Annotated in this window: 66 protein-coding genes (2 of these 66 cut by a window edge); 31 read left to right on the top strand and 35 right to left on the bottom strand. The window is 73.3% G+C overall.

Annotated features, from left to right (window positions below; genetic code table 11):
• Positions 1–158, top strand: the 3' end of a protein-coding gene (locus ACIQOW_RS31500) for a DUF4037 domain-containing protein (protein ID WP_401090687.1). 979 nt of this gene lie to the left of the window's left edge; only the last 158 of its 1,137 coding nucleotides appear in the window; the start codon falls outside the window, past its left edge; the stop codon is at positions 156–158.
• Positions 159–424: 266 nt separating this feature from the next.
• Entirely contained in the window at positions 425–1,189 is a 765-nt protein-coding gene (locus ACIQOW_RS31495) for a hypothetical protein (protein WP_401090685.1), read from the top strand.
• Positions 1,190–1,493: 304 nt separating this feature from the next.
• Here the strand turns inward: ACIQOW_RS31495 and ACIQOW_RS31490 are convergent, their stop codons facing one another.
• Positions 1,494–2,012 (bottom strand): cupin domain-containing protein, encoded by a 519-nt coding sequence (locus tag ACIQOW_RS31490; protein ID WP_401090683.1) that lies wholly within the window; start codon positions 2,010–2,012, stop codon positions 1,494–1,496.
• Between the two features lie 99 nt (positions 2,013–2,111).
• Positions 2,112–2,576: a MarR family transcriptional regulator gene (locus ACIQOW_RS31485; RefSeq protein WP_401090681.1), complete on the bottom strand. Its 465-nt coding sequence runs from the start codon at positions 2,574–2,576 to the stop codon at positions 2,112–2,114.
• Positions 2,577–2,724: 148 nt separating this feature from the next.
• On the opposite strand from ACIQOW_RS31485, the gene ACIQOW_RS31480 reads away from it, so the two are divergent.
• On the top strand, positions 2,725–4,260 hold the full coding sequence (locus ACIQOW_RS31480) for an alpha/beta hydrolase (RefSeq protein WP_401090679.1): 1,536 nt from the start codon (positions 2,725–2,727) through the stop codon (positions 4,258–4,260).
• Between the two features lie 9 nt (positions 4,261–4,269).
• Here ACIQOW_RS31480 and ACIQOW_RS31475 read toward each other — a convergent pair whose 3' ends face one another.
• Together ACIQOW_RS31475 and ACIQOW_RS31470 are read right to left on the bottom strand one after the other, a co-directional pair.
• A complete protein-coding gene (locus ACIQOW_RS31475) occupies positions 4,270–4,662 on the bottom strand; it encodes a hypothetical protein (protein WP_401090677.1) in 393 nt (130 codons plus the stop codon).
• Positions 4,663–4,692: 30 nt separating this feature from the next.
• Positions 4,693–5,616 (bottom strand): LysR family transcriptional regulator, encoded by a 924-nt coding sequence (locus ACIQOW_RS31470; protein ID WP_401090675.1) that lies wholly within the window; start codon positions 5,614–5,616, stop codon positions 4,693–4,695.
• A 65-nt stretch (positions 5,617–5,681) separates the two neighbouring features.
• Here ACIQOW_RS31470 and ACIQOW_RS31465 point away from each other — a divergent pair, with 65 nt between their 5' ends.
• Positions 5,682–6,467, top strand: a complete 786-nt coding sequence (locus tag ACIQOW_RS31465) for an NAD(P)-dependent oxidoreductase (RefSeq protein WP_401090673.1) — start codon at positions 5,682–5,684, stop codon at positions 6,465–6,467.
• Positions 6,468–6,629: 162 nt separating this feature from the next.
• Here the strand turns inward: ACIQOW_RS31465 and ACIQOW_RS31460 are convergent, their stop codons facing one another.
• A complete protein-coding gene (locus ACIQOW_RS31460) occupies positions 6,630–7,022 on the bottom strand; it encodes a RidA family protein (protein ID WP_401090671.1) in 393 nt (130 codons plus the stop codon).
• 244 nt (positions 7,023–7,266) lie between these two features.
• Between ACIQOW_RS31460 and ACIQOW_RS31455 the strand changes: the two genes are divergently transcribed.
• The 3 genes from ACIQOW_RS31455 to ACIQOW_RS31445 all read left to right on the top strand — a co-directional run bounded on the left by ACIQOW_RS31455 (position 7,267) and on the right by ACIQOW_RS31445 (position 10,642).
• The gene (locus ACIQOW_RS31455; protein WP_401090670.1) at positions 7,267–8,649 is read left to right on the top strand and encodes an aminotransferase class I/II-fold pyridoxal phosphate-dependent enzyme; all 1,383 of its coding nucleotides are present in this window, start codon (positions 7,267–7,269) and stop codon (positions 8,647–8,649) included.
• A 282-nt stretch (positions 8,650–8,931) separates the two neighbouring features.
• A complete protein-coding gene (locus ACIQOW_RS31450; RefSeq protein WP_401090668.1) occupies positions 8,932–10,194 on the top strand; it encodes an FAD-dependent monooxygenase in 1,263 nt (420 codons plus the stop codon).
• Positions 10,195–10,258: 64 nt separating this feature from the next.
• Positions 10,259–10,642, top strand: a complete 384-nt coding sequence (locus ACIQOW_RS31445) for a VOC family protein (protein ID WP_401090666.1) — start codon at positions 10,259–10,261, stop codon at positions 10,640–10,642.
• Between the two features lie 43 nt (positions 10,643–10,685).
• Here the strand turns inward: ACIQOW_RS31445 and ACIQOW_RS31440 are convergent, their stop codons facing one another.
• Positions 10,686–11,102: a VOC family protein gene (locus ACIQOW_RS31440; protein ID WP_401090664.1), complete on the bottom strand. Its 417-nt coding sequence runs from the start codon at positions 11,100–11,102 to the stop codon at positions 10,686–10,688.
• Between the two features lie 5 nt (positions 11,103–11,107).
• Positions 11,108–11,578: a helix-turn-helix transcriptional regulator gene (locus ACIQOW_RS31435; RefSeq protein ID WP_401090721.1), complete on the bottom strand. Its 471-nt coding sequence runs from the start codon at positions 11,576–11,578 to the stop codon at positions 11,108–11,110.
• A 204-nt stretch (positions 11,579–11,782) separates the two neighbouring features.
• Between ACIQOW_RS31435 and ACIQOW_RS31430 the strand changes: the two genes are divergently transcribed.
• Together ACIQOW_RS31430 and ACIQOW_RS31425 are read left to right on the top strand one after the other, a co-directional pair.
• The gene (locus ACIQOW_RS31430) at positions 11,783–12,904 is read left to right on the top strand and encodes a PP2C family protein-serine/threonine phosphatase (protein ID WP_401090661.1); all 1,122 of its coding nucleotides are present in this window, start codon (positions 11,783–11,785) and stop codon (positions 12,902–12,904) included.
• A 246-nt stretch (positions 12,905–13,150) separates the two neighbouring features.
• Positions 13,151–13,729 carry a carbonic anhydrase gene (locus ACIQOW_RS31425; protein WP_401090719.1) on the top strand — a complete coding sequence of 193 codons (579 nt, stop codon included), beginning with the start codon at positions 13,151–13,153 and terminating at the stop codon, positions 13,727–13,729.
• Between the two features lie 79 nt (positions 13,730–13,808).
• On the opposite strand, the gene ACIQOW_RS31420 is transcribed toward ACIQOW_RS31425, so the two are convergent.
• The 5 genes from ACIQOW_RS31420 to ACIQOW_RS31400 all read right to left on the bottom strand — a co-directional run bounded on the left by ACIQOW_RS31420 (position 13,809) and on the right by ACIQOW_RS31400 (position 17,481).
• Entirely contained in the window at positions 13,809–14,402 is a 594-nt protein-coding gene (locus ACIQOW_RS31420) for a hypothetical protein (protein WP_401090659.1), read from the bottom strand.
• 445 nt (positions 14,403–14,847) lie between these two features.
• On the bottom strand, positions 14,848–15,267 hold the full coding sequence (locus ACIQOW_RS31415) for a lasso peptide biosynthesis B2 protein (RefSeq protein WP_401090657.1): 420 nt from the start codon (positions 15,265–15,267) through the stop codon (positions 14,848–14,850).
• The gene (locus tag ACIQOW_RS31410) at positions 15,264–15,521 is read right to left on the bottom strand and encodes a lasso peptide biosynthesis PqqD family chaperone (RefSeq protein WP_188295460.1); all 258 of its coding nucleotides are present in this window, start codon (positions 15,519–15,521) and stop codon (positions 15,264–15,266) included. Before ACIQOW_RS31410 ends, ACIQOW_RS31415 begins: the two co-directional genes overlap by 4 nt.
• A complete protein-coding gene (locus ACIQOW_RS31405) occupies positions 15,522–17,354 on the bottom strand; it encodes an asparagine synthase-related protein (protein WP_401090654.1) in 1,833 nt (610 codons plus the stop codon).
• 10 nt (positions 17,355–17,364) lie between these two features.
• A complete protein-coding gene (locus tag ACIQOW_RS31400; RefSeq protein WP_188295462.1) occupies positions 17,365–17,481 on the bottom strand; it encodes a lasso RiPP family leader peptide-containing protein in 117 nt (38 codons plus the stop codon).
• Positions 17,482–17,755: 274 nt separating this feature from the next.
• On the opposite strand from ACIQOW_RS31400, the gene ACIQOW_RS31395 reads away from it, so the two are divergent.
• Positions 17,756–18,481, top strand: a complete 726-nt coding sequence (locus ACIQOW_RS31395) for a class I SAM-dependent methyltransferase (RefSeq protein WP_401090652.1) — start codon at positions 17,756–17,758, stop codon at positions 18,479–18,481.
• 27 nt (positions 18,482–18,508) lie between these two features.
• On the opposite strand, the gene ACIQOW_RS31390 is transcribed toward ACIQOW_RS31395, so the two are convergent.
• The 3 genes from ACIQOW_RS31390 to ACIQOW_RS31380 are packed head-to-tail and all read right to left on the bottom strand — an operon-like array spanning position 18,509 to position 20,158.
• Positions 18,509–19,093, bottom strand: coding sequence for a short chain dehydrogenase (locus tag ACIQOW_RS31390; protein ID WP_401090650.1), 585 nt, complete (start codon positions 19,091–19,093; stop codon positions 18,509–18,511).
• A 37-nt stretch (positions 19,094–19,130) separates the two neighbouring features.
• On the bottom strand, positions 19,131–19,709 hold the full coding sequence (locus ACIQOW_RS31385; protein WP_401090648.1) for a hypothetical protein: 579 nt from the start codon (positions 19,707–19,709) through the stop codon (positions 19,131–19,133).
• 14 nt (positions 19,710–19,723) lie between these two features.
• The gene (locus ACIQOW_RS31380) at positions 19,724–20,158 is read right to left on the bottom strand and encodes an ATP-binding protein (protein ID WP_401090647.1); all 435 of its coding nucleotides are present in this window, start codon (positions 20,156–20,158) and stop codon (positions 19,724–19,726) included.
• Positions 20,159–20,558: 400 nt separating this feature from the next.
• On the opposite strand from ACIQOW_RS31380, the gene ACIQOW_RS31375 reads away from it, so the two are divergent.
• From ACIQOW_RS31375 to ACIQOW_RS31360, 4 genes are all read left to right on the top strand, one after another.
• Positions 20,559–21,392 (top strand): helix-turn-helix domain-containing protein, encoded by an 834-nt coding sequence (locus tag ACIQOW_RS31375; RefSeq protein WP_401090645.1) that lies wholly within the window; start codon positions 20,559–20,561, stop codon positions 21,390–21,392.
• Positions 21,385–21,582, top strand: a complete 198-nt coding sequence (locus tag ACIQOW_RS31370) for a DUF397 domain-containing protein (RefSeq protein WP_401090643.1) — start codon at positions 21,385–21,387, stop codon at positions 21,580–21,582. Before ACIQOW_RS31375 ends, ACIQOW_RS31370 begins: the two co-directional genes overlap by 8 nt.
• Before the next feature lie 176 nt (positions 21,583–21,758).
• On the top strand, positions 21,759–22,064 hold the full coding sequence (locus ACIQOW_RS31365; protein ID WP_401090642.1) for a hypothetical protein: 306 nt from the start codon (positions 21,759–21,761) through the stop codon (positions 22,062–22,064).
• Positions 22,051–22,518 carry an NUDIX hydrolase gene (locus ACIQOW_RS31360; protein ID WP_401090640.1) on the top strand — a complete coding sequence of 156 codons (468 nt, stop codon included), beginning with the start codon at positions 22,051–22,053 and terminating at the stop codon, positions 22,516–22,518. The genes ACIQOW_RS31365 and ACIQOW_RS31360 overlap by 14 nt, the downstream gene beginning before the upstream one ends.
• A gap of 211 nt (positions 22,519–22,729) precedes the next feature.
• Here the strand turns inward: ACIQOW_RS31360 and ACIQOW_RS31355 are convergent, their stop codons facing one another.
• Complete coding sequence (locus ACIQOW_RS31355; RefSeq protein WP_401090638.1) at positions 22,730–23,392, bottom strand: HAD family hydrolase; 663 nt, start codon at positions 23,390–23,392, stop codon at positions 22,730–22,732.
• A gap of 180 nt (positions 23,393–23,572) precedes the next feature.
• On the opposite strand from ACIQOW_RS31355, the gene ACIQOW_RS31350 reads away from it, so the two are divergent.
• Entirely contained in the window at positions 23,573–23,800 is a 228-nt protein-coding gene (locus ACIQOW_RS31350) for a DUF397 domain-containing protein (RefSeq protein ID WP_401090636.1), read from the top strand.
• 244 nt (positions 23,801–24,044) lie between these two features.
• Positions 24,045–24,608, top strand: a complete 564-nt coding sequence (gene cyaB, locus ACIQOW_RS31345; protein ID WP_401090634.1) for a class IV adenylate cyclase — start codon at positions 24,045–24,047, stop codon at positions 24,606–24,608.
• A gap of 124 nt (positions 24,609–24,732) precedes the next feature.
• Here cyaB and ACIQOW_RS31340 read toward each other — a convergent pair whose 3' ends face one another.
• Together ACIQOW_RS31340 and ACIQOW_RS31335 are read right to left on the bottom strand one after the other, a co-directional pair.
• Positions 24,733–24,945, bottom strand: coding sequence for a DUF4287 domain-containing protein (locus ACIQOW_RS31340; protein ID WP_401090632.1), 213 nt, complete (start codon positions 24,943–24,945; stop codon positions 24,733–24,735).
• Positions 24,946–25,035: 90 nt separating this feature from the next.
• On the bottom strand, positions 25,036–29,028 hold the full coding sequence (locus ACIQOW_RS31335; RefSeq protein WP_401090630.1) for a Pls/PosA family non-ribosomal peptide synthetase: 3,993 nt from the start codon (positions 29,026–29,028) through the stop codon (positions 25,036–25,038).
• A 309-nt stretch (positions 29,029–29,337) separates the two neighbouring features.
• Between ACIQOW_RS31335 and ACIQOW_RS31330 the strand changes: the two genes are divergently transcribed.
• Entirely contained in the window at positions 29,338–29,946 is a 609-nt protein-coding gene (locus ACIQOW_RS31330; RefSeq protein ID WP_401090628.1) for a histone deacetylase, read from the top strand.
• Between the two features lie 177 nt (positions 29,947–30,123).
• Here ACIQOW_RS31330 and ACIQOW_RS31325 read toward each other — a convergent pair whose 3' ends face one another.
• The gene (locus ACIQOW_RS31325) at positions 30,124–30,618 is read right to left on the bottom strand and encodes an EF-hand domain-containing protein (protein WP_401090626.1); all 495 of its coding nucleotides are present in this window, start codon (positions 30,616–30,618) and stop codon (positions 30,124–30,126) included.
• A gap of 246 nt (positions 30,619–30,864) precedes the next feature.
• Positions 30,865–31,341, bottom strand: coding sequence for a carboxymuconolactone decarboxylase family protein (locus ACIQOW_RS31320; protein WP_401090624.1), 477 nt, complete (start codon positions 31,339–31,341; stop codon positions 30,865–30,867).
• 37 nt (positions 31,342–31,378) lie between these two features.
• Between ACIQOW_RS31320 and ACIQOW_RS31315 the strand changes: the two genes are divergently transcribed.
• The gene (locus ACIQOW_RS31315) at positions 31,379–32,101 is read left to right on the top strand and encodes a sigma factor-like helix-turn-helix DNA-binding protein (protein WP_401090622.1); all 723 of its coding nucleotides are present in this window, start codon (positions 31,379–31,381) and stop codon (positions 32,099–32,101) included.
• 76 nt (positions 32,102–32,177) lie between these two features.
• On the opposite strand, the gene ACIQOW_RS31310 is transcribed toward ACIQOW_RS31315, so the two are convergent.
• From ACIQOW_RS31310 to ACIQOW_RS31300, 3 genes are all read right to left on the bottom strand, one after another.
• On the bottom strand, positions 32,178–32,579 hold the full coding sequence (locus ACIQOW_RS31310) for a hypothetical protein (RefSeq protein ID WP_401090620.1): 402 nt from the start codon (positions 32,577–32,579) through the stop codon (positions 32,178–32,180).
• Positions 32,580–32,828: 249 nt separating this feature from the next.
• Positions 32,829–33,455 (bottom strand): DUF2306 domain-containing protein, encoded by a 627-nt coding sequence (locus tag ACIQOW_RS31305; protein ID WP_401090618.1) that lies wholly within the window; start codon positions 33,453–33,455, stop codon positions 32,829–32,831.
• Between the two features lie 157 nt (positions 33,456–33,612).
• Entirely contained in the window at positions 33,613–33,966 is a 354-nt protein-coding gene (locus ACIQOW_RS31300) for a VOC family protein (protein WP_401090616.1), read from the bottom strand.
• 142 nt (positions 33,967–34,108) lie between these two features.
• Between ACIQOW_RS31300 and ACIQOW_RS31295 the strand changes: the two genes are divergently transcribed.
• Entirely contained in the window at positions 34,109–35,074 is a 966-nt protein-coding gene (locus ACIQOW_RS31295; protein WP_401090614.1) for a hypothetical protein, read from the top strand.
• A 64-nt stretch (positions 35,075–35,138) separates the two neighbouring features.
• Here the strand turns inward: ACIQOW_RS31295 and ACIQOW_RS31290 are convergent, their stop codons facing one another.
• From ACIQOW_RS31290 to ACIQOW_RS31275, 4 genes are all read right to left on the bottom strand, one after another.
• A complete protein-coding gene (locus tag ACIQOW_RS31290; protein ID WP_401090612.1) occupies positions 35,139–35,648 on the bottom strand; it encodes a translationally-controlled tumor protein in 510 nt (169 codons plus the stop codon).
• A 177-nt stretch (positions 35,649–35,825) separates the two neighbouring features.
• The gene (locus tag ACIQOW_RS31285) at positions 35,826–36,293 is read right to left on the bottom strand and encodes an NUDIX domain-containing protein (protein ID WP_401090610.1); all 468 of its coding nucleotides are present in this window, start codon (positions 36,291–36,293) and stop codon (positions 35,826–35,828) included.
• A 14-nt stretch (positions 36,294–36,307) separates the two neighbouring features.
• Positions 36,308–36,553, bottom strand: a complete 246-nt coding sequence (locus ACIQOW_RS31280; RefSeq protein WP_401090608.1) for a hypothetical protein — start codon at positions 36,551–36,553, stop codon at positions 36,308–36,310.
• Between the two features lie 2 nt (positions 36,554–36,555).
• Positions 36,556–36,756 carry a hypothetical protein gene (locus tag ACIQOW_RS31275; protein WP_188295478.1) on the bottom strand — a complete coding sequence of 67 codons (201 nt, stop codon included), beginning with the start codon at positions 36,754–36,756 and terminating at the stop codon, positions 36,556–36,558.
• Positions 36,757–36,874: 118 nt separating this feature from the next.
• On the opposite strand from ACIQOW_RS31275, the gene ACIQOW_RS31270 reads away from it, so the two are divergent.
• Both ACIQOW_RS31270 and ACIQOW_RS31265 read left to right on the top strand, forming a co-directional pair.
• Positions 36,875–37,714 (top strand): helix-turn-helix transcriptional regulator, encoded by an 840-nt coding sequence (locus ACIQOW_RS31270; protein WP_401090606.1) that lies wholly within the window; start codon positions 36,875–36,877, stop codon positions 37,712–37,714.
• Complete coding sequence (locus tag ACIQOW_RS31265; RefSeq protein ID WP_401090604.1) at positions 37,699–37,932, top strand: DUF397 domain-containing protein; 234 nt, start codon at positions 37,699–37,701, stop codon at positions 37,930–37,932. The genes ACIQOW_RS31270 and ACIQOW_RS31265 overlap by 16 nt, the downstream gene beginning before the upstream one ends.
• 58 nt (positions 37,933–37,990) lie before the next feature.
• Here ACIQOW_RS31265 and ACIQOW_RS31260 read toward each other — a convergent pair whose 3' ends face one another.
• Positions 37,991–38,344, bottom strand: a complete 354-nt coding sequence (locus ACIQOW_RS31260) for a hypothetical protein (RefSeq protein WP_401090602.1) — start codon at positions 38,342–38,344, stop codon at positions 37,991–37,993.
• A 367-nt stretch (positions 38,345–38,711) separates the two neighbouring features.
• Here ACIQOW_RS31260 and ACIQOW_RS31255 point away from each other — a divergent pair, with 367 nt between their 5' ends.
• The 7 genes from ACIQOW_RS31255 (at position 38,712) to ACIQOW_RS31225 (ending at position 42,908) form a co-directional block, all read left to right on the top strand.
• Positions 38,712–38,960: a hypothetical protein gene (locus ACIQOW_RS31255; RefSeq protein WP_401090600.1), complete on the top strand. Its 249-nt coding sequence runs from the start codon at positions 38,712–38,714 to the stop codon at positions 38,958–38,960.
• On the top strand, positions 38,890–39,237 hold the full coding sequence (locus ACIQOW_RS31250) for a ketosteroid isomerase family protein (RefSeq protein ID WP_401090598.1): 348 nt from the start codon (positions 38,890–38,892) through the stop codon (positions 39,235–39,237). The genes ACIQOW_RS31255 and ACIQOW_RS31250 overlap by 71 nt, the downstream gene beginning before the upstream one ends.
• A gap of 455 nt (positions 39,238–39,692) precedes the next feature.
• Positions 39,693–40,088 (top strand): copper chaperone PCu(A)C, encoded by a 396-nt coding sequence (locus tag ACIQOW_RS31245; protein WP_401090596.1) that lies wholly within the window; start codon positions 39,693–39,695, stop codon positions 40,086–40,088.
• Positions 40,089–40,123: 35 nt separating this feature from the next.
• A complete protein-coding gene (locus ACIQOW_RS31240; protein ID WP_401090594.1) occupies positions 40,124–40,501 on the top strand; it encodes a hypothetical protein in 378 nt (125 codons plus the stop codon).
• A gap of 135 nt (positions 40,502–40,636) precedes the next feature.
• Positions 40,637–41,152 carry a DinB family protein gene (locus ACIQOW_RS31235; RefSeq protein ID WP_401090593.1) on the top strand — a complete coding sequence of 172 codons (516 nt, stop codon included), beginning with the start codon at positions 40,637–40,639 and terminating at the stop codon, positions 41,150–41,152.
• A gap of 277 nt (positions 41,153–41,429) precedes the next feature.
• Positions 41,430–41,813, top strand: coding sequence for a glycine cleavage system protein GcvH (gene gcvH, locus ACIQOW_RS31230; protein ID WP_401090591.1), 384 nt, complete (start codon positions 41,430–41,432; stop codon positions 41,811–41,813).
• A gap of 507 nt (positions 41,814–42,320) precedes the next feature.
• Entirely contained in the window at positions 42,321–42,908 is a 588-nt protein-coding gene (locus ACIQOW_RS31225) for a hypothetical protein (RefSeq protein ID WP_401090589.1), read from the top strand.
• Positions 42,909–42,976: 68 nt separating this feature from the next.
• On the opposite strand, the gene ACIQOW_RS31220 is transcribed toward ACIQOW_RS31225, so the two are convergent.
• The 3 genes from ACIQOW_RS31220 to ACIQOW_RS31210 form a co-directional block, all read right to left on the bottom strand.
• Positions 42,977–43,477 carry a peptidylprolyl isomerase gene (locus ACIQOW_RS31220; protein ID WP_401090587.1) on the bottom strand — a complete coding sequence of 167 codons (501 nt, stop codon included), beginning with the start codon at positions 43,475–43,477 and terminating at the stop codon, positions 42,977–42,979.
• A gap of 85 nt (positions 43,478–43,562) precedes the next feature.
• Positions 43,563–44,669 (bottom strand): RCC1 domain-containing protein, encoded by a 1,107-nt coding sequence (locus ACIQOW_RS31215; protein WP_401090585.1) that lies wholly within the window; start codon positions 44,667–44,669, stop codon positions 43,563–43,565.
• Between the two features lie 230 nt (positions 44,670–44,899).
• Entirely contained in the window at positions 44,900–45,838 is a 939-nt protein-coding gene (locus ACIQOW_RS31210; RefSeq protein ID WP_401090583.1) for a GlxA family transcriptional regulator, read from the bottom strand.
• Between the two features lie 71 nt (positions 45,839–45,909).
• Between ACIQOW_RS31210 and ACIQOW_RS31205 the strand changes: the two genes are divergently transcribed.
• Positions 45,910–46,245 carry a cupin domain-containing protein gene (locus tag ACIQOW_RS31205; protein WP_188296020.1) on the top strand — a complete coding sequence of 112 codons (336 nt, stop codon included), beginning with the start codon at positions 45,910–45,912 and terminating at the stop codon, positions 46,243–46,245.
• Between the two features lie 61 nt (positions 46,246–46,306).
• Here the strand turns inward: ACIQOW_RS31205 and ACIQOW_RS31200 are convergent, their stop codons facing one another.
• Both ACIQOW_RS31200 and ACIQOW_RS31195 read right to left on the bottom strand, forming a co-directional pair.
• Positions 46,307–46,666, bottom strand: a complete 360-nt coding sequence (locus tag ACIQOW_RS31200) for a DoxX family protein (RefSeq protein ID WP_401090580.1) — start codon at positions 46,664–46,666, stop codon at positions 46,307–46,309.
• Positions 46,663–47,277, bottom strand: coding sequence for a cupin domain-containing protein (locus ACIQOW_RS31195; RefSeq protein WP_401090578.1), 615 nt, complete (start codon positions 47,275–47,277; stop codon positions 46,663–46,665). The genes ACIQOW_RS31200 and ACIQOW_RS31195 overlap by 4 nt, the downstream gene beginning before the upstream one ends.
• Positions 47,278–47,357: 80 nt before the next feature.
• Here ACIQOW_RS31195 and ACIQOW_RS31190 point away from each other — a divergent pair, with 80 nt between their 5' ends.
• Complete coding sequence (locus tag ACIQOW_RS31190) at positions 47,358–48,209, top strand: LysR family transcriptional regulator (RefSeq protein ID WP_401090576.1); 852 nt, start codon at positions 47,358–47,360, stop codon at positions 48,207–48,209.
• A 96-nt stretch (positions 48,210–48,305) separates the two neighbouring features.
• On the opposite strand, the gene ACIQOW_RS31185 is transcribed toward ACIQOW_RS31190, so the two are convergent.
• Both ACIQOW_RS31185 and ACIQOW_RS31180 read right to left on the bottom strand, forming a co-directional pair.
• Entirely contained in the window at positions 48,306–48,794 is a 489-nt protein-coding gene (locus tag ACIQOW_RS31185; RefSeq protein WP_401090574.1) for an SRPBCC family protein, read from the bottom strand.
• Between the two features lie 71 nt (positions 48,795–48,865).
• Positions 48,866–49,465: a putative glycolipid-binding domain-containing protein gene (locus ACIQOW_RS31180; RefSeq protein ID WP_401090572.1), complete on the bottom strand. Its 600-nt coding sequence runs from the start codon at positions 49,463–49,465 to the stop codon at positions 48,866–48,868.
• Positions 49,466–49,647: 182 nt separating this feature from the next.
• Between ACIQOW_RS31180 and ACIQOW_RS31175 the strand changes: the two genes are divergently transcribed.
• Positions 49,648–50,921, top strand: the 5' portion of a protein-coding gene (locus ACIQOW_RS31175) for an ATP-grasp domain-containing protein (protein WP_401090570.1). 118 nt of this gene lie beyond the right edge of the window; the window shows 1,274 of its 1,392 coding nt (coding positions 1–1,274); it begins with the start codon at positions 49,648–49,650; its stop codon lies off the right edge, out of view.

The raw sequence follows: 50,921 nt of genomic DNA, 5'->3' as shown, positions 1-50,921 counted from the left end.
CGCTGCTGGCCGGCCTCACGGACGAGCACCTGCGCGCACTGCCGCCGGTGGGCGCGGTGGACCAGTGGGCGGACGGCACCGACTTCCTCGGCCGCCCGCACACCGCCCGGGCGGCGGTGGATACGCTCGCCAACCGCTCGGAGGTGGAGGGAAGTTGAGCACGGAAGAGGATCCCACCGTACCGACGGCCGGCGGCATAAGGATGCCCGGCAGCTGGAGACTGTCCGGCAGGCCGGACGACCACGGTCCCGGCAGCGGCGCGCCCCGGCTACTGCGCCCGGCCGGGCGATGCGTGAGCCCGGGTGGACGCACTGCGCAACCGTGCGGGCACGGAGGGGAGTTGAGTACAGGAGTGGATTGCGGACCGGGGCGCGGGCGGGCCAGGGTGTGGGCGAAAACGCGGGTGACCCGAGAGGACCGGTTGGTGAAGGCTTTCCTGCACAACGTGCTGAAGAGCGTCCTGTACCTCGTCGGCATGCCGGTGTTCCGGGCCGTCGAGGGTGTGCGGTCGCTGTCGGCGCAGCGCTGGCCCACCGAGCGGCGCCGGCTCGCGCTGGTCCGCTCGCCGAGGGCGCGGGCGGCCCGGGCGACGGAGCGGGAGCGGATCCGGACTCTGGTCGGGGTGCTGGGGACGGTGGAGGGGGTCGAGCACGTGGTGACCCAGGTCCTGGACCAGTCCGTGCGCCCGACCTTCCACGGCGCGGACCACCCCAGGGACACGCTGCTGGTCTGCGAGATCCACGCCCGCGCCTACTTCGTCGTCCGGGAGGACGTCGTCGACGTGCTGCCCAGGATCGCGGCGGCGGGCGTGGCCGAGTGGCGGGCCGACGGCCAGGGGCCGGACCCGCACGGGAGCCTGGAGCACGCGCTGCGCTGGCACCGCGACGGCGGTATCGACGCGAACGGCCGGCGGATGGACTCCCCCTGTCTGGCCGGCCCGGGCGTGAGGCTGACCTGGGAGCGGCCCGGCGTCCCGTGCCGGGAGCCGATCCCGGCCGGCCCGTACATCAGCCGGCTCTACGTGTTCGAGCAGGACCCGCCGGTCGCGGACGCGGCGCAGCTGCTGCGCGAGGGGCGGGCGGACGGGCGGGGCACGCTCCTGGAGCTGGCCTTCGGCGCGGGCTGGGGCGGCCGCTGCCGGTACCACCGGGTGGCGCGGGGCGGTTTCGCGGGGCGCGGGCGGATGTAGGGCAACGGGTGGGTGCGGGGCGCGCCCGGACGGCCTTCCCGGCCGGTCCGGGCACCCTCACCCGCTCAGCCGCGGCTCAGCACTGGGGCCGACGGCCGTGGTTGGCCCGGTGTCTGGCCCTGGCCTTCTTCTTGCGGCGGCGCTTGGACGACATGGCCACTCCTCTCGCAGCCGGGATCGGTCCTTCCGGTCTTCCACCGTTCCACACCCGGGCGGCCCCGGCCCGTCGAGCGGCCCGCGCCCCCGGGGCTCCGCCACCCCGGGGCAGCCGTCCTCAGGCGTCCTCAGGCGTTCTCAGGCGTCCTCAGGCGTTCTCGCCCGCCAGGGCGGCGCGCCAGGCCGGGCTGTCCACGTAGTGGTTGTCGAAGCGCTCCGAGGAGGCGGCGATCGCCCCGGGGTCGCTCTCGCCGCGCATGACCTGCCCCAGCAGGCGCAGGTAGTCGAAGCGCTCCATGCCGGGGGTGAACACGCACAGGACGTCGGCCTCGGAGCCGGGGGCGGCGGCGAAGGCGTGCGGGGTGTGCGGGGGCACGGCGAGGAAGTCGCCCGCGCCGAGCACGGTGACCTCCTCGCCGACCAGCACCCGCAGCGAGCCGCCGATCACGAAGAACAGCTCCCAGGCCTTGGTGTGGAAGTGCGCGGGCGCTCCGGCGGCACCGGCGGCGAAGGTGGAGCGGTAGACGGTGAAGCCGCCCTGCTCCGGGGCCGAGTCGGCCAGCAGGGTCATGGTGGAGCTCGGGTCTGCGCAGATCTCGGCCTCGGCGCAGCGGGTCAGCACGGGGGCGGCGGCGGGGGCGATGGTGTTCTTCGTCGTCGTCGTCATGTGACCAGGCTATGGCCGGAAAGACCCATGATCATGTGGCAATCAGCGGCTGCTTTCATGGGTCAATTCCGTCCGTGCCTCGGACGGGCCCCGGCTTCGTCAGTCCGGGAGGTTCCCGTTGCCGCCCAGGTTGGCCACCATGCGGCGCAGCACGTTGACCGTGGTGACGAACTCGTCGGTGCCGATGCCTTCGTGGGCGCGTTCGTGGATCGCCAGGTTGCGTTCGCGGGCGCGCAGGCGGCCGGCTTCGCCGTCCTCGGTGAGGGTGAGGGCGCCGTCGGTGTCCTCGGTCAGCCAGCCGCGGGCGATCAGGTCGTCGTAGACGGTGTCGAAGGCGGTGTGCTGGTCGTCGTAGGGGGTGAGGCGCTCGGTGAGGGTGGTGCGGGTCCAGCCGCCGGGCCTGCCGGCGGCGTGGTTGAGCGTCCACCAGTGCGGCTGGGTGAGGCCTTCGACCGCCAGTTGCCCGCGCAGGCCTTCCACCACCAGGCGGCGGAAGAGTTCACCGGTCCAGGCTCCGATGGGCTGGGCGGCGATGATCTGCGGCTCGTACGTCTTGATCGTCATGCTTCCGTGCTCCTCGCGGCTGTTCGTCTGTCTCCTGTTCGCCAGGACGCGACCGACCGTAGGACCTGAAGTCGACTTGAGGTCAAGGCGGTTCGGGAACCCGGGCCCGGCCCGCCGGGGTGGTCAACTGCCTTCTAGGATGGCGCACATGAAGACCGCTTCGGCGCTCGCCGCCGCCCTCGCCCTGTCCGCGGCCACCGTCCTCACGGCCGGCGCCCCGGCCTCCGCTGCCGCCGACTCCCCTGCCGCCGACTCCCCTGCTTCCGCCTCCCCCGCGTCGCCGGACCCGCTGGAGCGCTTCCGCCACCAGCCGCTGGCCTGGTCCGCCTGCCAGGACCCACAGTTGACCGGCACCGAGTGCGCGACGCTGACCGTCCCGCTGGACTACCGCGAGCCGCAGGGCCGCACCCTGTCCCTGGCCGTCTCCCGGATCAGGGCGGCCGACCCGGCCAGGCGCCGGGGCGTCCTGCAGACCAACCCCGGCGGCCCGGGCAACCGCGGGCTGGACATGCCGGCCGCGCTGCGCGAGCGGCTGGCGCCGGAGACGGCGGCGGCGTACGACCTGGTCGGCATGGACACCCGCGGGGTGGGTGCCAGCGGCGGTCTGGACTGCGGTCTGACGCGCGGCAGTTGGCTGCGCTCGGCGGGCAGCGGCCCGGCGGGCCTCGCGGAGGGGCTGCGGCTGGCCAAGGCCGACGCGGACGCCTGCTGGAACAAGTACCCGGACCTGCTGCCCCACCTCACCACCCGCAACATCGCCCGGGACGTGGACGTGCTGCGCGCGGCGCTGGGCGAGCAGCGGACCTCCTTCTTCGGGCAGTCCTACGGTGCGCTGCTGGGCGCGGTGTACGCGCAGCTGTTCCCGCAGCGGGTGGACCGGCTGGTACTGGACAGCGCCCTCGATCCGGCCCGGTACGGCATGCGGACCTTCCAGGACATGGGCGGCGCCAACGAGCGTGCCCTGGACGGCTTCGCGGCCTGGGCCGCGCCGCGCGACGCCGACCACCACCTGGGCGCGACCCCGGCGGCGGTGCGGGCCACCGTGGAGGGCTTGGTGCGCCGGGCCGAGGCGGCGCCGATCGCCGTCGACGGGTTCCGGCTGGACGGTGCCATGCTGCCGGTGCTGCTCGCGGTCTGCCAGAACGACGACCGTGACGGCGCCGACTACGCGGACGTGCTGCGCCAGTTGCTGGACGCCGCCGACGGCAGGCCGGTGCGGGTGAGTGCGACCCTGCACGAGCTGCTGACCGTCGTCCTGGATCCCGGCCCGGCGGGCGGCGCGGACCTGGCGGCCGCGATCGGCATCCTGTGCGACGACGTGGCGATGCCGCGTTCGGCGCAGTGGTACCGCGAGGCCGTCGAGCGTTCCCGCGCCGCCCAGCCGGTGTTCGGCCCGGTCTACAACGGCCCGACGCCGTGCGCGTTCTGGCGCGGTGTCCCGCTGGAGCCGCCGGTCGAGGTGCGCAACGCCGTCCCCGCGCTCCAGCTCCACGCCACCGGGGACACCCACGCCGTCTACCAGGGCGCGCTCGCCCTGCACTCCCGGCTGTCCGGCTCGCGCCTGGTCACCGTCCCCGGCCGGGTCCACACCGTCTACCTGGGCGGCTACAGCGCGTGTGCCGACCGGGCCGTGGACGCCTACCTGTCGACGGGCGCGCTACCGGCCGCCGACACCACCTGCTGAGGGGCGGGTTCAGAGCGCGCGGGCTCCCGGGTAGTGGCGCCGCAGGACGGTGAGCACGCGCTCGTCGTCGGCCCTGACGTTCCAGAAGGAGCTGTCCGCCTCGGTCAGGACCACCACCAGGGTGTCCCCGCGGAACCCGCCGGCCTCGGCGTCGATCAGCTGGACTCCGGGGGTGACGAGGGACAGCAGGGTCAGGGTGTCCATGCCGTCGCCCTCGGAGCGGCGTTCCAGCTCCGCGGTGAGGTCCCACTCCTCGTCGCACTCGACCCGCCAGCGCAGCCCGAGGCCGAAGCTGCCGAGGCGGATGAGCAGTTCGGCCAGCGTCACGTAGTGGCGGCCCTGCCAGGCGGGGAAGGTGATCCCCTTCATCCGCGCTTCCGCCTCGACCGTGTGCCTCGACATTCGCTCCCCCCTCGTTCTCGGCATCACACCCTAGGCCACCGCTCCGGTGCGCGGCCGGTCGGGCGGGCTCGTGGCCTGCGCGCGCAGGAAGGCGCCGAAGGCCTCCACGGCCGGGGGCACCCGCCGGCCGCGCCTGGTGACGGTGTGCACCTGCCGCACCGGGGTGTCGTCGGGGTGCAGCGGGACGAGGGTGGCGCCGGGGTGGCCGACGCGGGCGGCCAGGGAGGGGATGAGGGTGACGCCCAGTCCTGCGGCCACCAGTCCGAGTTTGGCGGTCCAGGCGGCGACGGCGTACTCGATGCGGGGCTGGAAGCCGCTGCGGACGCAGGCGGCGAGGAGGGTGGACTCGGCGTGGCGGCGGGCGGCGATCCACGGTTCGTCTGCGAGTTCGGCCAGCCGCAGGCGGCGCCGCCCGGCGAGGCGGTGTCCGCGCGGGAGGGCGACCAGCACCGGGTCGGCCATCAGCGGGTGGAAGTCGAACTGCTCGCCGTCGTCGGCGGGTTCGGTGTAGGAGGCGATGAGGGCGAGGTCGATCGCGCCGTCGGCCAGCAGGTCCAGCAGGTGTGCCGTCAGCCCTTCGGTGAGGCTGATCGCGACCTCGGGGTGCGCGGCGCGGAAGGCGGCCAGGGCGCCGGGGACGAGGGCGGCGTTGGCGCTGTCGAAGGCGCCCACCCGTAGCCGGCCGGCGGTGAGTTCGGTGAGCGCGGCCAGGTCGCGCCGGGTGGTGCCAAGCCTCTCCAGCATCGCCTCGGCGTGCGGCAGCAGTGCGCGGCCGTGTTCGGTGAGCCGCACGCCGCGCGGCAGCCGGTCGAACAGCGGTGTGCCCAACTCCCCTTCCAGGGTGGCGATCTGCCGGGAGATCGCGGACTGGGTGAAGCCCAGCCGCTCACCCGCGGCGGTGAAGGAGCCCAGGTGCGCGACGGTGCGGAAGACCTCCAGCCAAGCCATGTCCATTCCGCATGGATACCATGCGGGACATTCGCTTGTCGCCTGGCTCGTGGCTGCCTAGCGTGGCGGTCATGCAGAAGATCGCTTTTCTCGGGCTGGGCCGGATGGGCCTGCCGATGGCCCGCCGACTCGCCGCCGCCGGGCACCCGTTGACCGTCTGGAACCGCTCCCCCGGACGCGCCGGCGGCCTCACCGAGGCCGCCACCCCGGCCGAGGCCGTCCGCGGCGCGGACGTCGTCGTCACCATGCTCTCCGACCCGGTGGCCGTCGCCGAGGTGGCCGGACGGTTCACCGAGCGGCTGGCGCCGGGCACCCTGTGGATCGAGATGTCCTCGATCGGCCCGCGGGCCACCGCCGGGCTGCGCGCCCGGCTGCCGGACGGCGTCGCCCTGGTGGACGCCCCGGTGATCGGCAGCGTGGGCCCGGCGGCCGCCGGCGAGCTGGTGGTCTTCGCGGGCGGCGAGGACGCCGACCTGGACCGCGCCCGGCCCGTCCTGGAGCACCTGGGCCGGGTGCGGCGCTGCGGCGGGCCCGGGTCGGGCGCGGCGCTGAAGGTGGTGGTGATCGGCGCGATCGTCGCGTGCGTCACCGCCCTCGGCGAAGTCCTCGCGGTGGCCGGGGAGTTGGGCGTCCCGCAGGAGCAGGCGCGGGAGGTGCTGGCGGCCGGGCCGCTCGCGGGGGTGGTGGCCCGGGCGTTCAGCGCAGAGTCGGACTTCCCCGTCCGCCTGGCCGCCAAGGACCTCGCCCTGGCGGGCGACGGCCCCGTCCTGTCGGCGGCCCGCGAGGTGCTGCTGGCACACCCGTCGATCGCCGAGCAGGACCTGTCGGCGGTGCTGGGCGCCCTGCGGCGCGCGTAGGCCCGGCCGTCCGGGCCGCTCACGGGGGTGGCGGCCCGGCCGGCCCGTGGCGTCGTCGCGGGCGGCGCGGGCGGCTCGGACGACGCGGACGGCGCGCGCCTGGTCACCCTGATGGCCGCACCCGCCTCCCCGGTGGCCGCACCCCCGGGCTCCGCCGGCCCGTCAGCCGATGACCGCGTCCACCTCGACCTCCACCAGCCACCGCTCGTCGATGAAGCGCGTCACCTCCACGAAGGTGGTGACCGGCCGGATCTGCGCGAAACGCTCGCCGTGGGCGCGCGCGGCCTCCCGCCACTGGCTCATGTCGGTGAGCATGATGCGGGTCCGTACGACGTCCGTGAGCGTGGCGCCCGCCTCCCGCAGGGCGGTCTCGGCGATGTCCAGGCACCGGATGGTCTGGGCGTGGACGTCGCCCTGCCCGACCGTCGTGCCGTCCTCCCCGATCGGCGCGGTGCCCGCGACCGCCACGTAGTTCCCCTTGCGCACGGCCCGGGAGAAGCCGATCCGCGGTTCGAGGGGTGAGCCGGAACTGACTGTCTGTCGATTGCTCTCCATCGCACCATGGTGCCGCACCGGGGGCGCCTGGGGCGGTGACCAAGTAGCGGGTCGGGTGAGGCCTTTGATCCGGACCGCCGAGGCCTTCCTCGCTCCCGGGAGGCCCTCGAACAGGCGCCCGATGGAGGGAAGCTCCTGATCCGCGCGGGTTACCACCACGTACCCGACCTGCGCGGAAGGGGGAGAAGGAGAGCCGGACCGGCAGGGAGCCGGCCCGGCTCTCACCCACGGAGGTTCGGAAGAGATGACCCAGAGCATCACGAGGAGCGACACCGGGCAGGACACGGATGCCGCGCTCGTCGCGAGCGTCGAGCAGGCCCTGGCCATGGAGCGCCTGCACCGGATCGCCGACCCCGAGGAGCGCCTCGCCTACTACGACAAGGTCGTCCCGGAGGACATCTACAACCTCGGCATCGCGAACAACGTCCTCCTGTTCGACCAGCTGGACACCGACGTCTTCAGCAAGGTGAAGCTGACCGAGGAGGACGCCAAGTACGCGGCGCCGCCCTACGGCACGCAGGACCTGCTCGATCCGATCACCGCCTTCCTGCACCCCAGGTTCTCCGCCGGGATCGACCCGAAGTTCGACGTGTACGCGACCGCCGGGGGCTCGGGGGCCCTGGAGTGCCTGGTGTTCGGACTGATCCACGGCGGCGTGCTGGCGCCGGGCGACCGCGTCATGCTGCCGGCGCCGTTCTGGCCCGGCTTCCTGTGGTGCTTCGAGCAGCGGCCCGGACTGAAGTGCGTGCCCGTGCGCCTCGACGGGCCGGACCACTTCACGCTGTCGGTCGCCGCCCTCCAGCGCGCGTACGAGGCCGCCTCCGAGCCCAAGCCCAAGCTCCTGGTCCTGACCAACCCGCACAACCCGCTCGGCGTCAACTACGGCAAGCAGCTGCTGGACGACATCTGCCAGTGGGCACTGGACAGGCAGATGCACATCGTCTCCGACGAGATCTACTCCCACTCGCAGAGCACCGGCACCGACGGCTTCCACAGCGTCCTGTCGACGGACGCCTACGCCACCGACCCCGACCGCATCCACCTCGTGTACGGGCTGACCAAGGACTTCGGGCTGTCCGGCTTCCGGATCGGCTTCCTCGTCTCCAAGTCGAACGACGTCCGCACCGTCATGCAGGGCAACGAGACGCTGAAGTCACTGACGTGGTTCGGCCCGCTCGACTCGCTCAAGAGCGCCTACGTGCGCAAACTGTTCCTCACCGACGACGGCAAGCCGAGCCCCTTCCCCACCGCGCTCATGGAGGACTACGCCGAGCGCCTGAAGACGGCGTTCGACCAGACCGCGGCCGAACTCAAGGACAAGAAGATCCCGTACGTGGGCCAGGACGACACCTCCCGCAACGCCGCCCAGTTCTTCCTGCTCGACCTGAGCGCCTACCTGGACAAGACGTTCCCCCCGGACCTGATGCCGATCAACCACGAGATCGACCAGCGCGAAGCCCTCCTGGGGGCGTACCTGCTGAAGGACGCGAAGGTCACCCTCCTGCCCGGAGGGGAGATGCACTGTCCCAAGCCCGGGTACTTCCGGCTGTGCTACACCGCCGACACCACCGACAGAGTCCTGACGGCGGTCGGCAACATCGCCGCCTCGCTCGCGAAGCTCGGCTGAGGCAGACTCCCCGGGGCGATGCGGCCGCGGGGCGGACGCCGCCGGCTGCGGCATCCACCCCGTCGGCCCGGGACCGAGCCGGCCGTGAAACCCCGGTGAGAGCGCCCCCGGCACCACCGCCCGTAGTGCACTAGTGCACCCGCCGGGCCGCCAACCTGCGCGAACGCCCGCCGCCCGCCGCCCGACTCGCCCTGCAGCACCCCGCCGCACTAGTGCACCACTTTCAAGCACCCCCAGAACAAGGCTTGTTGGGGCCGATGCGTACGCCGTACATTTCTCGGCATGGACCACCACCACACCACCACCGACGTCCTCATCTCCGGCGCCGGCATCGCCGGGCCCGCCCTCGCCCACTGGCTGCGCCGCCACGGCTTCACCCCCACCGTCGTCGAACGCGCCCCCGGCCCGCGCCCCGGCGGGCAGGCCGTCGACCTGCGCGGCGCCGGACGCACCGTCATCGAACGGATGGGCCTGATGGAACGGGCCCGCGCGCTGTGCGTCGAACAGCACGGCCTGGCCCTGGTCGACCGGCGCGGACGAACCACCGCCCGGATACCCGTCGACCTGTTCGGCGGCGAGGGCATCGTCTCCGAGATCGAGATCCTCCGCGGCGACCTCGCCGACCTGCTGCGCGAGGCCACCGACGGCGTCGAGTACCTCTGGGACGACACCGTCACCGCGCTCGACGAGGACGCCGCCGGCGTCACCGTCACCTTCGAGAACGCCCCCGCCCGGCGCTTCGCCCTGGTCGTCGGCGCCGACGGGCTGCACTCCGCCGTACGCCGCCTCGCCTTCCCCGGCGACGGCTCCCACTACCGCCCCCTCGGCGGCTACCACGCCTGGTTCACCGTCCACGACCCCGCGCTCGCCCGGGCCCTGGACGGCTGGTTCCAGATGTACAACGCCCCCGGCGGCCTGGTCGCCGCCGCCCGCCCCGGCCGGCTGCCCGGTGAGGTCAAGGCCTCCCTGGGCGTGCGCTGCGCACCCCTGCCCTACGACCGCCGCGACACCGCCGCCCAGCAGCGCCTGCTCGCCGACCGCTTCGCCGGCGCCGGCTGGGAGAGCGACCGGCTGCTCGCCGGGATGCGCACCGCCGAGGACTTCGCCTTCGACTCCTTCGGCCAGATCCACCTCGACCGCTACAGCCGCGGCCGCATCGCCCTGCTCGGCGACGCCGGCTACAGCCCCAGCCCGCTCACCGGCCTCGGCACCAGCCTCGCCCTGGTCGGCGCCTACCTGCTGGCCGGTGAACTCGCCGCCGCCGCGGGCGACTTCCGCACCGCCTTCACCCGCTACGAGGAACTGATGCGCCCCTACGTGGCCCGTGCCCAGGAACTGCCGCCCGGCGGCCTGAACGGCTACGCCCCCGGCAGCGCCCTGACGATCCGCCTGCGCGCCGCCTCCATGCGCTGGATGGGCCGCTGGCCGCTGCGCCCGCTGATGGCCGCCCAGTTCGCCAAGGCCGGCGACATCGCCAAGGCCGGCGACATCGCCCTGCCCGACTACCCGCTGCCCGACCACCCGCTGCCGGTGCGGTCCGCCTGAACACGCACCCGGGCCCGGAGCGTCGGAAGCCCTGCCGCCGCACCGGCACGTAGGCTCACGGGCCATGGCATGCCGCATCAGCGAACTGGTCATCGACGCCGCCGATCCCGAGCGCCTCGCCGTGTTCTGGAGCGAGGTCCTGGGCTACGTCGAGCTCGGCCGGGAGGGCGACGGCAGCATCGAGATCGGGCCGCCCGGCACCGGCTTCGGCGGCCCGCAGCCCACCCTGGTCTTCGGCCCCACCAGCGACCCGCGGCCCGCCAAGCTCCGGCTGCACATCGACGTCAACGCCACCGACCGCAACCAGGACGCCGAACTGGAACGGCTGCTCGCGCTCGGCGCCAGGCCCGTCGACATCGGCCAGAGCGGCGCCGAGAACTGGCGCGTCCTGGCCGATCCCGAGGGCAACGAGTTCTGCCTCCTGCACGCCCGCATCCGGCCCGCCTGAACGGCCGGCACCCCACGCCCGGCCACGGGCTGCGGGCCACGGGCTACTTCGTGCGCGGCTGGTTGAAGCGCAGCATGTTGCCCGACGGGTCACGGAAGGCGCAGTCGCGCACTCCGTAGGGCTGGTCCATCGGCTCCTGGAGGACCTCGGCACCGGCCGCGCGCAGCCGCTCGAAGGTGGAGTCGCAGTCGTCGGTGCGGAAGATCACGCCGCGCAGCAGGCCCTTGGCGAGGAGTTCGGCGGCGGCCCGGCGGTCGGTCTCGGAGGCGTGCGGGTCGGCCAGCGGGGGCTCCAGGACGATCTCGACGCCGGGCTGGTCGGGCGAACCGACGGTGACCCAGCGCATGCCCTCGAAGCCGACGTCGTTGCGCACCTCGAAGCCGAGGACGTCGCGGTAGAAGGCGAGGGCCCGGTCGTGGTCGTCGACGGCGATGAAGCACTGCGCGAGTTCGATGCTCATGGCCGTCACGCTACGGGAGCACCGGGGCCACCGGCACCCTCCGCCCCCTCCGCCCCCTTGGCCTCCTTGGCACCCTTGGCCTCCGTACGCCGCACCGGGCGGGTGCGGATCTTGGCGATGCAGGCCGGGATCGCCGCGCCCTCCTCGTGGTCGCGGGCCCGGTAGGTGCTCGGGCTCTCCCCCACCAGCTCGGTGAACCGGGTGCTGAAGGAGCCCAGCGAGGTACAGCCCACCGCCATGCACACCTCGGTCACGCTCAGGTCCCCGCGGCGCAGCAGTGCCTTGGCGCGCTCGATCCGGCGGGTCATGAGGTAGCTGTACGGGGTCTCGCCGTAGGCGGTGCGGAAGCTGCGCGAGAAGTGGCCGGAGGACATCAGCGCGGTGCGGGCCAGCGCGGGGACGTCCAGCGGCTGGTCGTACTCGCGGTCCATCCGGTCCCTGGCCCGGCGCAGCCGCACGAGGTCGTCGAGCGGCAGCCGGGGGGACGAGGCGGCGGCGGAGGCGGGAGAGGACGAGGGCGGCACACCGGCCACCGTACCCAGTGCCTCCGACAGTCGGCGTCCCCGCCGGTGCTCCCCCGCGCTGCCCCGCTGTCACCCACACGGCGCAACCCGCTCGCGTCCGCCCCGCCGGGCCGACCACCCTGGAGGGACGGCCGGACGGCGGAGAGGGCGACGGGGTTGGACCGCGACGATCAGCAACCCGGTTCCCCGCGCGCCCCCGGCAACGGGGCGGTGGCCCTCGGTGTGCTGGCCGCGACCGTCGCCGTGCTGCTCGTCCAGGCGGCCAGCGGCACCAACTCCCGGCTGGTGCTGCTGCTGGTGTTCCTGCCCGCGCTGCTGGCGGGTCTGGGGACCATCGCCCAGACGGTGGCCGCCTCGGTGTGGGTGACGGCGGTGGTGGTGGTCCACTCGGTGCTGTTCCCGCCCGGTGACCTGACGGCCCGCCTCGGCACCGTGCTGGGCGTGATCGCCGCCGAGGCCGCGGTGATCGGCCTGTGCGCGCGGCGGGTGCGCCGGGAGCGGCAGCTGTCCCGGATGCGGCAGAGCGCCGTCGCCCTCCAGCGTCAGCTGCTGCGCCCGCTGCCGGTGACCACCTCCGACGTGCGCCTGGACGGGCTGTACCGGCCGGTGGAGCAGGACGCGCTGGTCGGCGGCGACCTGTACGACATCGCCGCCACCCCGCACGGCACCCGGGTGCTGGTCGGTGACGTCCAGGGCAAGGGCCTGCCCGCGATCGGGACGGGCTTCGCGGTGCTGAGCGCCTTCCGGGAGGCGGCGTTCCGCGAGGCGCGGCTGCCCGCCGTCGCCGACGCGCTGGAGGCGGCAGTGGAGCGGCACAACGCGTACGCGGTGCAGAGCGGCGAGCAGGAGCGTTTCGTCACCGCCACCGTGCTGGACGTCAGCAGCGGGGACGAGGACGGGGGCGGGGACGGTGTCGAGGTGCGGGCCGTCAACTGCGGGCACCTCGCCCCCTATCTGCTGCACCCCGGCGGCCGGGTGGAGCCCATCGTCCTGGACGCCGGGGTCCCGCTGGGCCTCGCCTCGCTGGCCGGCGGCGTGCGGCGCCCGGTACGGCGCTTCGCGCTGCCCGGGGACGGGGTGCTGGTGCTGCTGACCGACGGGGTCACCGAGGCGCAGGACGCCTCGGGGGCGTTCTACCCGGTCGAGCGGGGTCTGGCGGAGCTGGCCGGCGTTCCCGCCGACGCCCTGCCCGAGGCCCTGGACCGGCGGGCGCGCCTGTGGAGCGGGGGCCGCAGCCGCGACGACGTCACCGTCCTCGCCCTGCGCCGCGCACCGTAGGAGCCGGGCACCGCAGGCGGGCAGGCACCGCAGGCGGTCCCGGCCGGCCGGCCGCCCTGTGACCCCCGGCTGCGGGCTCGACCTGCCGCGATCTAGGGTTCTGGCATGATCCCCACACCGATATCCGCCTCCGAGCCCGACTCGGAGTCCGACGCTGCGTCCGGCCTGACGAACGGCCTGACGAACGGCCTGACGGACGGCCCGACGGACGACTTCCTGACCGACCCCGCCCAGGCACTGCGGGTGATGATGGAGGGCAACGCCCGGTTCGTCTCGGGCAACCCCGAGCACCCCAACCAGGACGCCGGGCGCCGCACGGCGCTCGCCCCGGCGCAGCGGCCCTTCGCGGTGCTGTTCGGCTGTTCGGACTCCCGGCTGGCCGCCGAGATCATCTTCGACCAGGGCCTCGGCGACCTGTTCGTGGTGCGCACCGCCGGGCACGTCACCGGGGCGGAGGCGCTGGGCAGCATCGAGTACGGGGTGAGCGTGCTGGACTGCCCGCTGGTGGTGGTGCTGGGGCACGACTCGTGCGGTGCGGTGGCGGCGGCGCTGGACTCCCTGGAGCAGGGGCGGATGCCGAGCGGTTTCGTCCGGGACGTGGTGGAACGGGTGACCCCGAGCGTGCTGTCCGCGAAGGCGGCGGGCATCGAGGACCGGGACGCGATCGTGGACGTGCACATCCGCCAGACCGTGGACCTGCTGGTGGAGCGCTCGCAGGCGCTGGCCGCCCGGGTCGCCGAGGGGACGGTGGCCGTGGTGGGGCTGTCCTACCGGCTGCTCGACGGCCGGGCGCGGCTGGTCTCGGCCCACGGTCCGGTGGGCTGACAGCGGGTTCTCCGTCCGTCCTCGGGGAACGGCTCCTCTTCCCGAGGACGGCGGGCGCGGTACGGGAGGTGCGCGGCGCTCAGGGCGCGATGGTCTCCCCGCAGGAGTCGCACACCCGCGTCGCGGGCAGCTGGAGGAAGCAGGTCGGACAGATCGCCGGCGGCCGTGGCACGGCGGTGGCGGCGGCCTTGCGGTCGACCGTGGCGCGCAGGCGCGGGGCGAGGGCGGGTGTGCCGCCGTCGGCGGGCAGGTCGGCGCCGAAGTGCCGGTAGCAGGCCAGGCGGGCGGCGGCGGCGTGCTGCTCGCGGTCCATCTCCTCGGCCACCGGCGGCTGTCCGGCGACCGCCAGCACCTCCTGGTAGCCAGGGCCGACCCTGCCGTCCGTGGCGTGCACCACCAGGGCCGTCAGCGGCGGGTCGCCGCGGCGGTGTGCCTCGCGGATCACCAGGGCCAGCACCTTGCCGATCCAGTGCCGCTGGTTGATCCGGGTGCGTACCCCGGAGGCCTCCTGCACCGCCTCGGCCAGGTCCGGGTAGCTGATCACCGCGTGGTAGCGGCGTGCCACCGCCACCAGTGCGGGGTAGGCCGCCCTGGTCCACACGATGTGCGCCTGGGCGGCGCTGACCGCCGCGCCGTCCGACGCCCGCCAGTAGCTGTGCTGCTGCTCAGTCATCCGCCCGCCCCTTGTCCGTCTTGTCCGTGTCTGTCCTCCGCAGGCCCCCACCGGGAGCGAGGCTACCCCGGGAGCGGACGGCACCTTCGGGCGGGGGTTCGGCTCGGGCGGGGCTTGACTTCAAGTGCTGTTGAAGTCGTGGAATGGGTGCCGACCGCAGCCGTACGGGCATCCGCGGTCGATGCCCCGCCCGTACGGCACCCGTACCGGGGCCGGGGCCGCCGCCTTCCTGATCGTGCCGACGGCGGCCCCGGCTCCCGGGACCACCCGACTCCCCCGCCGCCGCACCCCTGCCGCCGCACCCCCGGCGGGGACCCATGACGCGCGGGCCCGGCCCGGGGAGAGTGCACTCCCCGGGCATGCCGGACCGGGCGCCCGGACTCCCTCCCGGACCCCCTGCACGGGCCGCCGGGCCAGGCCGGCGACGGCTCAACGGCTCAACGGCTCAACGGCTCAACGGCTCAACAGTGATCATCGGGTGGAAGTGGGCGATCTCGGGCGGCTCGCCGACGGGCGTGCCGTCGGCCTCGATCCACGCGTGGGCGCGGAACGGGGCGGTCCGCACGCCCGTGCGCCAGGTCGGCCAGGCGCCCCGGGTGCGGCACAACAGCGCTGCGGCGATGGAGCGTTGGAGGCAGCCCTGGCCGGCGCAGCGCATGCTGAGCGCGACCACGGCCTGCCGGGCGGCCAGTGCCTCGGCGTGGCCGGCGGGCCGGGCGCCGCGCCGCAGTGCGTGCATCACCCGGCGGATCCGGGCCGGGGGGAGCCTCTCGATCAGCCGGGCCGCGCCGATCGCCGCGAACGCGGCCGGGCGCCGGTGCCAGGGCGGCCGGTCGGTGCGGGTGGCGTGGGTGTGCAGGCTCATCCGGTGACCAGTCCGGCGGTGCGCAGGCTCTCGTGCAGCCGGTCGACGTCGGCCTGCGCCTGGGTGGCCGTGACCGGGTGCAGGTTGCTGAGGTCGGCGGCGATCTCCTCGGCGGTGCGGCCGTCCAGCAGGGACCGCAGGATGTGCAGTCCGGTGCGGTTGAGCTGGAAGTAGCGGCCGTCGCGCTCGTCCAGGACGACGGCGCCGTCCTCGGTGGGTGTGAGGGTCACGTGGGGGATCAACTGGACGGCCATTCAGGCTCCTTGGGTACCGGGCGGGGTGTGGGGGTGCGGGCTCGTCGCGTGGGCGCGCAGCCAGTGCTCGCAGGCGAGGGTCGCGTCCAGGGCCGCGTAGGGGGTGCCGGGCGGGTACAGCCCGAGGCAGGCCCGGCGGAGCGTGTCGGGGTCGACCAGTCCGGCGCGGACCAGGGCGCTGTCCTCGATGAGGGCGGCGAGTCCGGCGCGGTGGCGGGCCAGTCCCTGGTGGGTGTCGGGGGTGAAGTCGCCCTTGCCGGTGCGCCGCAGGAGGTCGGCGGGCAGGTCGGGGGCGACGGCGGCGGTGAGCAGCGGCTTGTAGGCGAAGGGTGTGCCGCGGGTGGCGGGGTCGGCGGCCAGGCAGGCGTCCAGGACCCGGTCGTCGAGGAGGGGCACGCTGTAGGGCACGCCCGCGCGGGCGGTGGCGTCGGTGAGCTGGCGCATGGCGGAGGCGCTGTGGCGGACCATGTGCAGTACCTGGTGCTGGGCGTGTTCCGGTGCCAGCGGCCGGGTGTCGCGCAGGGCCCGCAGCTGTGCGCGGGCCAGGTCGGCGGCGTGGGCGGTGGCCCAGGGGGGCAGCCGGGGTTCGATGCCCCAGCCGAGGAGTTGGGTGGTGCCCGGCGGGTGGGGGTGGGTGAGGCGTTCGGCGGCGTGGGCGAGCCAGGCGGGGTAGGGGCGGGGGTCGGCGAGGGCGCGCAGGGCGTCGGGGAGTTTCCAGCGCAGGCGGGCCCGGTGTCCGCGCAGGTGGCGGGCGGCGGTGGCGGGGTGGCGGGCGAGGAGGGTGCGCAGGTAGGCGGGCAGGGCCTGGAGGACTTCGTCGCCGCCTTCGCCGCTGATCCGCAGCCGGGCGCCGTGGCCGGCGAGCAGGCGGGCGACGGCTTCGTCGCGGGCCCTGGTGCGGGTCCAGGCGAACGGTTCGTCGCCCTGGGGGCCGGGGGTGTCGATGCCGGCGAACATCGCGGGCAGGTCCTCGGCGGGCAGGACGAGGCGTTTGCCGGGCAGGTGGTGTGCGGCGCGGTCGGCCCAGACGGCGTCGTCGTGGTGGGGGTCGAGGGAGCCGAGGGTGACGGTGAGCAGGTCGGCCGGGCCGGTGGCGGCGAGGAAGCACAGGGGGGTGGAGTCGAGGCCGCCGGAGAGGTCGGCGGCGACGAGTCCGCCGCCGCGGGTGCGGGCGTCGACGGCGCGGTGCAGGGCCTGGCCGAGGGCGGTGGCGGCTTCGGCCGGGGGCCGTACGGGGGCCGGGGGGTGCCAGTGGGCGGTGGTGCGGGCGGGGCGGTGGGGGGCGAGTTCGGCGGTGTGGTGCGGTGGGACGGGCGTGATGCCGGGCCACAGCGGCAGGGTGTCGGCGGGGTGCGGCAGCGGGTGGGCGAGGCGCAGGGCGAGGTGGTCGGTGCTCGGGGTGAGTCCGGCGGCCGCGGCCAGGACGTCGGCCCGGTCGGCGAGGACGGGGACGCCGTCGATCTCGGCCAGGTGGAGGCGGCGCAGTCCGGACAGGGTGCCGCGCGCGGCGACGGTGCCGTGCGCGGTGGCCAGGAGGTGGAAGCTGCCGGCCAGGTCGGGTGCCGCGGCGAGTGCCTCGTGCGGGTCGCGGCTGCGTTCGGCGTGGTGGCGCAGCCGGTGCGGGTCGGCGTCGCTGGTGCCGAGGACGGCGAGGGCGACGGGTCCGGCCTGGGCGGTGACGGCTTCGCCGGACGGCCAGTGGCCGAGGATCCAGGGGCGTCCGCTGGGGTGGTGCAGGGCACGGCACTGGGCCGTGCCCCACACCGCGGCCACCGCGGCCCCGGCGTCGGTGTCCGGCAGGACCACGAACCAGGTCCGTCGGTGACCGCTCACGTCCGGTGCCTCAGGGGATGAGGTAGTAGCCGTGGACGTCGGACTGGTTGCCGAAGTCGAAGCCCAGGGTGAGGGCCGCGAAGTCGCCGAGTTCGATGAGCATCGGGGGTTCGTAGACGTCGGTCATGACGATGTCCTCTCGTTCGCGAGGGAGTTGGACACGATCGCCGGCCGGCAGTACCCACTCTTCCCTCCCGGTTCGCCGACGGACAAGCGGGGCCCGGGGCTTCGTCCGGAACCCGACGCCCGCCGCCCGAGTGGCTGCGGGCGCTGAAGGGACTGCTGAGCACCTGGTTGACGGGGGGACGGGGGCGGCCGGCGGGAGGCGGGATCCGGTCAGCCTGGCGCGCAGTGGTGTAGACCTGTCTGGCGCCGGAAGGGGGCCCGCCTACCATCGGTCCATGGTGGACGCGTGCTTCGGGCACCCGCGGCTGGCAGCGGTCTACGACCCGCTCGATCCCGACCGTGGCGATCTCGACGCCTATCTGCGGATGGCGCGGGAGTTCGGGGCGCGCCGGGTGCTGGACATCGGCTGTGGCACGGGGGTGTTCGCGCTGCTGCTGGCCGGGCGCGGGATCGAGGTCGTCGGCGTCGATCCGGCCCGGGCCTCCCTCGACGTGGCGCGCGCCAAACCCGGTGCGGCGCGGGTGCGCTGGGTCCACGGTGACGCGACGGACCTGCCGCCGCTGCGGGTCGACCTGGCGACGATGACGGCGAACGTCGCCCAGGCGATCACCGGCGCGGGCGCCTGGCGGGGGACGTTGCGCGGGGCCTTCGCGGCGCTGCGGCCGGGCGGGCGGCTGGTCTTCGAGACCCGCGATCCGGCCGCTCGCGGCTGGGAGGAGTGGACGCGCGGGCGCTCCCACCGGGTGACGGAGGTCCCGGGGGTGGGGTCGGTCGAGAGCTGGGTCGACCTGGTCGAGGTGCGCGGGCCGCTGGTGACGTTCCGGTGGACGTACGTGTTCGCCGCGGACGGGCAGGTGCTGGTCTCGGATTCGACGCTGCGCTTCCGGGAGCGGGAGGAGGCCGAACGGGACCTGGCCGCTTGCGGCTTCGTGGTGGAGGAGGTCCGCGACGCGCCCGACCGGCCGGGGCGGGAGTTCGTCTTCGTGGCCCGGCGCCCGTGATCCCCGGCCTCGCGCGGCCGGGGCGGTTCAGGGGCGCAGGGTCAGGCCCTGGGCGGGTCCTTCGACGGCACTGAGGTAGCTGCGGGCGACCTCGGTGACGGGGGTGCCGCCGGCGGGGTCCATGCCGAGGCGTCGCAGGGTCTCGGTGATCCAGCCGGGGCTGACGAGGTTGATCCGCAGGCCGCGGGGCAGTTCGGCGGCGGCGTTGCGGACGAAGCCCTCCAGGGCGCTGTTGATGAGGGCGCCGAGCGAGCCGCCGGGCAGCGGGGTGGTGAAGGTGCCGCCGGTGAGGGTGACGGAGCCGCCGTCGCGCAGGTGGTGCAGGGCGCGGCGGGCCAGGGCGACTTGGCCGAGGAGTTTGCCCTGGAGTCCGGCGAGGAACTCCCCGTCGGTCACGGAGGCCAGGTCGACCAGCGGGCCGGAGGCGGCGCAGCAGACGACGGCGTCGAGGTCGGGCAGGCCGGCGAAGAGGGCGTCCAGGGAGTCGGGGTCTTCCGGGTCCACCGTCACGGGGCCGCCGCGCGAGGCCCGGACGACCTGGTGGGTCGTCTCCAGGCTGTCGGCGACGGCGCGTCCGAGGGTGCCGGTGGCTCCGATGACCAGGATCTTCATGCCGCGATCATCGCATCGCCGGAGCCTGCGGCCGTCCTCAACGACCTTTGCCGTACGGCTCGTTCGGCGATGCCCCGGCGGCTCGGGCGCGGCAGTGGGCGAGGGCGTAGCGGATGCGGGCGTCCGGATTGGCGGTGGCGAGGAGTTCGCCGGCGGTGGTCAGGGCGGTCCAGTAGCGGGTGGGGTCGCCGGTGCGGGGCAGGGGCTGGGCGGCGGCGAGGGAGAGGTAGGCGGTGGTGAGGTTGCCGGTGGTGAACCAGCGGGTGAGGCCGTGGTGGTGGCCGGGGCGGAGGCTGCCGTGGGCGTCGACGGCGGTCAGGAAGTGGGCGACGACAGCGAGTTCGGTGGGGGTGAGGGACTTGGGGACGTCGAAGACGCCGAGGGCTTCGAGGACTTCGCCGGTGTCGGCTTCGGAGTCGGGGCGGGGGTCGGCGAGCAGGGCGTCGTGGCAGTCGGCGAGGCGGCGGGAGATGTCGGGGAGGGGGATGTCGAGGGCGAGGCAGACGGCCCGGGCGCAGGGGGCGGGCCTGTGGCCGAGGCGGGCGAGGAGGGCGTAGGTGGCGGCGGGGGTGGCGCCGCGGGAGAGGGTGTGCCGGGCGAGGGTGGCGAGGTGCATGGGGGCTCGGTCTTTCAGACGGTGACGAGGGCGGGGGCGGGGACGGGGGCGACGAGGGCCCAGACGAACTTGCCGGTGCCGCCCGGGTGCGGGCAGCAACCCCACTGCTCGGCCAGCTCGTTGACGATCAGCAGGCCACGCCCGCGCTCGTCGTCCGGAGAGGCGCTGCGGAGGGACGGACGCCCGGTTCCCGCGTCATGGACTTCCAGCCGGAGACGGGAGTCGACGAGCGCGAAGCGGATCTCGATGCGCAGGTCCGAGAGGGCGTCGGAGTACCGGACGGCATTGGCGAACAGCTCGCACAGGAGCAGTTCGGCGGTGTCGGCGTAGCGGTCGCCGCCGGGCAGCCCGGAGAGGTAGGCGCGGAGCAAGTAGCGGGCCAGGGACGCGGATTCGGGGCGGGAGTCGAGGCGCGCGACGAAGGCGCGGGGGCGGTGGGTTTTAAGCATGGTGAGGTGCCTCAAGGGGGGTGCGCTGGATTTGGTCAGCCGATCGGGACGGGGGCGCCCTGGAGGACGGGGCCGGTCTCGACTTCGAGGTGGACGGATCGGCGGGCGGAGGCCTTCGTGCTCAACTCATGTCCATGTGTGGCATGTTGAAAGTCACAGCTGGCGACAGTGGGGATTCCCGCCGGCTCCGGGAGCGAACTCCACGGGGGTGAGCGACTGGAGAGAGTTGAGCCTGACCTGGGAGTTCCGGTCTTCGGACATGGGCGTCTCCGTGAGGGGTGCGTATTGTCGCCGCCCCAGTAGGCAACTCCGGTCAGTGACCGAATGACTACCAGGATGACTCAGCCTCCTCTAGGATCGAAAGAGTTTCAAATCTCTAGTCCGGCGCATTTTAAAGAGAATGATCTTGACTCTTCGAACACTTGACCCGACGTCATCTCCGCTGGAGGCTCTGGCTGTTCAGATCACCAGAGTCCGCCTGGCCAGCGGGCTGACGCAGATCGAACTCGGTAAAAGAATCGGGTACTCCAACGTCTACATCTCGAACGTGGAGCGAGCCAAACAAGCCCCGTCTTTAAAGTTCGTAGAACGCGTGGACGCAGCCCTCGACGCCGGCGGTGCTCTGACGGGACTGTGGTGGAGCTGGAAGAATGGCGCCCTGTTGCCGGGGTTCTCCGAGTACCTTCGCAAGGAACGCGAAGCGATCACGGCCAGACTGTTCGACACGGACATGGTGTCGGGCATACTTCAGCACCCGGACTACAGTGCGGCCTACGAAGCTGGCATCGTCCGACGCGGGGAAGCTACTCGGGAGCAAGCCGACAGAAGGCTCGGCTTGCTGGCCCAGCGCCAGCACATGCTCGACCGGGGAACGACGATCCATGCCGTTCTGGACGAGGGAGCCCTGCGTCGACCGATCGGCGGTCGGGAGATCATGGCCGTTCAGCTCTCTCACCTGGAGAGCCTGAGTGACCGCCCGAATGTGATTATTCAGGTCGCCCCATACCGCCTCGCCGAGGATCGGCCCCTGTCCCACCCCGTCACACTCCTGACCCTCCCGAATCGGGCCCTGGTCGGGTACACGGAGACTCTCCAGCGGGGATACCTGGAACAAGACGCCGAGACAGTGGCCCGATGGGTCGATAGATACGATCGACTCCAGGTCAACGCGCTCAACCAGCCGGACACTTTGGCCATGATCCGGGCAGTACGGAAGGAACTGGACCATGCATGACCCAACGGGCGCCAAGTGGCGCAAGAGCACATACAGCAACGGTGGGGGCGGTTGCATCGAGGTAGATGATGCACATCCGGGCAGGGTCCGTGACTCCAAGGACCCTCAGGGCCCGGCTCTGGTCTTCCCGCCCTCGGCCTGGAGCTCGTTCGTCGACGCTGTCCGCAGCGGCGAGTTCGGCGGCATCTGACCCGGCTTCCCGAAACCGCAGGCCCGGACCGCGAACGGTCCGGGCCTGTGGCTGGAGCACGCGAAATTCGGCAGCCTGCTCCGGCAGAAGGCGGAGGCCGGTGTTCGGGTCCGCTTCGTTCTCGGTGAGCCCGGGCACCCGACCACCGTCAGCGCGAGCTGGAGGAGGACGTTCCCTTGAGCCTGTCGACCCGGATCGAGATCACCTTGTCCGAACTCGCCAAGCTGCGGGGCACGTCGATCGAGGCGCGATATGAGACCGCGCACGTCTCACTCAGCGTCTCCCGCTTCGACGACGACATGATCGTCACGCCATTGCTGCCCGGCAGGATCGGCCACGACGCCCCGATGATGCATTTCAGGCGGGCCCAGGAGGACGGTGTGTTCGATCGCTTCGCCGGCCACGTCGAGGACTTGTGGGCGAAGGGGCGTGACGTGTGGACGGCCGCGACAACGGAGGTGGCAGATCATGGCCAGGCGTGACTACGAGGACGACCCGAACGCCCCCAAGGCGAACTCGCTGGTCCCTGCCGCATCCGTCGTCGTGGTCGACGATGCGGGCCGAGTCCTGCTCCAACGGCGCACCGACAACGGGATGTGGGCGCTGCCCGGCGGCAGGATGGACATCGGTGAGTCGCTCGCCGGATGCGGGATCCGCGAGACGCGCGAGGAAACCGGCATCGAGGTCGAGATCACCGGGATCGTCGGCACCTACACCGACCCCGGCCACGTCTTCGCCTACGACGACGGCGAGGTCCGCCAGGAGTTCTCCATCTGCCTCCTCGCGCGCCCGCTCGGCGGGGAGCTGCGGGTGTCCGAGGAGTCCCACGAGGTGGCCTGGTTCGCTCCGGCCGAGACGGACGGGCTGCCGATGGTGGCCGGCATCCGCAAGCGGCTGGCCGACTGGCGCTCCGGGGCCATCCCCGCAGTGCGCTAGGGGCGCCGGGCGAGCATCTGAACCGGGCCGGTGACCACGACACCTGCCGCGAGCTCCCGCCGCATGATCTCCGTGGGGCGGGTCGGCGTCATCCTGTCGGAGGCATCTCCGACGCTGAGGCAGTCCACCAGGACTTCTCCGCCTGTCTCCTCGCACGGCCTATCGACGGGGGACCTACAAGTGTCCGACGAGTCCGAAACGACGGGACGAATCAGCTCACGTCAGCGTTGAACTTGCCGATCAGTTCCGGAAGTTCCGCCAGCGAGTCGATCCGGAACGTCGCCTGCTCCGCGGCCGGATCGTGCTGCTGGATCCAGCCCCACGGGCCGCGCCGGATCAACGCTGTCCGCATCCCCGCCTTCCGGGCGGGGAGGACGTCGTTGTCGAGCCGGTCGCCGACGTAGAGGATCTCGCGCGGCTCGGCAGGTACCACCTCGGCGACGCGTTCGAAGAAGGCAGGATCCGGCTTGCTCGCGCCCCAGTCGTCGGACGTGCCGATCAGGTCGACGTCGCCCGTGAACAGTCGGCGAAGGATCGCCCCGGCCCGCACGGTCTGGTTGCCGGCGATCATCAACCACAGGCCGTCCGAGCGCAGTCGGGCGAAGGCGCCCCGGACGTCCGGGTAGAGGTCGTCCTCGCCGAAGGTCTCCGCCTGGCCGGCGGCGGCCCGCTTCTCGCGTTCCTCGTGGAGGTCGAAACCGGGAGCGAAGATCCGGAAGGTCTCCCGGTAGTCCAGGCCCTGCGCGATCACCGCGCCGAACTGAGCGACGAACGTGTGCCTCGGCACACCCAGCCAGTCGGCCCAGGTGCCGTACTCCCGGGTCTCGTCGACAAGGCACTCCCCGACGTCGAACACCACAGCCTTGATCGTCATGCCCGCAGCCTAGCGGGGCAAGGACGGGCCCCGGCGTCCCCTCCAAAGTCCCTCCGGCGTCGGCCGTGCCAAGGTACGTCTGATCCGGCTTCCCGAACCGCGTGGGCCCGGCTTCGGTCGAGGCGTCCGCGGGTAGAAGAGCCCGGAGGCGCGATCGGTTCCAGGCCGGGAGGATTGACCATGCACGACGGCACCACCCTCGACCAGGGCGGCTACGGCTGGGCCAAATCCAGCTACTCGGCCGGTGAGAACGGCAACTGCGTCGAGGTCGGCCGGACCCCGGCCGGCGCCATCCCGGTGCGCGACACCAAGCAGCACCGGCGCGGCCCGGTCCTGGAGTTCACCCCTGTTGCCTTCCAGAACTTCCTCGACGCCGTCAAGGCCGGCGAGTTCCCGGTCCAGCCGTAACGGGTGAATGACGAGTGGGTGGGCCCCGGCGAAAGAGCCGCCGGGGCCCACCCATCTCTTCCATACCGCCGTGCCACGACACTGAACGCAAGTAGCCTCGCAACAGTTTCAGCAAGCTCACCATAATCGTCAACTGACACATAGTCGGCTGATACCTACGGGCTTCGGGCCGATGCCTCACCGAAAGAAGCCCGGAAGCGTGATCGGCTTCAGCCCGAGAGCGGCGGCGACAGGAGGAACCGGAATGGCGATCGAGGCGGAGCTCAAGGCCGTCGTACGCGATCCAGAACACGTCCTCGCACGGTTGGAGGAGTTGTACGGAGCCGGCCGTGCCGAGGTGTACCGCGACACCTACTACGACGCCCCGGACGGCAGTCTGACGGGCGCCGACCGTGAGCTGAGGATCCGCACCGTCCACGGGCCCGACGACACCCGCACCGTGCTCACGTACAAGGGCGCCCGGGTGGACGAGGCATCCGGGTCGAAGCCCGAGGCCGAGACCCGGGTGGCGGACGCCGAAGCCATTCACGAGATCATCAGCGGCCTCGGCTTCACTCCGCGCATCCGGTTCGAGAAGCGGTGCCGCAACTACGCCTTCGCACGTGACGGCCGGCAGTTCCTCGCCACACTCGTCCGTGTCCCGGAAATCGACGCGACGTTCGTCGAAGTCGAGACCATCGCGCCCACCCAGGACCACCTCGCAGCCGCGCTCAGCACCGTACGGGCCGTCCTGGCCGGCCTCGGGATCAACGAGGGCGATCTGACGACCGAGCTGTACACGGACGCGGTGGCCGCGGCCCGCACCTGACGGTCCGGCCGAGCGACTTGACGTCTGATCCGCCTTCCCGGACCGCGGGCCCGGACCGTTCGCGGTCCGGGCCTGCGGCTCGCGCCCCTGATCACGCCGCCGGCCGTCGCGGCAGCGGGCGGGTTCAGGCGGCCTTCTCGGCGAGGGTGTGGGAGACGAGGGCGCTGGCGTGGCCGTGGCCGAGGCCGTGGTCGGCCTTGAGCCAGGCGACGAGTTCCATGTGCCTCGTAAGTGAAGAGGCGCGGATGAGGTCCTTCCACTCCTCGATCGGGCGGCCGTACTTCTTCTCGATCGACGGGAAGTAGGAGGCGGGGCCCTTCACGGCGGGGGTGGTCATCGGCATGGTCCTCTCGAAGAAGCGCGGTGCGGTCACGGGGATGGACCGTGACCGCACCGCGAACTCATCGCCCCGCGCGCGTGATCCGCGTCACACCGTCGCGACGGCCTTGCGGCGGCGCCGCCCCGGGGGCGGGGTGGGGTCGGCGTCCCAGGCGGCGACGGGGTTGCCGAGCCAGCGGGTGGCGCCGGGGACGTTCTCGCCGCGCATCACCAGGGAGGCGGGGCCGACGGTGGCGCCGGCCCCGAGGGTGGAGTCGGGAAGCACGACGGAGTGCGGGCCCGTGGTGGCGCCGGCGGCGAGGTGGACGGGGCCCAGGCGCATGACGCGGTCGTGGAAGAGGTGGGTCTGGAGCACGGTGCCGCGGTTGACGCTGGCGCCGGCCCCGACGGTGACCAGGTCGGTCTCGGGCAGCCAGTGGGTCTCGCACCAGACGCCGCGGCCGATCCGGGCGCCGAGGCTGCGCAGCCAGACGTTCAGGTAGGGGGTGCCGGTGATGGTGTGGCCGCCGAAGGGCATGGCGAGTTCCTCGACGAAGGTGTCGTAGAGCTCGTTGCGCCACACGAAGGAGGACCAGAGCGGGTGTTCGGCGACGCGGAAGCGTCCGACGAGCAGCCACTTGGCGGCGGTGGTGACGGCGCAGGCGATGACGGCGGCGCAGGTCAGCACGATTCCGGCGGCGGCGAGGGCGGTGCCCAGTCCGTAGTCGTCGCGCAGTTCCTGGAGGGTGGCGAGGACGAGGTCGCCGAGCAGGGCGGCGAGGACGATCGGCAGCAGCCGGCACAGTTCGACGCCGGCGCGGGCCCACATCAGGCGCCGGGGCGGGTCGTAGGTGCGCTCTTCGGCGCCGGTGGCGGCGACGCGGGGCAGGGCGAAGGCGGGGCGGCCGAGCCAGGAGGAGCCTTCGGGGGCGTGGGCGGGGGTGTCGGAGAGCACGCCGACCAGGGAGTTGTCGGGCAGCCGGCGGCCGGGGCCGACGATGCCGGAGTTGCCGACGAAGGAGCGGCGGCCGATGTGGGCGGGGCCCAGGTGCAGCCAGCCGCCGCGCAGTTCGTACGGGGCGACGAGGGTGTCGTCGGCGAGGAAGGCGCCGTCGTCGACGCGCATCAGGCCGGGCAGGGCGAGCACGGTGGAGGCTTCGACGCGCCGGCCGACGCGGGCGCCGAGCAGGCGCAGCCACACCGGGGTGAAGAGGCCGGCGTAGAAGGGGAAGAGGGTGCGCCTGGCGGTGTCGCTGAGGCGGCTGACGGCCCAGGCGCAGAAGGCGGTGCGGCCGGTGGCGGGGTGGAAGCCGGGGCGCAGCGGGCGGGAGAGGAGGCGGACGAGGAGAGCTGTCAGGGTGGCGTAGCAGAGCAGGGTGAGGGCGGCGAGGGGGACGGTGGCGGGCAGGAGCTGGACGAGGGCGCCGGTCAGGGTGGTGTCGGTGTCGATCATCGGGTAGACGATGAGCAGGGCGGGCAGGGCGGCGACGGCCGGGAGGACGCCGAAGAGGGCGAGGGCGGCGCCGTAGGCGGGGTTCCAGTGGCGGGCGGCGGGGGCCGGGGTGGTGGGCCAGTGGGTGGGGTTGTCGGTGGTGGGGCGGGCCGGGGAGCCGTGCCGGTGTTCGCCGGGCGGGACGGTGGCGGTGACGCAGGAGCCGGGGGCGATCTCGGCGTGGGCGCCGATGCGGGCGCCGGGCATGAGGGTGGCGCGGTGGCCGATGCGGGCGCCTTCGCCGATGTCGAGGTGGCCGAGGTGGAGGGTGTCGCCGTCGAGCCACCAGCCTGCGAGGTCGGCTTCGGGTTCGATGCTGGCGTGGGCGCCAAGGCGGGCGAGGCCGGTGACGGGGGGCAGGGTGTGGAGGTGGACGCCGGGGCCGACGCGGCAGCCCAGGGCCCGGGCGTAGCGGGTGGCCCAGGGGGTGCCGGCGAGGGCGGCGGTGCCGAGCATGGCGGTGTAGCGTTCGGCGGCCCACAGGCGCAGGTGGACGTGGCCGCCGCGGGGGTGGCTGCCGGGGCGGATGCCGGCGGTGAGCAGGCGGGCGCCGGCGGCGGCGAGGAGGGTGCGGCCGGGGGCGCTGTGGAAGAGGAGGAGGCCGGCGCCGACGGGCCACCAGGAGCTGTGCGGGGCCCAGGCGAGGTGGTTGCCGGTGAGGTTGTCGAGGGCGATCAGGGTGAGGGTCCAGCGCAGTCCGGCGAGGGAGAACATGCCGAGGAGCAGGAGGGTCTGCCAGGCTCCGGCGCTGCGGGGGGTGCGGGTGACGGTGCGGTGGCGGACGGCGGCGGTGGCGACGGTCTCCTCGGGCTCGGTGGCGGCGAGGGTGTCGAGGTAGCCGGCGAGGTCGGCGAGGCGGGGGTGGGCGTACAGGTCGGCGACGGAGACGCCGGGGTGGCCGGTGCGCAGGTCGGAGACGAGGCGGGCGGCGGTGAGGCTGGAGCCGCCGAGGGCGAAGAAGTCGTCGTCGGGGCCGGGGGTGGTGCCGAGCAGGCGTTCCCAGTGGGCGGCGAGCCGGCCGGCGGTGCCGTCCGGGGCCGGGGCGGTGGTGCCGGGGCCGGCGGGGGCGGGGCCGGTGGTGGCGGTTCCGGTGAGCGGCCAGGGCAGGGCGGCGCGGTCGACCTTGCCGGAGGTGCGGGTGGGCAGGGAGTCGACGAGGGCGAGGACGGGCACCAGCGGGGCGGGCAGGCGTTCCAGGAGGTGCCGGCGGGCGGCGGCGAGGTCGCAGGTGGTGCCGGGGTGGGCGACGAGGTAGCCGACGAGCAGGTCGGTGCCGGCGGGGGTCCTGCGGACGGCCGCGGCGGCGGCGCGGATTCCGGGCAGGGCCTGGAGGGCGGCGTCGATCTCGCCGAGTTCGACGCGGCGGCCGCCGAGTTTGACCTGGTCGTCGGCGCGGCCGAGGTAGACGAGGCCTTCGGGGTCGTTGCGCACCAGGTCGCCGCTGCGGTAGACGCGGGGTGAGGCGAGGGCGGGGTGGGCGCCGAACTTCTCGGCGTCCTTGGCGGGGTCGAGGTAGCGGGCGGTGCCGACGCCGGTGATGAGCAGTTCGCCGCTCGCGTACCAGGGGACGGGGTTTCCGGCCGGGTCGACGACGGCGATCTCCCAGCCGTCGAGGGGTGTGCCGATGCGGACGGGTTCGCCGGGGGTCAGGCGGGCGGCGGTGGCGACGACGGTGGTCTCGGTGGGGCCGTAGGTGTTCCAGAACTCGCGGCCGCCGGTGGCGAGGCGGTCGACGAGTTCGGCGGGGCAGGCTTCGCCGCCGACGATGATCAGGCGGACGGCGTCCAGGCAGTCCTGCGGCCACAGGGCGAGCAGGGTGGGGACGGTGGAGACGGCGGTGATGCGCCGGGCCACGAGCCAGGGGCCGAGGTCGGTGCCGGCCTTGACCAGGGCGCGGGGGGCGGGGACGAGGCAGGCGCCGTGGCGCCAGGCGAGCCACATCTCCTCGCAGGAGGCGTCGAAGGCCACCGAGAGGCCGGCCAGGACGCGGTCGCCGGGGCCGAGGGGCTGCCGGGGCAGGAAGAGGCGGGCTTCGGCGTCGACGAAGGCGGCCGCCGAGCGGTGGGTGACGGCGACGCCCTTGGGGCGGCCGGTGGTGCCGGAGGTGAAGATGATCCACGCGTCGTCGGCGGGGGCGGGCCGGGCGGGGCGGCCGGACGGGCGGGCGGCGGGGGCGGGGTGCACGGCGCGTCCGGGGCCGAGGACGGCGCAGACGGCGGCGTCCTGCCAGATCAGCTCGGCGCGTTCGTCGGGGTCGTCGGCGTCGACGGGGACGTAGGCGGCGCCGCAGCGCAGCACGGCGAGGATGGCGACGTACAGGTCGGCGGTGCCGGAGGGGATGCGGACGCCGACCCGGTCGCCGCGGCCGATGCCGCGCCCGGCGAGCAGGCCGGCGAGGGTGTCGGCCTCGTGCAGCAGGGCGCGGTAGTCGAGGACGGTGTCGCCGGTGTCGAGCGCGGGCGCGTCGGGGTGGGCGTCGGCGGTGGCGGCGATGATGTCGAGCAGGCTGCGGGGGGCGGGGGCCTGGGCCGCCGGCCGGCCCGCCGCGGAGTGGCCCGGGTGGGGGCGGTGCAGCGTGCCTGGTCCGGCCGTTTCGGGGCGTGCGTCCATGGGTGGGGTTCCTCGGCTCCGGGGTCCTGGGGAGCGCGTACGGTGCCGTTGTCACCTTCCGGGACGCGCGCCCATCCACCATGACCGTGCTGGGAGCCGGCTGGATGCAGCGGGGGTGCGATCAAAGGAGATTCTCATCATCGATGCCGTACGGCGTCGACGACGGCGCGAATCGAATGACATTTCGCGCGATGTCGATCGTTTCCGCCGGTGAGGGGGAATCGCGGACTACCAGGACGGCGACAGTGCCGGGGCCGCGACGGTGCCGGGCGCGATGGTGCCGGGGCCGCGACGGCGGGAGAGAACACGATGCTCGTCTGGTACGTGGCGTACGGCTCGAACCTGCACGCCGCCCGTCTCGCCTGCTACCTGCGCGGCGGGCGCCCGGACGGCGGGGCGCAGGACCAGCCGGGTGCCCGCGACCGGCGCCCGCCGCGCCGGGCGGTGGCCACCGCGCTGCCGGGCACGCTGTACTTCGCCGGGCGCTCGCGCACCTGGGGCGGCGGCTCGGCCTTCTACGACCCGGCCGGGCGAGGCGAAGTGCCGTGCCGTGCCTATCTGATGACGCTGAGTCAGTTCAGCGACGTCGCCGCCCAGGAGATGGGCCGCTCCCCCGGCACCGACCTCGACCTCGCCCCGGTGCTCGCCACCGGGCGCGACGAACTGGGCCCGGGCCGCTACCAGACCCTGCTGCACGTCGGCGAGTCGGACGGGAGGCCGCTGCTGACCTTCACCGCCTCCTGGGGCGTGGCCGGCGCCGAGCTGAACGCCCCCACCCGGCCCTACCTGCGCACCCTGGCGGCCGGCCTGGCCGAGTCCCACGGCTGGGGCCCCTGGCGTACGGCCGGCTACCTCGCCACCCGCCCGGGCGCGGCCGGGCACTGGACGCCGCGGGCGGTGGAGGCGGCGCTGGGCTGAACTCCCCCGCCCCGCAAGGACGTACGGGGGCGGTGCCGCCCGCCTCGCACGACGCGGCCGGGGCCCGTGGAAGGGGCCCCGGCCGCGGAGCCGGGCGACCAGGCCATCGGGCGGTCCCGCGGAGGCGGGGCCGGCCGGCGAACTGCCGGTCGGCCCCGCCGCGTTCGGGCGCAGGCCTCAGGTGGTGTACGTCTGCTTGATGTGCTGGACGCACTCGTCCCGGGTGAGGTGGCCGTCGCCGTCGGCGTCGATCTGCTGGAACTCGCCGAGGGCCTCGTTCGAGGCGACTCCCTTGGCCTGCTGCCAGGTCAGCCACTCCGCCAGGGAGATCCTGCCGTCACCGTCGGTGTCGGCGGCCTCCAGGATCGCGAGCTCGAACGGCACCGCGACCTGGTCGAGGAAGTCGGGCCGCCGGTAGGCGGCGACGAACTCCCGGGCGGTGACCCTGCCGTCCCCGTTCGCGTCCGTGCCGTCGAGCAGTTCCTGCCACATCCGGTTGCCCAGGCCGACCACCCGCCGCCAGGTCTCCGTGCCCGGCTCGCCGGCGCCGACCCGCCGCAGCACCTTGTGGACCAGCTGGTCGATGTCGACCTGCTCGATCACCCCGTCACCGTCGACGTCCAGCCTCCTGAACATCGCCTGGAAGTGGTCGCGCTCTGTCCGAGTCACCACGGAACCCACCTGTCCCTTTCTGATACGACGGAGGTGTCCGGCCCACCCTGTCGCATCTCCCGCCGTCGGAGCGGGTGTCACGCCGTTGATCACTCGAAAGAGAGGCAGCGGTGACGGAGGTGGACGGCCCGGCGCCGGGCCGCCATCCGCTCCGGACCGGCGTCCGTCCGGCCCGGTTCCGACGGACGCGCCACCGGCCCGGTGCACCACGGTGGTTGATGGTCGGTGGACGTACGAAGCGACCGCTCAGTGCCCGTACATGCCGACCTCGTAGCCGCCGCCGGGCTGGCGGGTCATCACGTTGGCCCGGTTGAAGGCGTTGATCAGCGCTATCACGCACACCAGCGCCGCCAGCTGCTCCTCGTCGTAGTGCTTCGCGGCGTTCGCCCACACCTCGTCGCTCACCCCGCCGGCCGCGTCGGCGAGCCGGGCGCCCGCCTCGGCGAGTTCCAGCGCGGCGCGCTCCGCGTCGGTGAACACGGTGGCCTCGCGCCAGGCGGCGACCAGGTTGAGGCGCACCGGGTCCTCGCCGGCGTGCACGGCCTCCTTGTAGTGCATGTCGAGACAGGCGCCGCAGCCGTTGATCTGGCTGACCCGCAGCCGCACCAACTCCTGGACGGCGTACGGCAGGCTCGACTCGGCGATGGGCTTGTGGGCGGCGATGACGTGCTTGAAGACCTTGCCCATGACGGGGCTGGTGAAGGGGTTCAGGCGGGGTTCCATGACGGTTGCTCCTCGGTCGGTGTCCCGTTGTCGCCCCTTGAGACAGAACGGCCCGCCGTTTTGTGACATCCCCCCGCCGGTCCGGCCCCGTGACCCGCGCCACACCGCCCGCCCGGGCCCGGCCGAGCACGCGGAGCTGGCGGACACCCTGTCGATGGCGTTCCTGGTGCTGCTGGAGGCCCTCTCCCCCGTCGAGCGCGCGGTGTTCACGCTGCGCGAGGCGTTCGGGTACGGCTATCCGGAGGTCGCGCGGATGGTCGGCCGCGGCGAGGCGAACTGCCGCCAGATCCTCGCCCGGGCCAGGAAGCGCCTGGCCGTCGCCGGGGACGGGACCGCCGTTCCGGCTCCGGCCCGCCGCGCGGAGGGCGAGGAGCTGGCCCGCCGCTTCTTCGAGGTCGCCGAGGGCGGGGACCCGGAGGCGCTGCTCGGCATGCTCGCCCCCGACGTGGTCTTCCAGGGCGACGGCGGCGGCAAGGCCCGTGCGCTCGGCCGCTCCGTCACCGACCCGCTGCGCGTCGCCCGGCTGCTGGTCGGCGGCTTCCGCCGGATCCGCCGGCTCGGCGCCCGCCTCACCCCCGCATGGGTCAACGGCCGCCCGGGCGCGGTGCCGTACGACGCCGAGCAGCGCGTGGTCAACGTCATCGGGCTGGACATCGACGCCGACGGCGCGGTGCGGGCGGTCCACGCCGTGTCCAACCCCGACAAGCTCGCCCACCTCGGACCGGTCTCGGACCTGGGGCTGCTGCCCCCGCCGCAGTGACCCCTGCCGCAGTGACCCTCGCCGGACGTGGAGCGACCCGGGCCCGGCTGCCGGGCCCGGGTCGCTCAGCCCCGGGTCAGGGGGTGGTGCAGACCGCGGTCGCCCGGATGGACTCGGTCCCGCTGCCGGTGTTGGTGCCGCGCACGACCCAGGAGCTGCCGTCCGGGTAGGAGTCGGTGAAGAAGATCGCGTAGGCGCTGGTCTGGCCGCCACCACCGGTGGGCACCTCGCCGGACGGACACGTCACGTAGGCGTACCCGTTCCCGCCCGGGGCCACGTCGACCCAGTCGCCGGTGACCTGGTCGTGTGCGGCCAGCTGCTGGGGGTTGGTGGTGGTCGGGTTGTGGGGAATGACGACGGCCGGCTTGCCGACGGGCTTGCCGGTGGGCTTCGCCTCGGCGGCGGCGGTCGCGGTGCTCGCGGCCAGCACGCCGACGACGGCGAGGGCGGTCAGGGCGAGGGGCTTGATGCGGGCCATGTTCGGCCTCCTGGAGTTCTGGGTCGGGCTTTCGTCGGCGGGGGCTGTTTCCCCGCGCCGGCCCCGATCCGTACCCGGGCCGAGGCGCCCGCCGCCCGGGTGAGCGCCCGGCTACTCGGGCGGAGGAACACTGCTGCCTGGCCGGGCTAACAACCGCCCCGCACCCGGTGGGCCGGGCCCCGCCACGCCTCCCGGGCGCCGGCGTTCGGTCGACGCATCGCCGACGGGGAAACCCGAGCAGGCCTCACCTCAAGCCGGGTCGGCCGGTCCGGCGCGGCGGATGCGGGCCCGGGTGCGGGTGAACCAGCAGGCCAGCAGCAGGTTGGGCACCCAGCACAGCCAGGCCACGGCGGTGTAGGCGGGGCGCAGGCCCAGGCCGGCCGTCGTGGCGGCGAGCACCATGAGGCGCAGCGTGACGGCGGCGAAGGTGAGGGCGAAGCTGCGGATCATCCAGCGGCGGTGGTCGGCGATCCGGCCGGCGAGGACCGTCCGCAGCCCCATGGCGCCGGTGATCAGCCAGGCCACCGCCAGGCAGGCGAAGCCGAGCCCGGCGACCGCTCCCCCGTAGGCGACGGGTGCCAGCAGCAGGGCGCCCACCGCGCCGGTCAGGCAGCCGAGCAGGTAGACGACGCCGATGCGGCGGTGCCGGCGGGGCTCGCGTGCGCGCAGGCGCTCGGAGAACTGCCAGGGGCCGACGGCCAGGGCCGTGATGGCGCCGGAGATGTGGATGGCGAGCGGGACTTGGTGGGTCAGGTAGGTGTCGCGCTGCTCCTCGAAGAACGCCTCCGGGTCGAGGCGGAAGTACTTGGCGGAGATGACGACGATCAGCGTGGACAGCATCGTCATGATGGCCCAACCGGCCCGCGTGATGCGCATGGTTCGAGTCTCGGGCCCGGCGCCGCGGGCGGACATCCGGCATGCCCCCGATAAGCACCCCCAGAAAACCCCACTTCCCTTACGGGGCAAGGTATTTGCCGGGCGGCAGTCACGACGTTTCCGCTCCGGGTTCATTCCGGTCCGGAGCGGGACTCGGTCAGGCGGGCTGCCAGAGTTCGACGCGGTTGCCCTCGGGGTCGGTGACCCAGCCGAACCGGCCGACGCCCGCCATCTCCTGGGTCTCCTCGGCCACGGCGGCGCCGTGGGCGCGCAGTTGGGCGAGCATCGCGTCCAGGTCGCGGACGCGGAAGTTGAGCATGGTCTGCTGGGTGCGGGAGCCGAAGTAGTCGGTCCCGGAGTCGAAGGCGGCGAAGACCGTCGGGCCGGCCTGCTGATGCCAGAGGCCGTGTTCGTCCGTGTCCAGCCCCAGGCTCTCGCGGTACCAGGCGCTCAGCGCCGTCGGGTCGGCGGCCCGTAGGAAGTACCCGCCGATGCCAAGCACTCGTTCCATGCCGCCATCCTGCCAGGGCGGCGGCCCTGGCCGGGGTAGGTGGCCGGAGGTCGGGGGGGTCGTGGCGGAGCTCGCGACGGCGCAGGGGGATGATGGTCCGCGCAGGTCACGGTGTGGGCGGGTTCATCCGGGGGGTACGGCAGTGATCACGGTGGAGAGCCACGGGGCGTTCGGCGCCAACGGTGTCGGGCTGGAGCGGCTGCCGTTCCCGCTGAGCTTCAACGTCGCCGAGGCCGAAGGCTCGTGGACGGTCAGCGGGGCGGCTGCCCGGGCCTGGGAGCTGATCGACGTGCTCACCCGCACGGCGAACGACACGGTCGTCGTCCTGAACCTCGAATCGAACAGCCTCTTCGACAAGGACAACCGGCCGTGGCCGCCGTCCCGGATCGCGGCGCAGCGGGGCGTGGCCTGCACCGCCCGCCCGGTCGGGGACCGGGCCGCGGGCTCGATGGACCTCGGCGAGGAGTTCCTGATGATGCGCCGGGACGACCTGCCCCGGTTCCTCGGCGGCGGCTGGGCGCCGTACGAGCTGTCGCTGGTCGACGTTCCGGCGGGCACCACCGCGGAGCGGCTCGACGCGCTCGAACTGGCCGTCGGCGCGGCCGTCGTCGCCGGCGAGCCGGTCCTCCCCCGCCTCAGCGGTTCGCGCTTCTGGTACTCCGGGCACGACGACTGCTACCTGACGGCGGAGTCGACGGATCCGGCGATGCCCCCGGCGCTCCTCGCCCGGCTGCTGGCCCTGCTGGCCGGGTCCGCCCTGATCGGGGCCGGCCACTCCGCGCCGGTGGAGGTCCCGGAGCCGGACGAGGCGCTGCCGCGGCGGCTGATCGCCGAGAGCCCGCACTGGGTCGGATCCGTCAGGGAGGCGACCGGCACCACGGTGACGGTCGGGCTGTCGGCCCTGTCGCAGCCGTGGCGCCTCGGCGGACAGCCGCCGGAGCGGCTCGACTACGCGGCGACGCTCGACCTCACGCGCGGCGGATGGGGGCTCGCGGCCGGCGCGGCCGGCGGCGAGGAGGCGTTCCAGGACTGCTACCACCTCCTGCGGGCCGACTACGTCCCGGCCGTCGTCTCGGCGGACTCCTGCCGCCGTTCCACCCAGAGCTGATCGAACTCACCGGCCCGGCGCGGGAGTCCGCACCGGGCCCAGGACTTCAGGCAGGACCGTGGTGTCAGTACACCTCGGTCTTGAGCCCGTGCCCGAAGTAGTACAGGTACGGGGCCCCGCCGGCTTCGCCGGCCTTCAGGAGGACGACCATGGCCTCGGGGTCCATGCTTTCGCCGGTGAAGAACCGGTAGCTCTCGAAGTCGGCGAGCACGGCCTTGACACATGTCTGGGCCTTCTCCTGCCAGGCGGACCGATCGTCCGCGGGGACCCTCTCCGACAGCCTCTTCAGGTACGCCTTGATGTGCCCGGTGTAGTTCTTCTTGTCGTAGCTCGTCTCGACAAGTCGATGTGCGTCAACGATGTCGAGGACCGAGACGGTTGCCGAATCGACCGCTCCGGTCTCCTCCTCGCCCTCCTCGCCCTCCACGCCGGACGCGGCTCCGATGTCGATCGACCCGACTGTCGAGCGCGTGCCGTACTTGCCCTCGGCGACGAAGCAGACGCCGTCCTCCTTGACCGGGACCGAGTCGGACAGCAACTCGTCACCGTTGAAGACGTCGCGGTACACCTTCATGCAGATCTCCATCCCACACGGGCCAAGTATTGCCGACCACCCCAATGCCTCTGCGTGCGCGTCACATCACTTAACGTGAACAGCAGTTCGATATCGAGCCCGAGGCTCCGCCGAACAGGCTCCAGTGCGAGCACTCCGGCCCGGCACGGGAATCCGCGCCGAGCCGAGGCCATGCGCTCAGGCCGCCCGTTGGCCGTGGAGGAGGACGGGGAGGGTGCGGCCGGCGAGGGCTTCGGCGGCGCGGGCGGCCTGGGAGGGGGCCATGACGTCCGGCAGGTCCGGGGCGGGGACGAAGCGGGCGCCGAGCAGGCCGCTGCGGTGCCGGGGCGGGACGGTGATCCGGGCGGTGTCGGGGACGGTGCCGCCGTCGAAGACGAGGTTCAGGCGTTCCAGGTAGCGGTCGGCGGGGGTGAAGTCGACGGCGACGATGTCGGTCAGACGGGCGATCAGGCCGGTCTCTTCGTGCAGGTGGCGGGCGGCGGCGAGGTGCGGGGGCTCGTTGGGGCGGGCGGAGCCACCGGGCAGGATCATGCCGTCCATGTAGTCCGGGTCGACGAGCAGGACGTCGCCGCGGGGGTTGCGGATCAGGACGAGGCAGCCGAGCCGGCAGACGGGAGGCTTGGCCAGGAGTCGGGGGTCTTGCATGGGGGCGGCCGCTTTCAGTCGTCGTACGTGAGGCGCTCGTGGCGCAGGCCCTTGCGCAGCAGGTCGACCACGCGCACGAGGTCGGCGGGGCGGGCGGTGAGACGGAGGAGGTAGCCGCACGTCAGGCGGCCGCTGTGCCAGTCGACTTCCAGGGTGGGGGGCCGAACGCCACCGAGGGCGAGGACGGTGGCGAGGTCGTCCAGCACGTCGGCCGCCTGACGGCGCTGCTCGGCGGTCGCGCGGGAGAGGGTCGAGGACATCTTCACTTCTCCCCGGGGCGCTTGTGGACCTCGAAGCCGCGCCACGCGCTGTAGGCATCGCCGAAGAAGACGAAGGTGGCCAACTCGCCGTCGGGCCGGCGCAGCCACTCGCCCGTCATCTCGTTGCGGACCCGGTAGCGATCGGCCTCGACGTCGAACCGGACGCCGTAGCCGAGGAGGCGCGGGGCTTGGTCTTGGGGCATGGAATGGCACCCTCTGCGATCGGAGTTTCACGTTCTGTGTACATGCTGGAGCAAGGTCACCTAGCATGGAAAGCGGCCTGCTACTTGCCTCCGGGCTTGCTGGAAGTTGAGAACCGCCATGAACAAGAAGCAGATTGACCCCGAGTCCAGCCCCTGGGCGCCCTTCGGGATCCAACTCCGCAAGTCGCGAGAGGCCCGGGGCCTCCGCCAGGAGGAGCTGGCCCCGCTCATCGGGTGCTCGCCGTCGCACCTGTCCTACGTCGAACTTGCCCACCGGCCCCCGACCCGCAAGCTCGCCGAACTGGCGGACGAAGTGCTGGAGACCGGCGGCACCCTGCTGCTGATGTGGTACCAGCTGAAGAACGCCGCGATCCTGGAGGGGTTTCCGGAGTACGCGCGCTACGAGGCGCTCGCGGAGCAGATCAGGATCTTCGAGATCGACCTCGTTACCGGACTTCTACAAACTCCGGCATATGCAACCGCAGTCCAGATGGGCGACGTCAGGCAGGGCAATACGACCCAGCAGTTGGCGGAGGAACGCATCGCATTCAGGCTCGCCCGGCAGCAGATCCTGGAGCGGACTCCCCCTCCGCTCGTACATGCGGTACTGGACGAGAGCTGCATCAGGCGGTTCATCGGCGGACGTGACGTCATGATCGAACAGCTGCTTCATCTTGAGAAGTTGTCCGCACGTCCCGACGTGGTAATCCAGGTGGCACCGTTTTCCCTGGGCGAGAACCGACCACTCACACACATGGTGCATCTCCTTACCATGCCGAACCGAAAAGTTCTCGCTTACGGCGAGATCGAGCAGCGCGGCTACATCGACCGTGACACTCAGTCGGTTGCAGTACTAGACAGGAGTTACGATCGACTCGCGGTCGAGGCCCTCGGCCAAGCCGATTCGCTGGCTTTCATCCGTGCGGTAAGGAGAGACCTGGAGTGGATGTCGACCTGACCGATGCCCCGTGGCGAAAGAGTTCGTACAGCGGTGCAAACGGCGGCGCATGCATCGAGGTAGCCGACGGCTTCGCCGGCGTCATGCCCGTGCGCGACTCCAAGGACCCTTCGGGCCCGGCCCTCGCCTTCTCCTCCCCCGCCTGGCAGGCCTTCGTCACCGCCGTCCGCACCGGCGAGTTCGACAACCGCAACTCCCCTCGCCCCGCAGCGCGCTGACGATCCCGCCGGGGGCGCGATACCGCCCGGCCCTCACGAGGGCCGGGCGGCACGGGAGTCACGCCAGGTGGTGCCCGACCAGGGCGACCAGCCCCTCCACCAGCGGCGCCGGATCGAGCTCCGGGTCGAGCATGCGCTGTAGCAGGAAGCCGTCCATCGCCGCCGTGATGGTCACCGCCGCGGGGAGCGGACGCGAGACCCCCCGCTCGGTGAACCAGTCGCACTGCCACTGCCGCAGCTGCGCCACGGAGGCCGCGATCTCGGCACGCAGCTCGTCGTCCCGGCTCGCCGCGACCAGCGACTCGTAGAGCAGCAGCAGTTCCGGGTCGCGCGAGTCGCCGGAGCACAGTGCGCGGAGCAGGACTTCGACGGCCTCCTCGACCGGATCGGCGGGGCACTCGCGCAGGAGCACCCCGCGGAGGGACGGGCCGCGTACCGGCTCGCGGCCGTCCGGCCGATTCGTGCGGAGCCCCGGCTTTTGACGGCGCGGGATGTACACGGGCGGCCGTGACCGGAGCAGCCGTGGAAGCGGGTGGGCGCGCCGCCGTGCGCCATCGAATCGGGCGGACGGGAGGCCGCCGCCTACCGGATCGGTCCCGCCGACTCCACTGCGCAGCAGTCGCCTTGACGAGCACCCAGCTCACGCCCACCCCGGGCGACCAGCTGTTTTCTGCCAAATTGGTCTCTACCATTGCCGCGAATCCGGGATTCCGGAAGGCTCCCAGCCGAACGCCGGGAAGCGGACTCCGGCGTTCTGCCCGAGGGAGGAAGACACCGACATGGCACTGCGCAAGACGGTTTCCACCATGGCCCTGGCCGGACTGCTCACGGTCGCGGGCGGCCTGATGGTCGCCCCGGCCGCCCAGGCCTCCACCACCAGGACGACCGGCTACACCTACGTCGGCATGTACCCGAGCGGCGCCGCGTGCGAGGCCGCCGGCAAGGCCTACGTCGCCCGTGGGGAGGCGGTCAGCTACTTCTGCGACGTCGCCCCGAACACGGCCCGCCTCTCCGTCTGGTTCTTCTAGGAAGTCCGACGCCCACCGGGCGCAGCCGCCGGCCCCGCCGCCCCCCTTCCCCGGGACGGCGGGGCCTCGCCGTCTGCCACAGCACCGGGTCACCGTCGTCGACTCCCAGCCCACCGCGGGCGGTGGCGTCCTGGTCGTGGTGACCGGCAGCCTCGCCGTCGACAACGCCTTCGACAAGCCCTTGCAGTTCACCGGGGCCTTCAACCTCCAGCCGATCCCCGGTCAGCCCGGCGGCTTCTTCGTCCACAACCACGTCTTCCGCCTCATCCTCGCCTGAGCGGACGCCCGATCCGGTGCTGCGGCTGCGTGAACCGGCCGACGGCGCCACCGGCCGGCTCAGCTACGCCGTGCGTGAGGACGCCCGGGCCACGGCCACGCCACCGCCGCCGTACGGCGGTTCCTCGCCGGCGGGCACCCGGCGACGCGGGTGCTCGCCGGGCACCGGGAGGGCGACCGGGCCTCCGGGCGGGTCCTCGCCAGGGCCGGGTTCGTCCCCGTCCGCGCGGCCGGCGGCTTCGTCCACTGCGAGCTGCGCCCTTGACCCCTGCTGCCCCCTTGCGCTCCCCTCACCAGGAGGGATCGCAAGGGGTATTTCTCTTTCGTGACAATCGATTTGACGATTCGTCACTCCATCAGGTGATCTTCTGCCGGGCCTCCTTGTCTCTGGATCAACCGCAAGATCTGCTGGCGGCACAGGGTCGAGGGACGACCCCACCGAGGGGAGCCATACCAATGAAGATTCCGGTCACCACCGACGTGAAGGTCAGGGACAAGTCCGCCTGGATCCGCTGGCTGCCGAACGCCCTGCCCGCCGCGGGGTACATCACGCTCGACAACTCCGCCGACAAGCGCTACGAGATCACCAAGATCAAGAGCCCCGACTACCAGCGCATCACGATCTACCAGACCGTCGCCGACAGCGAGAGCTCGAAGATGGTCAAGCTGGACAGGGTGACCCTCTCCGCCAAGGGCGGGTTCGCCTTCGTGCCGGGCCGGTACCACATCATGCTGGAGAAGCCGAACCGCCTGATCAAGCCCGGCGACAACGCCCGCGTCGTCTTCTTCCTCGACGACGGCACCGTCCTCAAGGTCAGGATCCCCGTCCGCACCTCCCCCGAGCTGTACTGACCCCGCCGACCACGCCGCCACCTGGAGATCCGGACATGACGACCTACCACCTCGACCTCGGCGACAACCGGGCCGAAGTACTCGACTCCGTCACCAAGCTCACCCTCGTCGGCTCCGAGCTCGACCTCGACGCCCTCCTCACCACCGGTGTCAGGGCCCCCGTACCGCTGTGGGGCGACGTGCTCCTCGCCCGTGGCGACGACCGTCACGAAGCCACCACCCAGTGGGCCGAGGACGTCGAGAACACCGCGACCCACCAGGACGTCGTCCTGATCGCCGGCGACCCTGCCGACCCCGCGTCCCGCCGCGTCCGCCTCGCCGACGCCTGGGCCAGCACCACCTACCACCTGGACGAGGACGACGACCCGGACGCCTTCGTGATCAGCTTCAAGGACATCACCATCGAGAAGTAGCCGCCCCGGGCGAGCCGCTCCGGGCGAGCCGCTCCGGAGCGGGACGTCGGCCCGGCCGGCTTCCCGCTCCGGCCCGCCACGCCCCACGCGTTAATCGGGTGCGCCCGCCGGACCGCCTCGGTACCCTGCACCCCCATGGCACCGGAACTTGAACGCCCCCCGCTCCAGGCGGACGAACGCACCGCCCTCATCGGCTGGCTGGACCTGCAACGGCAGATCCTGCGCTGGAAGTGCGCGGGGCTGGCGGACGAGGACGCGCACCGGCCGGTCATCCCGACCTCCCCGGCCATGACGATGGCCGGCCTCGTCTCGCACATGCGCTGGGTCGAACACACCTGGCTGGAGGTGGTGTTCCTCGGCGGCGACGAGAAGCAGAACCCCTCGTTCGACGAGTCGAACGAGGACGGCGACTGGCACACCGGCGGCCGCCCGCTCGCCGAGCTGCTCGCGGAGTACGAGGCCCAGTGCGCCCGCAGCAACGAGATCGTCGCGGCGGCCTCGCTGGACGACGTCGGCCGCCACACCGGCTTCCGGGCCGGCGGCGCCAACCTCCGCTGGATGCTGATCCACCTCGTCGAGGAGACCGGGCGGCACGCGGGGCACGCCGACATCGTCCGGGAGCTCCTCGACGGCTCGAAGGGCTACTACTGACGCCGGGTCGTCACCGGCCCCGCGCCCCGGCCTGCGGGTAGAGCGTCACCAGGCACCGGCGTCCGGCCCGACGTGCCGTGCGGGGCCGATGCGGCGCTCGACCGCGCGCTGCCCCTCGCCGTGGCGCGCCTGCCCCTGAGTCCTCCGGTTGGGCGGGCGGCGGACTCCTGTCAAGCGGAATTGACGTTTCGTCAGTGATGCCGAGGCGTTCCGGCCGCCTCCCGGCGACCTGGGGCATGCTGGGTCCGCTGATGAACTACACCCCGGAGGAGTGGACATGTCGCACATCCCTGATGAGCTGCGGTACGCCGAGACGCACGAGTGGGCGCGCCTGGAGGCGGACGGCACGGTGACGGTCGGGATCAGCGATCACGCCCAGAAGGCGCTCGGCGACATCGTGTTCGTGGAGCTGGCGGAGGTCGGCCGTGTCTTCGCGGCCGGCGAGCCCGCAGGTGTCATCGAGTCGGTCAAGGCCGCATCGGACTTCTACGCGCCGGTGGGCGGCAAGGTGACCGCCGTGAACGAGGAGCTGAACGACAGCCCGGAGCTCATCAACGACGAGCCCTACGAGTACTGGATCCTCAAGCTCAAGCCGTCGGACAAGGCCGATTTCGGCAAGCTCCTCGACGCCCGCGGCTACCGGGCCGCCGTCGGCGACTGACCTGCGCCGCCGCGGCGCCCCGGGCGGGGCCGTCACCGGGACGGGTGGGGCTCGTGCCGCCCCGCACTCCTGCCGGCAGGCCCCGCACCCGGAAGGCCGTGCCCGCTTCGGGCGGGGCCGCCGGACACCGTGGGCCGCGAGGCCGGCCAGCGCGGCGAGTTCGTCGTCGGCGGGCAGGCGCGGTTCCAGGCGGGGCGTGGTCAGCCGCAGGCCGAGCAGCGGCCAGTGGTCGGTCGGCATGCGTCATTGTCGGTGGCGGTGGTGGCCGGGGTCATCCGGGTTTCCGGGTGTTCCGGGTGTTCCGGGGGCCGGCCCGACGCCGTGGCGGGTGAAGCGGACCTTCCCCTCCCCCTTGTGTGCAAACGGCCGTTCGCATTCCTACAAGCCGGGGCTGCCGCCCTCCGGGCAGGCTTGGTGCCAGAAGGAACCCCCGGATCGTGAAGCTCGTCGAGCGGTTCCGATCGGGGATTCCGGCCGGGCAAGGCCAACACCTGGAGGATCGCTTCCATGTCTCACATCCGCACCCGCCGGGCATCGGGCAAGGCGTTCGCCGCGCTGACGATGGCCCTCCTCGCGCTCGGGACCACCGCCGGCACCGCCACCGCCGGCACCGCCGGTCAGGACCGTGCGCCGTTCGCCGCGCAGGCCCGGGCCGCCGGGCTGGACGGCGGCCGGGCCGCCGAGCTCCAGCGGCAGGTCGACGCCGAACTGGCCGCCACCGGCGGCACGCAGGTCGGCGTGAACAAGATCGACCTCGACGGCAAGGGCTTCATGCTCCTCCCGCTGCCGGGCGAGAAGCGCGCCCGCGACCTGGACGGCGGGGAGGCCGGGATCCTCGGCGACCCCTGTTACCGGGGCTACGCGTGCTTCTACCAGTACGAGAACTTCGAGGGCCCGTCCTTCAACCTCTACGACTGCGGCGTCAGGCACGCGATCTCGTGGTCGGGTACCGGGTCCTGGATCAACAACCAGCCGTCGAAGTACCGGGTGAAGTTCTACGACGTCAACGGGAACCTCGGCTGGACCTCGCCGGGCGGCCCGGTCTCCGACGCCCACGCGCCCTGGGGCTGGGTCTACGCGGTGGCGGCCTGCTGACGTCCCGTACGCCGCGTGAGCGGGAAGCCGGGCCCGGCTTCCCGCTCCACCGTCCGCGTGCGCCCGTGCTACTCGACGACCTCGGCGCGCTCCAGGACCACGTCGTCCTTGGGGACGTCCTGGTGGCCGGCCTTGGAGCCGGTGGCCACGCCCTCGATGGCGTCCACGACCTCCCGGCCCTCGACGACCTCGCCGAAGACGGTGTAGCCCCAGCCCTGGGCGTTCTTGCCGCTGTGGTTCAGGAAGGCGTTGTCGGAGGCGTTGATGAAGAACTGGGCGGTGGCCGAGTGCGGGTCCGCGGTGCGGGCCATCGCCACGGTGTACCTGGTGTTCTTCAGGCCGTTGTCGGCTTCGTTCCGGATGGAGGCGCGGGTCTTCTTCTGGTTCATGCCGGGCTCCAGTCCGCCGCCCTGGATCATGAAGCCCTTGATGACCCGGTGGAAGACCGTGCCGTCGTAGAAGCCGTCCCTGACGTACTGGAGGAAGTTCTCCACCGTCGCCGGGGCCTTGTCCGCGTTGAGTTCGAGAACGATGTCGCCGTGGTTGGTGCTCAGCTTGACCTTCGACACGATTTCCTCACTGTATGCGTTGTGGCGGATACGGAAAGCTCACCGCATTGTGGCAGGAGGGACGGCCGGGCACCGCTGAGGCGCCTCAGTTCGCCAGGCTGAAGTCGCCGCCGACCGGGGCCGCGATCCCGTCGACGCCGGTCAGCGCGGTGAGGGTGGCCACCGGGGTGGTGCTGTCGGTGGTGCTGCCGTCGCCGAGCTGGCCGGAGCCGTTGCTGCCCCAGGCGCGCACGGTGCGGTCGTCCAGCAGCGCCATGGTGTGCTCCCGGCCGGCGGCCACCAGCCGGACGCCCACCATGCCGGGGACGGTGACGGGCAGCACCCGGAAGACGGTGGTGCCGTCGCCGAGCTGGCCGGAGGTGTTCTGGCCCCAGGCCTTGAGGCGGTTCTCGTCGTCGACCACGGCGAAGCTGTGGTTGCAGCCCGCGGCGATGTGGGTGACGCCGCCCGACCAGGTCGGCCTGGTGGCGACCGGGGTGAGGCGGTTGATGGTGGTGTTGTCGCCGAGCTGGCCGGTGGTGTTGTGGCCCCAGGCCTTCACCGTGGCACCGGTACCGGGCTTGCCGACCAGGGCGAGGTTGTGGCCGGCCCCGGCGGCGATGCGGCTGACCCCGGTCAGGCCGACGACCGGCGCGGCGACGTTGCGGCTGGACGAAGTCCCGTCGCCCAGCTGGCCGTTGAAGTTGTATCCCCAGGCCCACACGGTGCCGTCCTCGCGCAGGGCGAGGCTGTGGTGCAGGCCGGCGGCGATCGCGACGACCCGGTTCAGGCCGGCGACCCGCACCGGGAGGCTGCTGTCGGCGTTCGTCCCGTTGCCGAGCTGGCCGTGCTCGTTGCGGCCCCAGGCCACCACGCTCCGGTCGGCGAGCAGGGCGAGGCTGTGCTGGCCGCCGGCGGCGATGTCGGTGACGTCGCGCAGGTCGGCCACCCGGCCGGGCGCGTTGTGGCTGGACATCGAGCCGTCGCCGAGCTGGCCCGAGCCGTTGACGCCCCAGGACTGCACCGTACGGTCCGCCAGCAGGGCGAGCCCGTGGCCGAGGCTCGCGCCGGCGCCGCCCGCGGCGATCCTGACCACCTCGGAGCCGGTCAGCCCGAGCACGGCGGTGGCCGTGGTGCGCAGGTCGGTCCAGGTGCCGTCCCCGAGCTGGCCGGAGCGGTTGTTGCCCCAGGACCTCAGGCGTTTCTCTGCCATGCGACGATGCCTCTTTACTTTTATGACAATAAGTCAAATCGTCGATACGTCACTTCTGTTGACGGCTCCACGATCATGGACCGACGCTACCGACGCACCCGGCACCGGTACCGGAAGCGGCAGCGCGGCCACTCGATCGGGTGAGGACGACCGCTTCGGCCGGTCGCGCGCCGCCGACGTGTGGCATCGCCCGCGCCCCGACCGCGTACGTCACGCGGCGGACGGGCGGCTCACGGGGCCCGGAAGGCCTGCCGGTAGGCGCCGGGGGTCGTGCCGGTGCGGGCGCGGAAGCGGCGGCGCAGGTTGACGGCGGAGGCGAGGCCGACACGGGCGGCGATCGCCTCGACGGGCAGGTCGGTCTCCTCCAGCAGGGTGCGGGCAGCGGCCAGCCGGCGGGAGAGCAGCCAGGCGCCCGGGCTGGTGCCCAGCCGGTCGGCGAAGCGGCGGGCCAGGGTGCGGGGCGAGACGGCCAGGCGGGCGGCCAGGGTGTCCACCGACAGGGGCGCGCCGAGGCGTTCGTCGGCCCAGGCGAGCAGGCCGTCGAGGGCCTCGCAGGCCTGCGGCGGCGGGGCGGGCGCGGCGTGGCCGTCGTCCTCGCGGGGCGGCGGCAGCACCATGTGCCGGGCGAGCAGGGCGGCATGGGCGGCGCCGTGGTCGCGCCGGACCAGGTGCAGGCACAGGTCCAGGGCGGCGCCGGCCCCGGCGCTGGTGGCGACGTCGCCGTGGTCGACGTAGAGGCGGTGCGGCTCGGCCCTGACCCGGGGGAAGTCGCGGCGCAGCCGGTCGGCGTGGGCCCAGTGGGTGGTGGCGGTGCGGCCGTCGAGCAGTCCGGTGCGGGCCAGGGCGAGGACTCCGGAGCAGAGGGCGGCCAGGCGGGCGCCGCGGGCGTGGGCGCGCAGCAGGGCGTGGCGTACGGGGTCGGGCAGGGGCTCGCCCGGGGGCAGCCAGCCGGGGAGGATGACGGTGTCGGCGGTGTCGAGTGCGGCGAGGCCGTGGGGTACGGAGATCGCGTAGCCGGCCGTGGTGGGGACCGGGCCCGGGGTGTGGGTGCAGGTGGTGAAGGTGTAGTGCTGCGGTATTCCGGGGCGCCTGGTGCCGAAGACCTCGACGGCGCAGCCGAGTTCGAAGGTCGACTGGACGGGGTTGAGCAGGGCGGCCACGTGGTGCATGGCAGGAAAGTACCCCAGAGTGTCGGCTTGGTGCCTGTCCGTCACCGTCGGGTCGGGGCACCGTGGTGGACATGTATCCCGAGATCCTCGCGCAGGAGGGCTACACCTGCGCGTTCGTCGACGAGTCCCCGGTCCGTGAGCTGTTCCCCGGTATCCGGCTGCGTGCCCTGTGGCAGGGGCCCGGTGGTGCGAGCGCGCACGTGCTGGAGATGGCGGCGGGTTCGTGCTGGCCGCACCGCGACGTCCACGAGCCGGGCCCTGAGGAGGTGTTCGTGGTGGCGGGGGTCTTCCACGACGGGGCGCGGGACTATCCGGCGGGGTCGTTCCTGCATGCTCCGGCGGGGTCGTGGCACGTGCCGTCGACGGCCACCGGGTGCACGCTGTTCGTGTTCTATCCGCAGGGCTGAGGCCGGCGGGGGGTGTCCGGCGGGGGGTGGAGGGGGAGGCAGGCTTCCCCCTCCACGGCGGTCACCGGTCGATGGCGAGCCAGAGGGCCGCGGCCGCGGTGGCGGTGAGCCCGAGGTTGAGCGCGATCCGGCGGTCGCCGCCGCTCAGGTGGACGGCGATCGCGCCGAGTTGGAGGAGGACGAGGCCGGTGGCCGCGGCCGGTGCCAGCGCGGGGGCGATGCCGGTCAGCGGGGGCAGTACCAGGCCGGTGGCGCCGAGGAGTTCGGCCGCCCCCAGGGCCCTGACGGCGGGCAGGGGCACCCGGTCGACCCAGGCCATCATCGGCCGGAGCCGGTCGCGGTCGCGGGTCGCCTTCAGCGTGCCCGCGTAGGAGTAGAAGAGGGCGAGCAGCCCGGCGACGGTCCAGTAGGCGGCGGTCACGTCTCCTCCCGCGGGGGCCGGGCGGGGCCCGTGGCGGGTTCGGCGGCGGGTTCGGCGGCGGGTTCGGTCGCGTAGCGGCTCATCGTCTCAAGGGTGTCCCGGGGTGTCGGCGCCCGGCCGTCGGCGAGCGCGTCCCGGAGGTCCCGGAAGTACTGCACGTACAGGTCGGGGGTGAAGGTGCTGAGCATGACCGCGGGCCGGTCCGTCGGGTTGGCGAAGGTGTGCGGGGTGCCGGGCGGGACCACCACGAGCGTGCCCGCGGGGGCGTCGTGGTCCTCGTCCCCGACGGTGAACCGCACGGTGCCGGAGAGGATGTAGAAGCCCTCGTCGTGCCGGGCGTGGCGGTGCTGGGGCGGTCCCTGGGTGTGCGGGGCGAGGACGGACTCGGCGATCGCGAGGCGGTGGCCGGTGTGGCTGCCGTCCTCCAGGACGCGCATGCGGGTGGTGCCCAGGACGATCGTCTCGCCCTCGCCGGGGCCCACCACATGGACGGCGGGGTGGGCCTGCGGTTCTGCGGCCTGCGGTTCCCGGGCCTGTGCTTCCTCGGCCCGTGCTTCCTCGGTCCGTGCTTCTGCGGCCCGTGCGTCCTCGGCCTGTGCTCGTGCGGTCATGCTCCGAGTCCACCGCCGGGGCCCCGCCGGTGTCCAAGACGTCTTCCGCCCGGCCGATACCCGGCGGGTATCGTCGCAGCGTGGAGCTACGTACCCTGCGCTACTTCGTGGCGGTCGCCGAGGAACTCCACTTCGGCCGGGCCGCCACCCGACTGCACATGAGCCAGCCGCCGCTGAGCCGGGCGATCAAGGCGCTGGAGGCCGAGGCCGGGGCCCCGCTGTTCGTCCGCTCGCCGGCCGGCGTCACGCTGACCGCGGCGGGCGCGGTGCTGCTCGACGAGGCCCGGGCCCTGCTCGACCATGCCGAGCGGGTCGCGGTGCGCGTGAGAGCGGCGGCCGGCGCCGCGACCGTCACCGTCGGCATCCTCGGGGACGGTACCGACCCGGGAGTGGCCAGACTGGCCGCCGCCTACCGCCGCCGCCACCCCGGCGTGGACATCCGCGTGCGGGAGACCGATCTGACCGACCCGACGTGCGGGCTGCGCGCCGGACTGGTCGACGTCGCACTGACCCGGGCGCCGTTCGACGCCACCGCCCTGACGGTACGTGTGCTGCGGACCGATCCGGTGGGCGTGGTCCTGCGCGCCGACGATCCGCTGGCCGGCCGCGGCCGGCTCCGGCTGGCCGACCTGGACGGCCGCCGCTGGTTCCGCTTCCCGCAGGGCACCGACCCGCTCTGGCAGTCGTACTGGAACGGCGGCGAGCCGCGCGAGGGCCCCGTGGTGCGCGGCGTCCAGGAGTGCCTCCAGGCCGTGCTGTGGAACGGCACCGTCGGCCTGGCCCCGCTCGACGGCGACCTGCCCGCGCAGCTGGCCGTGGTGCCGCTGGCCGACATGGCGCCGAGCCGGGTGGTGGCGGTGTGGAACGAGGGCGACACCAACCCGCTGGTCGGGTCCTTCGTCGAGATCGCCACCGCCGCGTACCGCCCCTGAGCACCCGTCCGGCCGTGGAAAACCGCTGGTCACGGGAGGTGGCCGGGCGGCGGCGACGGGCCCGCCCCCTCAGGCCGCTCAGGCCGCTCAGGCCGCTCAGGCCGCGCCGAAGTGCCGTTTGGTGTCGGCGACCAGGGTCCGCAGGAACGCCGCCCCGGGCGCGCCGGTCAGGGCGGCCGGGCGGCGCAGCGCCGGGCTCGGCTCGTAGGCGAAGGTCCAGGTGAGGCGGGTGCCGCCGCCGGGGAGGGGTTCGAGCCGGTAGTCCTCGCCGAAGCGCCGGTACAGCGGCAGGGTGGCCCGGGTGGCGCAGAACGCGTGCCGCCGGCCTTCGTCCCAGTGCACGAACTCCTCGTGCAGGCGCAGTATCCGGCCCGCCGTGACCTCCCGGGTGGTGCCCACGCCGTGCGGTGCCGGGGAGGTGTAGCGGCCGGCGGCCAGGCCCCGGCACCAGGACAGCGGGGTCGGTCCGGCGAGCCCCTCCCAGACGCTGTGCGGTGCCACCGGCAGGTCCATCGGGAAGCGGTGGAGGTGCGGTGCGGTGTCGAAGAAGGACGGGTCGAAGCGCTCCAGCGCGAACCAGGGCATCGGTGCACTCCTTCGGGGCCGGGAAGTCCGGGGCCGGGAAAGGTGTGAAGCGTATCGGGCGGGCCGCCGCGTCAGGCGATGCGGTGGGCCAGGCCCGGGTAGTCGGCGACCAGGCCGTCCGCGTCGAGCAGCAGGTCGGCGTGGTAGTCGCCGGAGGTGTAGCGGACGGTGGCGCGGCCGTCCCGGTGGCGGCGCAGGTGGGTGTAGGTCTGGCGGGAGGGGACGACGACCAGGTCGGGCACGCGGATCCAGGCCATCAGGAAGTGCTGCTCGCCGGGGCCCTGGTGGAGGGCGTGGCGCAGCACGGGCGGGGTGTTGGTGAGCGGGGACAGGCCGAGGTCGCAGTCGAGGGCGCCGGTGAGGTCGGGGCGCGGGGTGCCGTCGACGCTCCAGTGGCCGGTGGTCTCGTCGCGGCGCAGGTCGAGGGTGCGGGTGGTGTGGGGGGTGCGGGCGGTGACGTGCATGCGGCGGGTGGTGAAGCCTTCGCCGGTGTCGAGCCGGTAGTCGAGCCAGTACGGTGCGGGTTCGGCGGCGGCGGTGCGGCCGTGGGCGGTCAGGGTGGTGGGGCCGAGGTCGATCCAGGAGGTCTCCAGGCCGGCGGTCTCGGTGACCCGCCAGGTGGGTACGGCGGTGGGGCGGTCCGAGGCGGTGCGGGCGGTGCGGCTGTTCATCCGTGCACGGTACCGCCGGCCTGCGACAGGCGGCCCGCACTTTCGGGCGACGGGAGCGGGGCCGTCAACGCGGGCGGTTCCTCCGTGCGGGTGACGGTGGGGGCGGGGTGGGGCACGTACGGGGCGGGGCGGGGGCTGTGGTGGCCGCGGGCCGTGTCCCGGGCTTCTCCATAATCGCGGGAGTGATCATCTCCTGTGACGAAGCGGTGGCCCGGTTGCGGGCCCTGCCCGGGCTGTCGTGCTGTGCCCGTCCCCTGTTCGTGCTGCCGCTGCTGCGCACCGGCTGTCTGTCCGCGGTACTGAGTGTGGAGGGGGCGGACGCGGGCTGGGAGGGCGAGTTCGGGGCCGCCTTCCACGCGCTGGAGCCGCGCTGCGGGGTGCGCGACGAGACCTCGCTGGGGGCCGGTGTCGTGGAGGTGCTGCGCCGGATCGGCGCCTCCGGTGACGACGGCGCCTGGCGGGGCCGGGAGCTGGCGCTGCTGCCCTACACGGCGATGAAACCCGAGTGGCGCACGGCACTTGACGCGCTCGGTGCCCGTCTGGTGGAGCCGGCGCCGGGTCCCGGTCTGCCGGTGCTGGGCGACAAGCGGGTCCAGCGGGCGTGGCTGCGGTCGGTGGGGGCGGTGACTCCGCCCGACGCGGTGGTCCCGGCGCTCGACCACCGGGAGCTGCGCCGCCGCTTCGGTGACCGGTACGTGGTGCAGACGCCGCTGGGCTCCAGCGGCAGGGGCACCCACCTGGTCACCGACGAGGCCGGCCTGCGCCCGGTCCGCCGGGCCGGTGCCGGGCCCTGGCTGGTGAGCGGCTACGTCGAGGGCGCCGCCGTCAACCTGCACGTCCTGGTCTCGGCGGACAGCACGGTGCGGCTGCTGCGCCCGTCCGTCCAGCTGACCCGGATCGAGGGTGTCGGCGCGCCCTTCGGCACCTACTCGGGCTGCGACTTCGCGGCCCCCGCCCTGCTGCCGCCGCTCGCCATGGCGCGGGCCGGCGCGGCGGCGCGGCGCATCGGCGAGGCGCTGGCCGCGCTCGGCTACCGGGGCCTGTTCGGCGCGGACTTCGTCCTGGACGGCGAGCGCCCGCTGCTGCTGGAGCTCAACTGCCGCATGCAGGGCTCGACCTGGCTGCTGGGCGAGCTCGAACTGGCCGATCACGCGCTGCCCTCGGCGCTGCGCCACGTGCTGGAGGTGTACGGCCACGTCACGGGCGGCGAGCCGCGTACCGATCCGGCGGGCGGCGTGCAGCTGGTGGTGCGGCACACCGGCGGACCGGTACGGGTGACGGCCGCGCCCGGCGCCGGTCTGCACCGGCTCAAGGACGGGCGGTTGCAGTACTGCGGCGCCGGGTTCGGCCTGCTGGAGTGCGGCCCCGACGACTGTGTGCTGCTGCAAATCCCCTCCCCCGGAACGGTGTTGCAGCCGGGGGTGCCGCTGGCCCGGATCGTCGCCCGGCACGCGCT

It is taken from the genome of Kitasatospora sp. NPDC091335, from assembly GCF_044757205.1.
Lineage (GTDB): Bacteria > Actinomycetota > Actinomycetes > Streptomycetales > Streptomycetaceae > Kitasatospora.
This window is presented reverse-complemented; position numbering and strand designations above follow the sequence as displayed.

Coding starts and splice junctions, on each gene's coding strand:
- ACIQOW_RS31445 (WP_401090666.1), top strand. CDS start 10,259: ATGGCATGCCGCATCAGCGAACTGGTCATCGACGCCGCCGATCCCGAG.
- ACIQOW_RS31330 (WP_401090628.1), top strand. CDS start 29,338: ATGCTCGTCTGGTACGTGGCGTACGGCTCGAACCTGCACGCCGCCCGT.
- ACIQOW_RS31280 (WP_401090608.1), bottom strand. CDS start 36,553: ATGTCCTCGACCCTCTCCCGCGCGACCGCCGAGCAGCGCCGTCAGGCG.
- ACIQOW_RS31390 (WP_401090650.1), bottom strand. CDS start 19,093: ATGAAGATCCTGGTCATCGGAGCCACCGGCACCCTCGGACGCGCCGTC.
- ACIQOW_RS31205 (WP_188296020.1), top strand. CDS start 45,910: ATGTATCCCGAGATCCTCGCGCAGGAGGGCTACACCTGCGCGTTCGTC.
- ACIQOW_RS31380 (WP_401090647.1), bottom strand. CDS start 20,158: ATGCTTAAAACCCACCGCCCCCGCGCCTTCGTCGCGCGCCTCGACTCC.
- ACIQOW_RS31420 (WP_401090659.1), bottom strand. CDS start 14,402: ATGACTGAGCAGCAGCACAGCTACTGGCGGGCGTCGGACGGCGCGGCG.
- cyaB (WP_401090634.1), top strand. CDS start 24,045: ATGGCGATCGAGGCGGAGCTCAAGGCCGTCGTACGCGATCCAGAACAC.
- ACIQOW_RS31255 (WP_401090600.1), top strand. CDS start 38,712: ATGGCACTGCGCAAGACGGTTTCCACCATGGCCCTGGCCGGACTGCTC.
- ACIQOW_RS31185 (WP_401090574.1), bottom strand. CDS start 48,794: ATGCCCTGGTTCGCGCTGGAGCGCTTCGACCCGTCCTTCTTCGACACC.
- ACIQOW_RS31465 (WP_401090673.1), top strand. CDS start 5,682: ATGCAGAAGATCGCTTTTCTCGGGCTGGGCCGGATGGGCCTGCCGATG.
- ACIQOW_RS31275 (WP_188295478.1), bottom strand. CDS start 36,756: ATGCCCCAAGACCAAGCCCCGCGCCTCCTCGGCTACGGCGTCCGGTTC.
- ACIQOW_RS31480 (WP_401090679.1), top strand. CDS start 2,725: ATGAAGACCGCTTCGGCGCTCGCCGCCGCCCTCGCCCTGTCCGCGGCC.
- ACIQOW_RS31455 (WP_401090670.1), top strand. CDS start 7,267: ATGACCCAGAGCATCACGAGGAGCGACACCGGGCAGGACACGGATGCC.
- ACIQOW_RS31410 (WP_188295460.1), bottom strand. CDS start 15,521: ATGGCCGTCCAGTTGATCCCCCACGTGACCCTCACACCCACCGAGGAC.
- ACIQOW_RS31400 (WP_188295462.1), bottom strand. CDS start 17,481: ATGACCGACGTCTACGAACCCCCGATGCTCATCGAACTCGGCGACTTC.
- ACIQOW_RS31245 (WP_401090596.1), top strand. CDS start 39,693: ATGAAGATTCCGGTCACCACCGACGTGAAGGTCAGGGACAAGTCCGCC.
- ACIQOW_RS31195 (WP_401090578.1), bottom strand. CDS start 47,277: ATGACCGCACGAGCACAGGCCGAGGACGCACGGGCCGCAGAAGCACGG.
- ACIQOW_RS31225 (WP_401090589.1), top strand. CDS start 42,321: ATGTCTCACATCCGCACCCGCCGGGCATCGGGCAAGGCGTTCGCCGCG.
- ACIQOW_RS31270 (WP_401090606.1), top strand. CDS start 36,875: ATGAACAAGAAGCAGATTGACCCCGAGTCCAGCCCCTGGGCGCCCTTC.
- ACIQOW_RS31475 (WP_401090677.1), bottom strand. CDS start 4,662: ATGTCGAGGCACACGGTCGAGGCGGAAGCGCGGATGAAGGGGATCACC.
- ACIQOW_RS31340 (WP_401090632.1), bottom strand. CDS start 24,945: ATGACCACCCCCGCCGTGAAGGGCCCCGCCTCCTACTTCCCGTCGATC.
- ACIQOW_RS31370 (WP_401090643.1), top strand. CDS start 21,385: ATGCATGACCCAACGGGCGCCAAGTGGCGCAAGAGCACATACAGCAAC.
- ACIQOW_RS31335 (WP_401090630.1), bottom strand. CDS start 29,028: ATGGACGCACGCCCCGAAACGGCCGGACCAGGCACGCTGCACCGCCCC.
- ACIQOW_RS31450 (WP_401090668.1), top strand. CDS start 8,932: ATGGACCACCACCACACCACCACCGACGTCCTCATCTCCGGCGCCGGC.
- ACIQOW_RS31285 (WP_401090610.1), bottom strand. CDS start 36,293: ATGCAAGACCCCCGACTCCTGGCCAAGCCTCCCGTCTGCCGGCTCGGC.
- ACIQOW_RS31490 (WP_401090683.1), bottom strand. CDS start 2,012: ATGACGACGACGACGAAGAACACCATCGCCCCCGCCGCCGCCCCCGTG.
- ACIQOW_RS31290 (WP_401090612.1), bottom strand. CDS start 35,648: ATGAAGGTGTACCGCGACGTCTTCAACGGTGACGAGTTGCTGTCCGAC.
- ACIQOW_RS31360 (WP_401090640.1), top strand. CDS start 22,051: ATGGCCAGGCGTGACTACGAGGACGACCCGAACGCCCCCAAGGCGAAC.
- ACIQOW_RS31460 (WP_401090671.1), bottom strand. CDS start 7,022: ATGGAGAGCAATCGACAGACAGTCAGTTCCGGCTCACCCCTCGAACCG.
- gcvH (WP_401090591.1), top strand. CDS start 41,430: ATGTCGCACATCCCTGATGAGCTGCGGTACGCCGAGACGCACGAGTGG.
- ACIQOW_RS31355 (WP_401090638.1), bottom strand. CDS start 23,392: ATGACGATCAAGGCTGTGGTGTTCGACGTCGGGGAGTGCCTTGTCGAC.
- ACIQOW_RS31320 (WP_401090624.1), bottom strand. CDS start 31,341: ATGGAACCCCGCCTGAACCCCTTCACCAGCCCCGTCATGGGCAAGGTC.
- ACIQOW_RS31425 (WP_401090719.1), top strand. CDS start 13,151: ATGATGGAGGGCAACGCCCGGTTCGTCTCGGGCAACCCCGAGCACCCC.
- ACIQOW_RS31240 (WP_401090594.1), top strand. CDS start 40,124: ATGACGACCTACCACCTCGACCTCGGCGACAACCGGGCCGAAGTACTC.
- ACIQOW_RS31300 (WP_401090616.1), bottom strand. CDS start 33,966: ATGGAACGAGTGCTTGGCATCGGCGGGTACTTCCTACGGGCCGCCGAC.
- ACIQOW_RS31375 (WP_401090645.1), top strand. CDS start 20,559: ATGATCTTGACTCTTCGAACACTTGACCCGACGTCATCTCCGCTGGAG.
- ACIQOW_RS31440 (WP_401090664.1), bottom strand. CDS start 11,102: ATGAGCATCGAACTCGCGCAGTGCTTCATCGCCGTCGACGACCACGAC.
- ACIQOW_RS31485 (WP_401090681.1), bottom strand. CDS start 2,576: ATGACGATCAAGACGTACGAGCCGCAGATCATCGCCGCCCAGCCCATC.
- ACIQOW_RS31210 (WP_401090583.1), bottom strand. CDS start 45,838: ATGCACCACGTGGCCGCCCTGCTCAACCCCGTCCAGTCGACCTTCGAA.
- ACIQOW_RS31385 (WP_401090648.1), bottom strand. CDS start 19,709: ATGCACCTCGCCACCCTCGCCCGGCACACCCTCTCCCGCGGCGCCACC.
- ACIQOW_RS31310 (WP_401090620.1), bottom strand. CDS start 32,579: ATGGCCCGCATCAAGCCCCTCGCCCTGACCGCCCTCGCCGTCGTCGGC.
- ACIQOW_RS31215 (WP_401090585.1), bottom strand. CDS start 44,669: ATGGCAGAGAAACGCCTGAGGTCCTGGGGCAACAACCGCTCCGGCCAG.
- ACIQOW_RS31350 (WP_401090636.1), top strand. CDS start 23,573: ATGCACGACGGCACCACCCTCGACCAGGGCGGCTACGGCTGGGCCAAA.
- ACIQOW_RS31395 (WP_401090652.1), top strand. CDS start 17,756: ATGGTGGACGCGTGCTTCGGGCACCCGCGGCTGGCAGCGGTCTACGAC.
- ACIQOW_RS31415 (WP_401090657.1), bottom strand. CDS start 15,267: ATGAGCCTGCACACCCACGCCACCCGCACCGACCGGCCGCCCTGGCAC.
- ACIQOW_RS31470 (WP_401090675.1), bottom strand. CDS start 5,616: ATGGACATGGCTTGGCTGGAGGTCTTCCGCACCGTCGCGCACCTGGGC.
- ACIQOW_RS31305 (WP_401090618.1), bottom strand. CDS start 33,455: ATGCGCATCACGCGGGCCGGTTGGGCCATCATGACGATGCTGTCCACG.
- ACIQOW_RS31180 (WP_401090572.1), bottom strand. CDS start 49,465: ATGAACAGCCGCACCGCCCGCACCGCCTCGGACCGCCCCACCGCCGTA.
- ACIQOW_RS31235 (WP_401090593.1), top strand. CDS start 40,637: ATGGCACCGGAACTTGAACGCCCCCCGCTCCAGGCGGACGAACGCACC.